Source organism: Enterococcus sp. AZ077 (assembly GCF_051714965.1).
In the GTDB taxonomy this organism is placed as follows: domain Bacteria; phylum Bacillota; class Bacilli; order Lactobacillales; family Enterococcaceae; genus Enterococcus_B; species Enterococcus_B hirae.
This window is the reverse complement of record NZ_JBIOSX010000001.1, coordinates 1,203,187-1,260,857: the sequence shown is the minus strand read 5'-3', so window position 1 is coordinate 1,260,857 and position 57,671 is coordinate 1,203,187. Positions and strand designations below refer to the sequence as shown.

At 36.1% G+C, this 57,671-nt stretch carries 51 protein-coding genes (2 of these 51 only partly in view); 11 read left to right on the top strand and 40 right to left on the bottom strand.

Annotation, left to right across the window (positions count from 1 at the left end; genetic code table 11):
• A protein-coding gene (locus IGL28_RS05845) for a hypothetical protein (RefSeq protein WP_010719317.1) crosses the window boundary here: on the top strand, nt 1-168 show its 3' portion. Its footprint begins 90 nt before the window's first position; the window shows 168 of its 258 coding nt (coding positions 91-258); the start codon falls outside the window, past its left edge; the stop codon is at nt 166-168.
• Between the two features lie 80 nt (nt 169-248).
• Here IGL28_RS05845 and IGL28_RS05840 read toward each other — a convergent pair whose 3' ends face one another.
• The 3 genes from IGL28_RS05840 to IGL28_RS05830 all read right to left on the bottom strand — a co-directional run bounded on the left by IGL28_RS05840 (nt 249) and on the right by IGL28_RS05830 (nt 1,297).
• Nucleotides 249-440, bottom strand: coding sequence for a hypothetical protein (locus IGL28_RS05840; RefSeq protein WP_010719318.1), 192 nt, complete (start codon nt 438-440; stop codon nt 249-251).
• Nucleotides 441-547: 107 nt separating this feature from the next.
• Nucleotides 548-850 (bottom strand): hypothetical protein, encoded by a 303-nt coding sequence (locus tag IGL28_RS05835; RefSeq protein WP_081128997.1) that lies wholly within the window; start codon nt 848-850, stop codon nt 548-550.
• 12 nt (nt 851-862) lie between these two features.
• Nucleotides 863-1,297, bottom strand: coding sequence for a universal stress protein (locus tag IGL28_RS05830; protein WP_010719320.1), 435 nt, complete (start codon nt 1,295-1,297; stop codon nt 863-865).
• A 343-nt stretch (nt 1,298-1,640) separates the two neighbouring features.
• Here IGL28_RS05830 and IGL28_RS05825 point away from each other — a divergent pair, with 343 nt between their 5' ends.
• A complete protein-coding gene (locus tag IGL28_RS05825; protein ID WP_128427638.1) occupies nt 1,641-2,258 on the top strand; it encodes a LysM peptidoglycan-binding domain-containing protein in 618 nt (205 codons plus the stop codon).
• Nucleotides 2,259-2,324: 66 nt separating this feature from the next.
• Here the strand turns inward: IGL28_RS05825 and IGL28_RS05820 are convergent, their stop codons facing one another.
• From IGL28_RS05820 to IGL28_RS05795, 6 genes are all read right to left on the bottom strand, one after another.
• Nucleotides 2,325-2,861, bottom strand: coding sequence for a ClbS/DfsB family four-helix bundle protein (locus tag IGL28_RS05820; protein WP_081129071.1), 537 nt, complete (start codon nt 2,859-2,861; stop codon nt 2,325-2,327).
• 83 nt (nt 2,862-2,944) lie between these two features.
• The gene (locus IGL28_RS05815; RefSeq protein WP_081129072.1) at nt 2,945-3,706 is read right to left on the bottom strand and encodes a class I SAM-dependent methyltransferase; all 762 of its coding nucleotides are present in this window, start codon (nt 3,704-3,706) and stop codon (nt 2,945-2,947) included.
• 407 nt (nt 3,707-4,113) lie between these two features.
• Entirely contained in the window at nt 4,114-4,404 is a 291-nt protein-coding gene (locus tag IGL28_RS05810) for a hypothetical protein (protein ID WP_081129074.1), read from the bottom strand.
• Complete coding sequence (locus tag IGL28_RS05805) at nt 4,397-4,675, bottom strand: DUF2089 family protein (protein ID WP_081129075.1); 279 nt, start codon at nt 4,673-4,675, stop codon at nt 4,397-4,399. Before IGL28_RS05805 ends, IGL28_RS05810 begins: the two co-directional genes overlap by 8 nt.
• A gap of 272 nt (nt 4,676-4,947) precedes the next feature.
• Nucleotides 4,948-5,292: a metal-sulfur cluster assembly factor gene (locus IGL28_RS05800; protein WP_010719329.1), complete on the bottom strand. Its 345-nt coding sequence runs from the start codon at nt 5,290-5,292 to the stop codon at nt 4,948-4,950.
• A gap of 131 nt (nt 5,293-5,423) precedes the next feature.
• Entirely contained in the window at nt 5,424-6,365 is a 942-nt protein-coding gene (locus IGL28_RS05795; RefSeq protein WP_010737469.1) for a YitT family protein, read from the bottom strand.
• 158 nt (nt 6,366-6,523) lie between these two features.
• Between IGL28_RS05795 and IGL28_RS05790 the strand changes: the two genes are divergently transcribed.
• Complete coding sequence (locus IGL28_RS05790; protein WP_010719331.1) at nt 6,524-7,015, top strand: YajQ family cyclic di-GMP-binding protein; 492 nt, start codon at nt 6,524-6,526, stop codon at nt 7,013-7,015.
• A gap of 146 nt (nt 7,016-7,161) precedes the next feature.
• Here the strand turns inward: IGL28_RS05790 and IGL28_RS05785 are convergent, their stop codons facing one another.
• Nucleotides 7,162-9,513: an ATP-dependent DNA helicase gene (locus IGL28_RS05785; RefSeq protein WP_081129077.1), complete on the bottom strand. Its 2,352-nt coding sequence runs from the start codon at nt 9,511-9,513 to the stop codon at nt 7,162-7,164.
• A gap of 638 nt (nt 9,514-10,151) precedes the next feature.
• On the opposite strand from IGL28_RS05785, the gene IGL28_RS05780 reads away from it, so the two are divergent.
• The 8 genes from IGL28_RS05780 to rpsT all read left to right on the top strand — a co-directional run bounded on the left by IGL28_RS05780 (nt 10,152) and on the right by rpsT (nt 16,600).
• Entirely contained in the window at nt 10,152-10,778 is a 627-nt protein-coding gene (locus tag IGL28_RS05780) for an MBL fold metallo-hydrolase (protein WP_081129078.1), read from the top strand.
• A 27-nt stretch (nt 10,779-10,805) separates the two neighbouring features.
• The gene (locus tag IGL28_RS05775) at nt 10,806-11,510 is read left to right on the top strand and encodes a histidine phosphatase family protein (RefSeq protein WP_053766367.1); all 705 of its coding nucleotides are present in this window, start codon (nt 10,806-10,808) and stop codon (nt 11,508-11,510) included.
• Between the two features lie 165 nt (nt 11,511-11,675).
• Entirely contained in the window at nt 11,676-12,509 is an 834-nt protein-coding gene (locus tag IGL28_RS05770) for an undecaprenyl-diphosphate phosphatase (RefSeq protein WP_010737464.1), read from the top strand.
• 180 nt (nt 12,510-12,689) lie between these two features.
• The gene (locus tag IGL28_RS05765; RefSeq protein ID WP_081129080.1) at nt 12,690-14,609 is read left to right on the top strand and encodes a heavy metal translocating P-type ATPase; all 1,920 of its coding nucleotides are present in this window, start codon (nt 12,690-12,692) and stop codon (nt 14,607-14,609) included.
• Between the two features lie 82 nt (nt 14,610-14,691).
• Nucleotides 14,692-15,147: a DUF441 domain-containing protein gene (locus IGL28_RS05760; RefSeq protein WP_081129081.1), complete on the top strand. Its 456-nt coding sequence runs from the start codon at nt 14,692-14,694 to the stop codon at nt 15,145-15,147.
• Nucleotides 15,148-15,224: 77 nt separating this feature from the next.
• Nucleotides 15,225-15,356 carry a hypothetical protein gene (locus IGL28_RS05755; RefSeq protein ID WP_010719339.1) on the top strand — a complete coding sequence of 44 codons (132 nt, stop codon included), beginning with the start codon at nt 15,225-15,227 and terminating at the stop codon, nt 15,354-15,356.
• 318 nt (nt 15,357-15,674) lie between these two features.
• Nucleotides 15,675-15,944 carry a hypothetical protein gene (locus IGL28_RS05750; RefSeq protein WP_005878685.1) on the top strand — a complete coding sequence of 90 codons (270 nt, stop codon included), beginning with the start codon at nt 15,675-15,677 and terminating at the stop codon, nt 15,942-15,944.
• A 401-nt stretch (nt 15,945-16,345) separates the two neighbouring features.
• Nucleotides 16,346-16,600, top strand: coding sequence for a 30S ribosomal protein S20 (gene rpsT, locus IGL28_RS05745; RefSeq protein ID WP_010719340.1), 255 nt, complete (start codon nt 16,346-16,348; stop codon nt 16,598-16,600).
• Nucleotides 16,601-16,812: 212 nt separating this feature from the next.
• On the opposite strand, the gene holA is transcribed toward rpsT, so the two are convergent.
• The 30 genes from holA to IGL28_RS05595 form a co-directional block, all read right to left on the bottom strand.
• Nucleotides 16,813-17,856: a DNA polymerase III subunit delta gene (holA, locus tag IGL28_RS05740; protein WP_034700673.1), complete on the bottom strand. Its 1,044-nt coding sequence runs from the start codon at nt 17,854-17,856 to the stop codon at nt 16,813-16,815.
• A gap of 36 nt (nt 17,857-17,892) precedes the next feature.
• Nucleotides 17,893-20,163 carry a DNA internalization-related competence protein ComEC/Rec2 gene (locus IGL28_RS05735; RefSeq protein WP_438843915.1) on the bottom strand — a complete coding sequence of 757 codons (2,271 nt, stop codon included), beginning with the start codon at nt 20,161-20,163 and terminating at the stop codon, nt 17,893-17,895.
• Entirely contained in the window at nt 20,156-20,638 is a 483-nt protein-coding gene (locus tag IGL28_RS05730; protein ID WP_010719343.1) for a ComE operon protein 2, read from the bottom strand. The genes IGL28_RS05735 and IGL28_RS05730 overlap by 8 nt, the downstream gene beginning before the upstream one ends.
• Nucleotides 20,639-20,656: 18 nt before the next feature.
• Nucleotides 20,657-21,352 carry a helix-hairpin-helix domain-containing protein gene (locus IGL28_RS05725; RefSeq protein ID WP_081129084.1) on the bottom strand — a complete coding sequence of 232 codons (696 nt, stop codon included), beginning with the start codon at nt 21,350-21,352 and terminating at the stop codon, nt 20,657-20,659.
• A gap of 565 nt (nt 21,353-21,917) precedes the next feature.
• A complete protein-coding gene (locus tag IGL28_RS05720) occupies nt 21,918-22,130 on the bottom strand; it encodes a hypothetical protein (protein ID WP_232622365.1) in 213 nt (70 codons plus the stop codon).
• Nucleotides 22,131-22,800: 670 nt separating this feature from the next.
• Nucleotides 22,801-23,844: a SepM family pheromone-processing serine protease gene (locus IGL28_RS05715; RefSeq protein ID WP_025480486.1), complete on the bottom strand. Its 1,044-nt coding sequence runs from the start codon at nt 23,842-23,844 to the stop codon at nt 22,801-22,803.
• Nucleotides 23,834-24,325 carry a pantetheine-phosphate adenylyltransferase gene (gene coaD / locus IGL28_RS05710; RefSeq protein WP_010719347.1) on the bottom strand — a complete coding sequence of 164 codons (492 nt, stop codon included), beginning with the start codon at nt 24,323-24,325 and terminating at the stop codon, nt 23,834-23,836. Before coaD ends, IGL28_RS05715 begins: the two co-directional genes overlap by 11 nt.
• A complete protein-coding gene (rsmD, locus tag IGL28_RS05705) occupies nt 24,322-24,903 on the bottom strand; it encodes a 16S rRNA (guanine(966)-N(2))-methyltransferase RsmD (protein WP_223603477.1) in 582 nt (193 codons plus the stop codon). The genes coaD and rsmD overlap by 4 nt, the downstream gene beginning before the upstream one ends.
• 122 nt (nt 24,904-25,025) lie before the next feature.
• A complete protein-coding gene (locus IGL28_RS05700) occupies nt 25,026-25,367 on the bottom strand; it encodes a YlbG family protein (RefSeq protein WP_081129086.1) in 342 nt (113 codons plus the stop codon).
• Entirely contained in the window at nt 25,360-25,788 is a 429-nt protein-coding gene (locus tag IGL28_RS05695) for a YlbF family regulator (protein WP_081129087.1), read from the bottom strand. Before IGL28_RS05695 ends, IGL28_RS05700 begins: the two co-directional genes overlap by 8 nt.
• Complete coding sequence (locus IGL28_RS05690) at nt 25,775-26,902, bottom strand: CAP-associated domain-containing protein (protein WP_081129089.1); 1,128 nt, start codon at nt 26,900-26,902, stop codon at nt 25,775-25,777. Before IGL28_RS05690 ends, IGL28_RS05695 begins: the two co-directional genes overlap by 14 nt.
• A gap of 13 nt (nt 26,903-26,915) precedes the next feature.
• The gene (locus IGL28_RS05685; RefSeq protein WP_438843914.1) at nt 26,916-30,344 is read right to left on the bottom strand and encodes a pyruvate carboxylase; all 3,429 of its coding nucleotides are present in this window, start codon (nt 30,342-30,344) and stop codon (nt 26,916-26,918) included.
• Between the two features lie 20 nt (nt 30,345-30,364).
• Nucleotides 30,365-31,531 (bottom strand): FtsW/RodA/SpoVE family cell cycle protein, encoded by a 1,167-nt coding sequence (locus IGL28_RS05680; protein ID WP_010719353.1) that lies wholly within the window; start codon nt 31,529-31,531, stop codon nt 30,365-30,367.
• 2 nt (nt 31,532-31,533) lie between these two features.
• Nucleotides 31,534-31,836, bottom strand: coding sequence for a DUF1507 family protein (locus IGL28_RS05675; RefSeq protein WP_010719354.1), 303 nt, complete (start codon nt 31,834-31,836; stop codon nt 31,534-31,536).
• Between the two features lie 162 nt (nt 31,837-31,998).
• The gene (recQ, locus tag IGL28_RS05670) at nt 31,999-33,750 is read right to left on the bottom strand and encodes a DNA helicase RecQ (protein WP_081129092.1); all 1,752 of its coding nucleotides are present in this window, start codon (nt 33,748-33,750) and stop codon (nt 31,999-32,001) included.
• Between the two features lie 1,074 nt (nt 33,751-34,824).
• A complete protein-coding gene (gene typA / locus IGL28_RS05665; protein WP_010737451.1) occupies nt 34,825-36,654 on the bottom strand; it encodes a translational GTPase TypA in 1,830 nt (609 codons plus the stop codon).
• A 152-nt stretch (nt 36,655-36,806) separates the two neighbouring features.
• Entirely contained in the window at nt 36,807-37,595 is a 789-nt protein-coding gene (locus IGL28_RS05660) for an inositol monophosphatase family protein (protein WP_232088568.1), read from the bottom strand.
• Nucleotides 37,596-37,599: 4 nt separating this feature from the next.
• On the bottom strand, nt 37,600-37,875 hold the full coding sequence (locus IGL28_RS05655) for a UPF0223 family protein (protein WP_063627020.1): 276 nt from the start codon (nt 37,873-37,875) through the stop codon (nt 37,600-37,602).
• Between the two features lie 289 nt (nt 37,876-38,164).
• On the bottom strand, nt 38,165-39,064 hold the full coding sequence (locus IGL28_RS05650) for a hypothetical protein (protein ID WP_010719360.1): 900 nt from the start codon (nt 39,062-39,064) through the stop codon (nt 38,165-38,167).
• Nucleotides 39,065-39,098: 34 nt separating this feature from the next.
• Nucleotides 39,099-39,680 carry a hypothetical protein gene (locus IGL28_RS05645; RefSeq protein ID WP_081129095.1) on the bottom strand — a complete coding sequence of 194 codons (582 nt, stop codon included), beginning with the start codon at nt 39,678-39,680 and terminating at the stop codon, nt 39,099-39,101.
• Between the two features lie 659 nt (nt 39,681-40,339).
• Entirely contained in the window at nt 40,340-40,867 is a 528-nt protein-coding gene (locus IGL28_RS05640; protein ID WP_081129097.1) for a hypothetical protein, read from the bottom strand.
• Nucleotides 40,868-41,343: 476 nt separating this feature from the next.
• Nucleotides 41,344-42,642 carry a hypothetical protein gene (locus IGL28_RS05635; RefSeq protein WP_081129105.1) on the bottom strand — a complete coding sequence of 433 codons (1,299 nt, stop codon included), beginning with the start codon at nt 42,640-42,642 and terminating at the stop codon, nt 41,344-41,346.
• A 386-nt stretch (nt 42,643-43,028) separates the two neighbouring features.
• Nucleotides 43,029-43,559 (bottom strand): hypothetical protein, encoded by a 531-nt coding sequence (locus IGL28_RS05630; RefSeq protein ID WP_128427800.1) that lies wholly within the window; start codon nt 43,557-43,559, stop codon nt 43,029-43,031.
• Nucleotides 43,560-44,038: 479 nt separating this feature from the next.
• Nucleotides 44,039-45,892, bottom strand: coding sequence for a helix-turn-helix domain-containing protein (locus IGL28_RS05625; protein ID WP_081204279.1), 1,854 nt, complete (start codon nt 45,890-45,892; stop codon nt 44,039-44,041).
• A 192-nt stretch (nt 45,893-46,084) separates the two neighbouring features.
• Nucleotides 46,085-50,575, bottom strand: a complete 4,491-nt coding sequence (locus IGL28_RS05620) for a transposase (RefSeq protein WP_438843913.1) — start codon at nt 50,573-50,575, stop codon at nt 46,085-46,087.
• 338 nt (nt 50,576-50,913) lie between these two features.
• The gene (gene lpdA / locus IGL28_RS05615) at nt 50,914-52,320 is read right to left on the bottom strand and encodes a dihydrolipoyl dehydrogenase (RefSeq protein WP_010719369.1); all 1,407 of its coding nucleotides are present in this window, start codon (nt 52,318-52,320) and stop codon (nt 50,914-50,916) included.
• Between the two features lie 7 nt (nt 52,321-52,327).
• The gene (locus IGL28_RS05610) at nt 52,328-53,965 is read right to left on the bottom strand and encodes a dihydrolipoyllysine-residue acetyltransferase (RefSeq protein WP_010719370.1); all 1,638 of its coding nucleotides are present in this window, start codon (nt 53,963-53,965) and stop codon (nt 52,328-52,330) included.
• Nucleotides 53,966-53,991: 26 nt separating this feature from the next.
• On the bottom strand, nt 53,992-54,969 hold the full coding sequence (locus IGL28_RS05605) for an alpha-ketoacid dehydrogenase subunit beta (RefSeq protein WP_010737448.1): 978 nt from the start codon (nt 54,967-54,969) through the stop codon (nt 53,992-53,994).
• Nucleotides 54,970-54,971: 2 nt separating this feature from the next.
• Entirely contained in the window at nt 54,972-56,081 is a 1,110-nt protein-coding gene (pdhA, locus tag IGL28_RS05600; RefSeq protein WP_010719372.1) for a pyruvate dehydrogenase (acetyl-transferring) E1 component subunit alpha, read from the bottom strand.
• Nucleotides 56,082-56,539: 458 nt separating this feature from the next.
• A protein-coding gene (locus IGL28_RS05595; RefSeq protein ID WP_081204281.1) for a PLP-dependent aminotransferase family protein crosses the window boundary here: on the bottom strand, nt 56,540-57,671 show its 3' portion. The gene runs 296 nt beyond the window's last position; 1,132 of the gene's 1,428 nt are visible here — the last part of the coding sequence; its start codon lies off the right edge, out of view; its stop codon occupies nt 56,540-56,542.

The following is a 57,671-nucleotide window of genomic DNA, read 5'->3' as shown; positions in this document are numbered from 1 at the left end:
CTATCTGTTTTACTTGTTTCTCTTCCAAGCATCTATTTTACTTATCAAATCTTTTCTTTCCGCCATTGGGAAATCCCTTCTGTCTTAATTAGACATGTCATTAGTTTAGTTATTTCAGTCATTATACTGATACTTTGGATATTTTATTTATTAAATAAACAAGATTAGTGTGTGTATAGATTGTGAACAAACGAACAAAAAATGAGTGTGAAAAAAGTGAGCCACCACTTTTTCACACTCATTTTTGATCATTCATTTACACCAAAGAAAGATTTGAACCGTTCAAGGATTGATGCTTGTTTTAAATCAATAAACTGTTGGGCAACAGAAAATTTGTCCTCTAGCAATTCTTTATTTGATTCAATCAAAATTTTTGCTTCTTCGTACTTCTTTTCTTTACATAGTTGTTTGACTTCATTCAATACATCACCAGCACTCATCTTTTCACCTACTTCAGTTATTAGGAACCTATTGATATAAAAGGTTGTCTCAATGTTGAATGTTTACGATTCTTTCACACAATGAACTTTCTTCCGCAGCACAAAAGCTATTCTTTTTGATCACTTGACGTGATAAATCGGATCGACTCTTGGTACTCCCGATAGTCTCTACTATAAAGATCTGTTAATCGATCTGGCAAAACGAACCAAGCTGGATGGTACCCATTTACAGTGACAGGAAATCCTTTCTCTTGCAGACTATCACCATCCCAGCGTAAGGCAATCGCTGTTTTGCCTGACCATTTCACTAAAGCAACAGAATAACCTTTTTTCGTCTGCGTACCATCTTCTAAAATTTTGAGGATTTCAATTTTTTCTCTAGGAGCTGTAACCTCTTGTGGACGTACCATTCTTTCCCCTCCTTATTTGACCACTAACACACTGCAGGGCGCATGAGTAACAACGTAAGAAGCTGTAGAGCCGACTAAAGCTTGTTGGATTGCTCCTTTACCAGTAGCTCCCATGACAATCAAATCGATCGCTTCTTGTTGTGGAAACACCGTCCCAATCAAGTTACGTGGATCACCCGTTTCAACAATAGCATGGATGTCATTGATCCCATATTCTTTCGCATCATGGATCTTTTTTAACATTTCGACTTCTATCTTCTGTTTTTCTTCTGCGTAGATTTTTGAAAATGCGTAGGCGCTATGTGTCAACTCTACTTTATTGATGATCGAAACGATAAATAATTCGGCTTCATTATCTTTCGCTAAATCTAGCGCTTCCAAAAAAGCTTGTTCTGATTGCTTAGACCCATCGACAGCTACCATTATTTTTTGATATCTCTTACTCATGTTATCGCCTCCTTGTTTCTATTATTGTAACATCTCATGCTAAATTTAAAAAAAATTACGCTGTTTTCAATTATTTCGTATTTATTTTCAAAAAATGTAGCTTTTTTTTACTTGTTTCTAGTGTTTATTTTTCTCATCAATTGTCCTTGTTAGTGGTTTATTTTAAACGTTTATGACGGTTTTCTCATTGTTTTTCACATTTTATGATAATCTGTTTGTTACAAAAAACGTATCTTTGTTACAAAGTGTCATAGAGCTTTTACCTATGAAATATTTTCCCATGGTAAAGTATTCCTCGTTGGACACAACAAAACTATTTTTAAATTTATGAAGGAGATCTTACATGAAATCACTTAAAACATTACTATTAGGAACAACTTTGACTGCCGGCGCACTATTCTTTATGGGAACATCTGCACATGCGGACGAAGCTTATACCGTTCAATCAGGTGATACGCTATCAACGATTTCTCAAAAATACGTTGGTGATAACTCCTTGATCCAAACTATTGCAGAAAAAAATTCAATCTCAAACATCAACTTGATTTATTCAGGTCAACAATTAACAATCCCAACAGGCGAACAAGCAGCAACAACACAAACAGCTTACCAAGCGCCTGCTCAAACAAAAACAGTGGCTGAACAACCAGTGAAGCAAGAACCAGTTCAACAAGCAGCACCTGCTCAACCAGTTGCTCAAGCAACGCAAATAGCGGCACAAGCAACACCAGCGACAACAAACACAAGCTCAGCGAAAGAATGGATCGCTCAAAAAGAATCTAGCGGTTCTTATACAGCAACAAACGGTCGTTACATCGGACGTTACCAATTAGATTCTTCTTACTTAAATGGTGACTATTCAGCAGCAAACCAAGAACGAGTTGCTGAACAATACGTATCTTCTCGTTATGGCTCATGGGAAGCAGCTAAATCTTTCTGGGAAGCAAACGGTTGGTACTAATATAAAATAGCTTGTTTAAAAAGCGAAGGTCCCTCTTTAGGATCTTCGCTTTTTTATTGATTCTATTCATTTATTTTTTTGAGATTGTTTTAACTTCTTGATCGCCCATTCGTAGTGACTGGAAGTTGCAGAAATGAAATAACTACCTAATGTGGTATTCCCCACCCATACAAATTGCTTTTTCTGGAATAACTCTTCATCACTCAAGGCGTCTAATTTTTTCATTACTTGCTCATGGCTTTTTTTCAAATAGTTTTCAGCTTCCACTAAAGAAGTTGTTTGATGCTTTTCTACAAACTCTTCATTCATCTTCCCGTAGGTTCGCCAATTATACGGTTCAGGCAAGAAATTTCTTTCTTCTCCGTTAAAGTTGCTTTCAAGCCATCGTAACAATAGTTGATGCCATTCGTACAAATGGATCAATACATCTTTTAAGTCTTTGTCTCGTCGCCAATGTGCTTCCTTTTTTTTCGCCAAAAACTCTTCACTAAATTGAAAGGATTGCTTGCGATCTTCCTCACTCATACCGTTAATTAATCTCCATAAATCATCGAATTGGCTGTTTGCTTTTTCAAGCAATTCATCTTTTGATTTTGGTCGCATATAACGCACCCCCTCTTTTTTGCTAAATCACTTGCTCACCATAAGGAATTTCAAAATGATTTGTAGTAACTTTTATGTGTTCATTATTTTGTATTACAAGCAACAAAAGCAAAACGATGTTGCAAATTATAAATCGTACCATGTCGTTTCAACTCTTCATAAAGTCCCAATAACTCTTTGAAATTTTTCTCAACTGTAAATCCAGGGTACTCCCATTCAATCGTCCGTACATAAAAGATCAAACTATCCATATCAAAGAATTGTTGATTCAAATAGGCTTCGTCACAAAACAAAAGATCAAAATGGTGCTGTTCTAGTTCTGCTTTCACTAAGGAAAGATGAAAATCAAAACATTCTTTCCTTACTTCTGGCATCAAACGAGAAGCCAAATTCAACCCGTTGAAATCTCCTACTTGTTGAGAAATAAATAACCCATCTGGTTTCAAGACACGCTTCACTTCAGCTACTGCAAAAGATTCATGAGAATTGATCACTAGATCAAATGAATCATCTGGAAAATCCAATACGTCCTCTTCCCCCACAAATTTTACTGTTACACCTTGAGGGTCAAGTGTTTGTAATAATAGCTGGTAATTAGGCGGATACCCTTCCGTTACTGCTGTCTGTTCATAAGGATGGTTAAATGTTTGTAACAATTCACCTCCACCTGTTCCCATATCTAATAGAGACATAGTTGGAGTTAAATAATTTAAAACAAGCTCTCGGTAATCCCACGGAGGCTCTTCACACGACCATTTCCCATCTAAATAGGAAAAATCCCAGCCAGTAAAATTTTTCTGTTGTTCCTCACTTTTAAGCAACTCTTTTTTTAATTGGTCCATCATCTTTTATCGCTCCAGTCATTATGATTTTATAATCGTTGACGGCGATATAGTCGATTGGATAAAGCATACTCGATATAGGTCTATCCATTCCACTATATCGAGTAGCTACCTCGTTGTTTTCTCATGTTCATTCTCCTTTTGATTGACTTAAAAACAGTATATCATGAAAACCAGGAACGGAAAACGCTTACTAAAAAACTGTTTTGTGCGTTTGCTTAGATTGTTAGATAATTTGGAAGCTATAATTTTTTTGAGTTTCAACGACCTCTTTCGCAATTATTTTCCTATACTGAACAACCTTTTAGTACATCAGCTATCCGAATATTTTACATAGAAAAAAACTCTTCTATCAGCATTTACTAAAAGCTGTTAAAAGAGTTTAAGTTAGTGTATCAGCCAATAACTCATTATTGATTCAAGATATCCTTTGCTTTCATTTTTTCCATTTCTTTTATTGTCTTTTTTTTCTTTGATTCTTTTCCACCTTCATAAATACAGATCAATGTAATCAAACCAACAATAGGCATTAATATATTTCTAAATGTTAGATTTAAATGACCTGTCACAACGATAAAAACAACTAAACCACTGAAAATCACTGGTAAGATCGCTCCCATATATTTATTCCCTATATAACCACTTAGGGTTTGAAACCCAATCACACCTGCAATAAATAAAAGTTGTATTATATTATTCATTTATACTCTCCCTATGTTTTTTTATAATTTCTTTTGCTACGTCTAAACTTATTTTTTCGTTAATCACGAGTTGCATCATTGATACTTCAAAAGAATCTTCTTGCTTTATATCAAAAAGTTTTATTTTTTCAATTAATCTATCTAACCTTAATCTTACTGTTGGGTAACTAACTTCATACTCTTTTGCTAACTGCTTTAAGGAACCTGATGCCAACAAAAATTTCTTAATAAATACTTGTTCCTCAGGTTCTAAATTAAAAAACCATTCCATTCATTAACCTCCCAACAAAATATAAATATAATTAAACAAAGCTTAACATTGTTAAAAATAAAACACAACTTAATTTATAAAAAATTTGTGATACGATTTGAGTAGAAAAAGAGAGAGGGATAAAAGTCGTTATAATTTATTCTTCTTTTGACAATTTTACTTCATCAAGCATCAATTTTTACAAAACAAAAACTCCTTTATCAACTTTTTCTAAAAGTTGATAAAGGAGTTTAAAAGTTGTTTACTCGTTGAATATGAAATCCGTGTCAAAATTATCTGATACCAAGTGCAATTCGTGCATAACGACTCATCTTATCCGTCGTCCAGGCTGGATACCAAACTAGTTTGACTTCTGCCTTAGTTACTTCTGGTACTTCTTTTAAGGCGTCGTGGATGGATTCAGTTAGGATATCAGCTAATGGGCAACCCATGGTTGTTAAGGTCATTTTAATGACTGTTTCTCCGTTTTCTGGATCAAACTCGATTTCATAGATCAAGCCTAGGTTGACGATATCGATCCCTAGTTCAGGGTCGATGACCATTTCTAAGGCAGCTAAGATTCGTTCCTTGATTTCATTAACTTCTTCTGCAGACCATTTTTGGTTTGCTTCGCTCATCTTGCAGCACTCCTTCATGCAATTTTCATTTATCATACTCTTTTTTTGCTCATTTGTAAATGAGAATCGAGAGGTTCTATTCTCATTTAGCAGGTTAAAAACAGAAAATTCTTCTGACTTATTTAAATCAATTATTGTTTTTTAGTTTTTGAAGGAGTTTTCTTTATTTCGGGAAAGACACCCGTAGAACGGTAAAGATTTTGTTCGCTTTCATTAGCAAAACGGCCAAATACCGAATGTGTTGGTAAAATATTGATAAAAGCATCTTCGTCGATTTCATGGACGATTTGATCTAAATCATACATTTCATAACGAGTGATCACCATCATGATCGTTTTACCTTCTTTTTTAGAATAGCCACCGATTGATGGTAAGAGGGTCATTCCTCGAACCATATTTTGAGCGATCGCTGCGGTCACTTCATCTGGTTTAACCGTCACAATCATGGCGGTCACTTTTTGATGACTCGTATGAATCGCATCAATCACTTGAGTCATAGCATAGATAGAGATAATCGTATAGAGCGCACTCTCCCAGTTAAAAAGAAATCCCGCAATCACCACGATCAAACCATTTAACATCAGCATATAATTTCCAACGGTTTTCCCCGTAGTTTGTGAAAGGACTAAAGAAATAATATCCATTCCTCCAGTTGTAAACCCCATTTTAAGTGAGATCCCTACACCAACACCTAACAAAACACCGCCGACTAAGGCATTCATTAAAATATTGTCCGTCACTTGCCCAGTGGGAAGTAAAGTAGTTGCTACCGATACGGCTACTACATTGACAAAACTTAAAATCGTTGCTCGTCTGCCTACTTTCAAGAACCCTAGAATAAAGACAGGGATATTCAAAATAAAGATAAAGGCACCTGTGTCCACTTTTACGTGGAGCCAGTCAGATAATAACGAGGCAATGATTTGGGCAATCCCATTCATCCCTGCGGAAAAGACGTTTGCTGGAATCAAAAAATAATTTAAGGCAACCGCTGCGGTCAATCCGGTGACTAAGATAACCACAATCTTTTTTAATATTTCATTTCTTTGATACACTGTCATAATCTTACTCACAAGCACCTCTTCCTTTCAAAGTTATTCCAATTGTAAGAATAACAGGTTATGAATTAAATTAAAATACTTGAATCATAAATGAGAATAATTTTAGTAAAGCTTCAACACAATCATTTGACTATGATACAATAAAATAAAAACAAATCAGGAGGATCACTATGGCAAAAGATGCAAGTTTTGACATTGTTTCAGAGGTCACAATCGAGGAAGTCAGAAATGCGATCCAGCAAACAATAAAAGAATTAACCAACCGTTTTGATTTTAAAGATTCGACTATTGATATCAAATTTGATAACAATAAATTAACCATTCTCAGTGACGATGATTTCAAGATCGAACAAATCAAAGATGTCTTGTTCAGTAAATTAAACAAACGAAATGTTCCAATCAAAAATATCCATTTCTCTGAATCAGAGCATGCCCTTGGAGGAAAAGCACGCCAATCCGCTGAACTTATCAATGGCATTGATCGGGAAAATGCCAAGAAAATCACAACTGAGATCAAAAATTCAAAGATTAAAGTAAAAACCCAGATTCAAGAAGATCAAATTCGTGTAACTGGAAAAAACCGTGATGACCTTCAAGCGGTGATTGCTTTATTGCGAAAATTAGATCTGCCAATCGAACTTCAGTTTACTAACTATCGTTAACAGATAGCTTTACTTGTCAGACAATGAAACAATTGATCCAATACGCGCTTGAACAGATAAGACACCTGAATCTACCAGTCGTTTGTGGTTGATTCAGGTGTTTTTAATTTTAAACTACTAGCGCTAGAGTTTTTTCGCATCTCCAATTATTTACTTTTGTGCCAAAAATCGGTGATTTCTTTTGTGAGTTCAGATAGGTTTCTGACAGTGGTCGCTGACTGCCAATGTCTTGGAAACAATTGGCGATAATCCAACCGAGTAAAACGCTGATCTGCTAACAAAACGATTCCCTGATCACTGGCATCTCTAATGACACGCCCCGCTGCTTGTAAGACTTTATTCATACCAGGTAATTGGTACGCATAAGCAAATCCCAGCTGATCTTTTTCGTCATAATATTCTTTGATCAACTCCTGCTCATGGTTCATTTGTGGTAACCCAACGCCAACAATCATACTGCCAATTAATCGGGTTCCTTTTAAATCGATCCCTTCTGAAAAGATTCCGCCTAACACACAAAAAGCTAGTAAGGTTTCGTCTGGATCAATTTGAAATTGCTTCAAAAATGTTTCTCTCTCAGTTTCACTCATCATGGTATCTTGAATCAGCACCTTAACATCTGGATGTTTTTCTTGAAAGGCTGTCACTGCCTGATCCAAATATTGGTAAGAGGGGAAAAATATCAAGTAATTTCCGATCTTTTCTTTTGTAAAATGTTGGATCGTTTCAATCAATCGAGGCATGTTCTCTTCTCGTTTACGATAGGTTGTTTCTAAATAATTTGTGATCAGCACTTTTTGGTTTTCTTCTGGAAAAGGACTTGGCAAGCGATAAGCTAAGCTCTCTTTTCCTCCTAGCGTTTCTTGGTAATAAGACAATGGCGAAAAACTAGCGGAAAATAAGATACTACTTCTCCCCTTAGCTAACGATTGTTCTAAAAAATCACTAGGATCGATGCAAAATGCTTTGATGATGAAATCTTGATAAGTTTTCTCTACAGTTGTTTCATAATGATCATCGTAAAATTCACTGATTTTCAAAAAGTGAAGTAAGTCAAAATAAAAGGGGAGTAACGTCTCTTGAATGGCATGTTCAGGATACTCTGCCAACCACTCTTGGATGTGCTCACTCAATTGATAACCAGCATTAACCAATGTGTCCGCGGGTGCTTTTTGATGGTGGTAGGTCCACCCATCTTCATTTGAAATTTCCTGGATCTGATCGAACGCTTTGAGTAATTTATTAAAACGTCGTCTTAGCTTTTTAAATTCTTTTGGAATGAGTGCATAGACGTTTCTAGCGCTTCGATATGAAAGTTTTGCGGAGTACATCTCTCGGGAACGACTGACCAAATTATGGGCTTCATCAATCAGAAAAAGATGATCCTCATTTTTTTCGCCTTCAAAAAAACGTCGTAAATAAACAGTCGGATCAAACAAATAATTATAATCCCCAATAATCACATCACACCATAAACTCACATCTAGCGACAACTCAAAAGGACATAACGTATGTTTCTTCGCATAGGTTTCAATAACTTCTCTGGTGATTTGATTTTCATGATTCAATAAATCCCATAATCCTTCATTGATCCGGTTGTAATAACCGTTGGCATATGGACATTGATCTGGATTACATGTTGTTTCGTCTAAAAAACAAATCTTATCTTTGGCTGTCAAAGTCACACTTTTGGTCTCAGCACCCACATCTTTTAACGCCTCCAAAGCATCTTCAGCGACTTGTCTCGTGATTGTTTTAGCCGTTAAATAAAAAATGCGTTCTCCCTCTTCTTCCCCTATCGCTTTCAAAGCGGGGAACAGTGTAGAAACTGTTTTTCCAGTTCCTGTCGGTGCTTCGACGAATAATTTTTGTTTTGTACGAATCGTTTTATAGGCAGCGACTGCTAACTCTCTTTGACCTTTACGGTAGTTGTCATAGGGGAATTTCAAAGCCATCAAAGAAGCATTTCGAACGGTACGCCAATTCTCTTGAAAAATCAGCCATTCTTTATAGTCATCTGTAAGTTTTTTAAAAAACTCATTTAATTGTTCGATGGTTTGATGCTCAACTTTTCGGGTAATGATTCCTTCAGTAGTTTGATAATAAGTTAGTTGCAAATTGATTTCTTTTAAATCATGTTCATGACAATAAATATAAGCATAGGTTCTTGCTTGATGGAAAAATAATTCAATTTGTTCTTTTTCTAAGTCTTCATACCTCGGTTCCGAAGTTTTTATTTCATCAATATAATAGATGCCTTCTTTTTGGAACACGCCATCTGCTCGCCCTTCTATGATTAGCTGGTATTCCTCGAAGTGGACAGTCGTCTTTAAAAAGACTTCTTTTTCATAGTCTTCTCCAGCATCTTTTTGAAGCTTCCGATGGATCTTGGCACCTTCCAGTGCGGTATGGTTACTTTTTTTACGATTGTCGATACTGCCACGCCTTAAGATAAATTCAACAAGGTTACGTACCGATATTTTTGATTGCTTCACCACTCCCACTCCTTTGACTATAAGCTTACCTGAAAAAGAAAAGAATCGCAAAATACTAAAATCAAGCTTATCAATTTGCCGATTTATACGCCTCAACAGATGAAAGTATTACAGCTATTTAGTCACTTCTTCCTTTCACAAGTAGGATCACAAAGCTATAGATTTGTTTACATTATTCAGATATCTCTCTCCCTTTACATTCATCATCGTTCACTTGAAAGTAAAGTAAAACATCCGAAAATAGCTTTTTGCATTTTCGGATGCTTCCCTTTGTTTTTCAGAGTTGGACATCACTGTCGCAAGCTCGAATAGGATATAGAATTAGGATTTTTGGATGAGCTCACTCTAACACCAACTTATTAAAAAGAAGTGAGAATTTTCTGTCCTCTTGTTTAAAATCTCTCAATACTTTTATTTTACATCTTGTCATTGAAATAAGTGGTTCATTTAGGAAGCAAGAAAACTCGGCTACAAAAAAACATGACTCAGCTCTACTATAATAAATTAATTCAATTAATTCATTTATTATTCATACAATTCGATTTAGATTCACCGTGGACCATTCCTCAAGTAGGGTCTTTTGTTTCATCTTATCAATTGAGTTATACTAGAATTAAGTAAGCGATCAGGAGGAACTCTTTATGCATATTGAACAAATCAAAACTGGGATGATCGAAGAAAATTGTTATTTGGTTTATAACGATGAAGCGCTACTGATTATTGATCCTGGTGAAGATGCAGCAAAAATCAAAACGCAAATCGAAAAAACGCAACAACAACCCGTAGCGATTTTACTAACACATACCCACTATGACCATATCGGAGCCGTCGAAAAACTTCGTCAGTTTTATCAGATCCCTGTATATGTTAGTCCATTAGAACAAAGTTGGTTAGGCGATCCGATATTAAATCTTTCTGGTTTGGGAAGACATGATGACATTGCGAATATCATTGTTTCACCTGCTGAATATGAATTTGAAATGAAACCCTATCGTCTAGGGAATATGACATTTCGGGTCGTCCCTACACCTGGTCATTCGATTGGAAGTGTCAGCTTTATCTTTGATGATTTCGTCGTATCAGGTGATGCACTATTTAAAGGCAGTATCGGTCGAACCGATCTATATACTGGGAATCTGGAGCAGCTGCTACACAGTATTCAAACCCAGTTGTTTGTGTTGCCAGATGAATTTGCCGTTTATCCTGGGCATGGAGATGCTACGACCATTGAACATGAAAAAAGAACCAACCCTTTCTTTAATGCTTAACTAACAAATCGATTGGAGGCTGTAAATATGACTAAAACCACTCTTTACATCGTCAGACACGGAAAAACGATGTTCAATACGATTGAACGTGTCCAAGGTTGGTGTGACACACCACTCACCAAACAAGGCCAAGAAGGAATCCACTATCTTGGAAAAGGATTGAAAGACGTTGATTTTTCTTTTGCTTATTCTAGCGATAGTGGTCGTGCTATTGAAACGGCACGTATCATCCTCAGTGAACATGCCAAAGGAAAAGATATCCCTTACTTTATCGATCAAAGGATTCGTGAATGGTGTTTTGGCTCCTTAGAAGGTGGCTATGACATGGAAATGTGGGGAGTTATCCCCCGAGTATTAAACTTCAAAACTTATGATGAGATGTTCACGACGGACGTAACTTTTGAACAAATTGCTAATGCTATTTATAACCTGGATACCGCTGGCTGGGCTGAGACCTACGATACTTTAAAAAATCGTGTATGGTCAGGATTTGAAGACATTGCGCACCATTGCGAAAAAAATGGTGGTGGCAACGTCCTAGTTGTTTCTCATGGGTTGACAATTGGCTTTTTACTCAGCCTAATTGACGTACATCAACCTGTTCGAGCAGGCTTATTAAATGGCAGCGTGACAAAAGTGACATATGAAAAAGGCAATTTTTCAATTGAAGGAATCAACGATACTAGTTACATTGAGCAGGGAAAAAAACACTCGCGGGATTCTTTCTTATAATCGTTCTGTTATCAAACACTGGTTTGCGAGTACTCACTTGAGTACTCGCTTTCTTATGCCCTCTTTCTATTTCTCAAGTTTTTCTTAACATCAAGAAAGCATTTGGTTTTCATTAGAAAGAACGGTATACTTAATACTGTATTTTATTTGGGAAGGAAGGTCCGTATGTTTTTTGCAAATATCATCAAAGCAGCTATCTTAGGAATTATCGAAGGGATTACCGAGTGGTTGCCGATCAGTAGTACTGGTCACTTGATCCTAGCAGATCAGTTCATCAAGCTAGACGCTAGCACACAGTTTATGTCGATGTTCAACGTCGTTATTCAATTAGGTGCTATTTTAGCAGTCGTCGTTTTATATTTTCATAAATTAAATCCCTTTTCTCCAAGCAAAACCACTATTGAGAAAAAAGATACTTGGACATTATGGTTCAAAGTCGTAGTCGCTTGTATTCCAGCAATTATTATTGGATTACCTTTAGATGATTGGTTAGAAGAACATTTTCATAAATTTCTACCAGTTGCGATCGTCTTAATCGTTTATGGGATTGCATTCATTGTTGTGGAAAAAAGAAACAAGACAAAAACACCACGTTGGACAACCTTAAACGATTTTACTTATCAAGCGGCGTTACTGGTTGGATTATTCCAAGTATTAGCGTTAGTTCCTGGAACTTCTCGTTCAGGAGCTACGATCCTCGGAGCCATTTTGATTGGTGCTTCTCGATTTGTAGCAACAGAATTTTCATTTTTCCTTGGTATCCCAGTGATGTTTGGTGCCAGTGGTTTAAAAATCGTGAAGTATCTAGCTGAAGGAAACTCCTTTAAAATGGAAGAAACGATTATTTTACTCGTTGGAACCCTCGTATCATTTATTGTCTCCGTTTTAGCCATCAAATTCTTGTTAAGTTATTTGAAGAAAAACGACTTTACAATTTTTGGTTGGTATCGGATCATTTTAGGGATCATTTTGATTGGTTACTGGTTTATCGCAATGTAACTGAATAAAACGAAGTCAAAGCACCGTATGATTACGGTGCTTTTTTATATTTATTCTAATTATCCCCTTTCCAAAAAAGCGTTATTCTAAATGATAACTATTATCGTTCTCATTTAGCGATTTTTATTATCAATTAGAATTTTGGTGTGGTATATTGATTTTGTAAAGGAGGAAACAAATATGACTCGTTTAATACAGACATTTATCCCGACAATCGGTTGTTTATTACTTATAATCTTAGGTTTGGCTACTCAATCTTTTGTGCCTTTTCTAAGTATCATCTTTTATTTAGGCGCCATCTCATTCGGCGGTTTCAAGCAGACTCGTGAAGGGTTGACCGAACTTTGGCAGGAAAACACATTGAATGTTGACTTATTGATGGCCTTGGCAGCAATTGGCGCTTGTTTGATCGGTAATTTTTTAGAAGGTGCGATGCTTACGTTTATTTTCTGTTTAAGTGGCGCTCTCGAAGAATATACGACCAGTAAAAGTCAGCAAGAAATTACCGCTTTAATGAATCTACAGCCACGAAAAGCACAACGTTTAACTGCAAACGAAGAATTAGAAGAAATAGCTGTAACTGATCTTAAGATCAATGATCGGGTATTTGTTCCAAAAGGTGGAACGATCCCAATTGACGGCTATTTAGAAAGTCAACAAGCAACGGTTGATGAAGCAACATTGAGTGGTGAATCTGTACCAGTTGAAAAAGTCCCTCATGATGAGTTATTTGCAGGAACGATCAATCGAGGAAATCCTTTAATCTTACAGGTGACTAAAAAAAGTGATGAGACCGTTTTTGCTAAAATCATCCAGCTGGTTGAAAAAGCACAAAGCACCCCTACAAAGACCGCTTCTTTTATCTCTCGTATTGAAAATACCTACGTTAAAGGTGTGTTAGTCGTTGTTCCATTAATGATTCTTGTTTCATATTTCATTTTTGGCTGGAGTTTTCAAGAAAGTTTTTATCGGGGAATGGTTTTACTGGTTGTCGCCTCTCCTTGTGCGTTGGTTGCCTCTGCGACACCTGCAACACTAGCAGCCCTTTCTAACGCTGCCCGCAACGGTGTGCTTATCAAAGGTGGACTCCATTTAGAACAATTAGCTGATTTAAAAGCAATTGCCTTTGATAAAACCGGAACTTTAACGAAAGGTAAACCGATAGTAACTGATAGCTATTTTGTAAAAGATCAGAATCTGGCGCAACAAATCTTAGTTTCAATGGAACAAAAAACAACGCACCCCTTAGCTCAAGCAATCGTAACACATTTTGACATTGCTATACCAAAAGACATCCAAAAATTACCAATCGAAGAAATCACGGGGTTTGGTTTACGAACAGTTTACCAAGAAGCTCAGTGGATTGTAGGTAAATGGGAACCAGAAAAAACGTCGATAGCTGAAAAAGAACTTCTTGATAAAATTCATTTACTCGAACAACAGGGAAAGACAGTGATTGTTTTAACCAAAGACAATCAATTGATAGCACTCATCGGCTTATTAGATGTGCCGAAAGAAAATGCCCAACAAGTCATTGACTATTTCAATAACCAGCAAATTGATACTAGCATGATCACTGGAGATAACCAAGGGACTGCTGCAGCTATTGCAGAGAAAATTGGTGTTCAACACTTACTGGCTAACTGCACACCATCGGATAAAACACACTATGCACAACAGCAAAAAGAAAAGTACGCTGTCACAGCAATGGTTGGTGATGGTGTCAATGATGCCCCAGCTCTTGCAACTGCTTCACTAGGAGTAGCCATGGGACAAGGAACGGATGTCGCTATGGAAATCGCTGATATCGTCTTGGTAAAAAATGACTTGCAAAAATTAAGTTATGCCCACCGTCTTTCACTAAGAATGAAGAAAATCATTAAGCAAAATATTATTTTTTCTCTTACAGTGATTTGTTTACTGATCCTTTCTAACTTTCTGCAATTTTTAAATTTACCTCTTGGCGTGATTGGTCATGAAGGAAGCACGATCTTGGTTATCTTAAATGGGTTACGTTTATTGAAACCCTTACCTGAAGATACTTCCAAAAAATCACGTTGCACTGGCTGTCCCTTACAGCCGAATCACCACTCTATCTAGTTTTTCCACTCTGATGAACCTCACTTTTGTAACCGTTGAAAAAATGATATGATTGATGGCAGGAAAGTGAGGTTCTTTTTTTATGGAAAGTTGGATTTTTCTTGGATTGATCATGGTTGTTGCCCTGCTTGCTAAAAATCAAAGCTTGATCATCGCTACAGGTTTTATATTACTAGTCAAATTGATACCGACATCGAAAGTGTTTCTTACTTGGCTTCAAGGCAAAGGAATTAATCTAGGAGTCACCATCATCACAGCTGCTATTTTAGTTCCAATCGCTACTGGCGAGATTGGCTTAAAAGATTTACTAGATGCCTTTAAATCACCCATCGGTTGGATTGCTGTGTTTTGTGGTGGTCTAGTAGCCGTCCTTTCTTCCAAAGGAGTCGGTTTGATTGCTTCAGACCCGCAGATTACTGTTGCATTGGTTTTTGGAACAATTCTCGGAGTCGTTTTCTTAAAAGGGATCGCTGCTGGTCCAGTCATTGCTTCTGGTATTACCTATTGTCTCTTGCAATTATTTTCTTTAAGTAAATGAAAAAATCGAACACAGTTAAAGTGTTTTGAGTCCTCTGAATCGAATCGTTCGTGATATACTTATTCCGAGGTGATCACATGTTAGAAAAATTAAAATACTTTATCGGCACGGTTGGTTGGTTTTTATTAGCGATCGTATTGATTTTAGGACTAGCTTATCTTTTATTTCCAGATCTGATCCAAAATGTGTTCAATACCTACTTTAATTGATCGTGAAAAAAGTAAACCCGATAGATGAAGTGAAAAAACTTTATCTATCGGGTTTATTGTTTTTCCATTTATCTTTACTTATGGAATCTACTTGATAAAAGTTGCGTGAGTTTCATCAAGTATGTTTTTAATGTTCCTACCTCTTCCTCTTACCCCTACACCACTTACCCCCTTTTATGTTTCCTAAAATATTATTAAATAATCCTCATTTCTTTTTGGCTCCTCCTTTCATTTTTTGTTATACTAGAACACAAGATAGCATCACTTATATTTTTAATCATTCGCTATTATGCTTTATATATAGAAAGGAAAACGCTCATGGAAACCTTTGAAGGTCTTTTAATTGATACGTATGTCTTACAAGAACAACCTATGATGTTGACTGGCTTAAATCTTCAACTGGAAGATCGTGTCATTAACGGTCTGTTGAAAGATCGTTACTTGGCAAAATATATTCTTCGGCTCCCTTTAAATAAATATGTATTAGAAGTCAGTGGAAAATGGAACCGCCGCAATCAATTAGTCATCAAAAAAATGATGATCAAAAATATTGATGAATACATTAAAATTATTGGGACTCCGGAATAAATTTAGCTACACCAACGGTTAACGGTTATAAAATAACTAAAGAATGGTATCGTTATGATTGCTTAGTCTACAAGGAACGTATCCCTTTTCAAAAAAAGCTTTGCAAACGGTTCGCTTTGTTATATAATGTTCGAGTACCAAACAGTCCCATTCAAATTTTGTTTAAAAAGATAAATTTATCTGCTTTGGTTGAACGCTATTGTCTCCCACAATAGCGTTTTTTATTTGTCCATTTTCCTTCTCTTTCAATGCTAGTAGAGCCTAGAATTAAGTTTCTTTTAGTGTTAAGGAAAAAAACTTGTCATGTTCATATTGCAAAGATTACTTCATTTAGGTATAATAATGAATGTTGAATTATGCGGTAACACGCGTAAGAACTTAATTTATCGGAGGTGAAACTAATGCCAAACATTGAATCTGCAATCAAACGTGTTCGTACAAGCGAAAATGCGAACGTTAAAAATTCATCTCAAACAAGCGCTATGCGTACTGCAATCAAAAAATTTGAAGATGCTGTAGCTTCAGGTGCTGAAAACGTAGATGCGTTATATAAAGAAGCTGTTAAAGCTATTGATATGGCTGAAACAAAAGGTCTAATTCATAAAAACAAAGCTAACCGCGACAAATCTCGTTTAAGCAAAAAAATCGCTAAATAAGGAAATCGGCTACGGCCGGTTTTTTTATTTTGTCTCAAACAGTCTATTCGATCACCCTTCTGTTGGGTTTCTTTCCATTCTTTTTATTAGTAAACCAGCTGCGGCTGACTCAGCACTTCCTACTCTAAAACAATTGATGTCTAAAAAACGCTCAAAACATCATCGTTTCAAGCGTTCTTTTTGGATTTATTTCGATTGTTTTTCTCTTCTTTTTAACTCTTCAAAAGCTGACCTGTTCGTAAGACAAATAATTGAAAGCTTAATTCTTTTTCGATTTTACCACTTTTGATTTGGTAATCCATTTCAACCAGATCGTCAAATAAACGCCTTAGGATCTTTTCATCAAATTTACGTACCTCTTGCATCGCCAATTTTACACGGTAAGGATGTATCTTTAAAGTCTCAGCAATATTAGCCTGCTGATAACCGATTTTCATCAAAAACTTGGTCTGTAAAAACAAACGTATTTGTGAAAGTAAGATGGCATTGATCTTAATGGTTTCTTCTCCTTGGGTAATTAAGTCTTCAAACAACCGTAGCGCTTGTTCTGTTTTCCCGGAAAGAATATATTGTGTCATATCAAAAAGATTATGTTCCAAGGTTTTAGGGACTAACTGTTCCACTTCTTTAACAGTGATCAGTTCTTGTTGTTGCCCATACAATAGTAATTTATTCAGTTCCCTCATCATTTTTGATAGATCGAGATCCGTTAACCGTAAAAATAGATCAATCGCTTTACGGTCCATTTGAAACGGTGCATTTTCCAGTGTATTCAATAAATACTGACGTACTTCTTTTTCATTCAATTGCTGAACATTGATGGTCACAGCAGCTTTTTTTAATTGTTTCGTTACTTTTTTTCGCTCATCTAATTTCTCATAGGGAGCAAAAAACACTAAAACTGTTGATTCTAAAGGTTCTTTTAAATAATCAATCAGTAGATCCGTATTTTGTTCAATCCCATTATTCACTTTTTCAGCTGTTAAAAAGTAGGGATTTTCTACAAATACTAGGCGTTGATCACCAAAAAATGGCAAAGTCTCTGCCTCAGCAACCACCTCATCAATACTAGCATTCCCCATATCAAAACTTAAGAAATTCAAGTCATCTTGACTATCGATTTGAATTTTTTTCTGAATTTCTGCTCTTACCTGATCCTGTAAATATTTTTCAGTACCTAGAATCAAATAACAAGGCGCAAGCTTTTCTTTACGGATTTTTTGTAAATCTGCTTGAATACTCATTTCGTTCACCACTTTCAAATTTATCCTACCATGAGTAGCTGGGAATTGCTAGTCTATCATTGTGTGGATCTTCCCCTCTGGATACCAAAAGGGATGCCATTTAAAAGTAATTGCGCCTTGACGGTCGGTACGCAAAGGAGTGACTTTATTCTGCTTTAACGTCGCTAGTACGTCTTCATGAGGATGACCAAATAAATTATTCACGCCACAGGATAAAACACCATAGGTTGCTTCTAATTGCGAAATGAACTGTGGATGACTAGATGTGCGGCTGCCATGATGTCCTAATTTGATCACATCCGCTTTTAAATCTGGATAAGCGTTTCCGATCTTTTCTTCTGCAAGCTGATCTAAATCACCTAAAAAGAGAAAACGACAGGATTGATGAGTCACTGACAAGCCAATTGAATCTTCATTCTCCCCCTTCCCCTGGGTAATCGGAGACAACACAAAAAAATCAAAATAACCTTTGATCCAATCACCCTGCCTGACTTCACAAATAGTGGTTCCTGCTTTTTCCAATTTCTGCAACTGCGCATAAAGCCAAGCACTCCTGCCAGATCCCCACCCAATATAAATCGTATCGATCTTGAAATGTTTTGCTAATGTTGTGATCTCTCCCACATGATCGATATCGTCATGCGTCAATATCAGTTTATTGATGCGCCGAATACCATTTCCTTTTAAAAATGGCACAAGATTAAACTCTGCAGGTGGTCTAACCCTTCGCTCTTGCCATGCTTCTTTTTGAAAACCCAATTTCCCACCAGTATCAATCATAACAATTTCTTTTAAAAACGGCGCTTTGAAAAGAATACTGTCTCCTTGCCCCACATCGTTGAAAGTGATACTACTTCCGAATTGAAGAAAACGACCAAAAATGAGAATAATGGGCACAAGGAGTGCAGCGGTCACGCATTGACAAGGTTTATGTTGTTTTTTCTCTATAAGCCATAAAAGAAAGCCTAAACTAAATATTAACAACCAGCCATTCGGTCGCCCAATCACTAGATTGGCAAATCTCAACGAATCTAGTAAGCTCTCGAAATGGACTAAAAAAGAATTAAGCAGCTCGCTAACACTTGGAGGTAATACCCTGCCAAAAACAAATAAAAACGTCAAACAAGGAAGAAATACTTTCTTAAAAACAGGAGCAAAAAGAAGAGTCAACATACTCCCTAATAGTGGCCACTCATAAAAATGCCAAGCTGTCAGTGGCATGATGCCGATACTAAATAACACGATAGTAGTGAACTTTTGAAACTTAGTGGTTGGGTGAGACAACAAAAGAAAGAAGAAGCTCATTCCTAAACTTAGCTGGCCCTCTACTTGGAAAAGACAAAGCGGCTCGATCAGCAAAAGTATCCATAAAATAATCGAATAATGATCGAAAGAAGAAAATTTGACATTGAGGAGTTTTAGCCCTAATTTCAATAAGAATGACAGCCCCGCTCTTTTCACTGACACAGAGCCCCCAGATAAGCTAAAATACCCCAAAGTCCCCCCAACTAGTGGGAGATAACTAGCAGTTAATGTCATCCCTCCTCTGCGAAACAGATAATAGAGCCAACCTAAGTAAGTTTGGATGTGCATGCCTGACAAACTGAATAAATGAAGTAAGCCAGTTTCTTTATATGTGTCTTCTGATGCTAAAAACTGACTATCTTTATAGCCAAAGATCAAAGCATTCATATAGACACTCACCTTGTGACTAAAGTGTTCTTGAATAAACGTAATAGACCTTCCTCGTGTTCTGCTCAGCATATTCTGCCAAGCATTACGATTCAAATGTTCTTTGATCTGGCGTATCTGAAATCGTCCTTTGATCCGATGTATTTGGTCATACTTTTTTTGATCAAACCCATAAGGATTCCTTTGTTTGGAAGTTTCTTGGTAATCCCCGACTACAATTAATTCAATCGCTTCATGTCTAAGAACAAGAAAAGAATTTCTTTCTTGTTCAGATTTGGCATAATAGCTGCAAGAAATCTTTTGCTTGTCCGTTGTGTGCCCAATAAAAGTCACTAAATCTCCATTCATTTTCACTGTGTCTGAGGCGACCATGATACGTTCAAACGTCCTTTGATCATCGATTGGTTTTGTTTCTTTAAGCCAGCAAGAAAATAAAACCAGCGTACTACAAATGAGACTTAAACCAATAATTTGTTTATTTTCTTTCCGTAAAAAAAACAAAAAAAATCCAGCGAAAATCAAACGATAATGCCATCTGTCTGTATAATAAAACAAACAAATAAAAATCGAAGAAATCGCTGGAAAAATGAATCGATTCTGTGTTTGATCACAAAATCTACTAAACATGTTCTCCTGATAATTCTTTTTGGAGTTTAGAAAAGTGAGTAGAATCCAATGATACTTGATGAACAGTTGCACCTAATTGTTCGATCAATGATTGTGCATACGGATCATTTCGATAATCATGTAAATAGTTGATTTTTTTGATTCCTGCTTGTAATAAGGCTTTTGTACAAGCTAAACAAGGGAAATGAGTCACGTAAATCTCTGCGCCCTCCGTAGGTATGCCTAGTTTTGCACATTGTAATAAAGCATTCATTTCCGCATGGATCGTTCGCAAGCAATGACCATCGACGATATAACAGCCTTCATCAATGCAATGAACATCCCCACTAACAGCGCCATTGTAGCCTCCAGCAATGATCCGTTTTTCTCTTACTAAAGTTGCGCCGACTTCTAATCGTGTACAAGTACTTCTCAATGATAATAATACTGCTTGAGCCATAAAATATTGGTCCCAAGGAATCCGTTCATTGCTCATATTAGCCACCTCTATCGTTTATTCTATAGTAATTGTAACGAAGTTTTTGATTTTTTCAACTGTCTTCTGACCAATTCCGTCTATTTCTTGAAGCTCGTCAATACTTTTGAACGATCCATTATCTTGTCTATACTGAATAATTTCTCGGGCTTTTTTTTCACCGATCCCCGGTATTTGTTGCAATTGCGAAAGATCAGCGGTATTAAGATGCACTCGATCTGGATTTGTGTCCGCTGAATCTACCGTCGCTAGACTAGCATTTGAGCTTTCTGGAATTTCTTCGCCTACTTCAGGAACGTACAGCATTTGTTGATCCGTTATTTTTGCTGCAAAGTTGATCTGTTTCTCGTCAGCTGATTCCGTCAGCCCACCTGCTTTTTGAATGACATCAAAGACCCGATCTTCTGCCACAAAAGCGTACATTCCAGGTCGTTTTACCGCTCCTTTCACATCGACATAAATCACTGACCTAGTCGATGTACTCACCGTTTCATCAATTGGCTTCGTTTCAGAACTGTTCTTTTCCGGAGCCTCAATCGATTGGTTTGTCAAAAATAGTTGATCCTTTTTACTTAATTGACTGAAAAAATGAACCATCATTCCACCAAGGATGATGACCCCTATGATGCCAAAGATCCCTCCGATCACAAATTTTGGTGAAGAAAAGTTGCTAGTGTAGAAACGCTTTCGTTTGTTTTTCCATTCTTCGCTCATTGTGACAATTTTCCGATTGGTTTCCTTTCATTAAATTATGAAGAAGTTTTTCTCTTCATGATTAAATACGTCAAATCATTTTTCTACATGAAAATAAACCTACTTTTGGGACAATTATTTTATGAAGAATGAATCTTTCATACCTTTAAACATTTCAGGAATAGGCGTTAACATAGGGTCTATATTTCTCTTTTCATTACCTAGCAAAAACCATCAAAATCACTTTTACTGACTTTGATGTTTATCTATTTTTCTATTCGTTTTTTAAAAATAGTTTCAAGTTCACACTCTTAGCGAAGCTCTTCCTTGATTTTTTTGAGCATGTACCCGACTTACCTAAGCAATCCTAAATACGATATCTTTGCCACTGTCTCTCTAGAGGCTATGTACAATTATTCTCACTATACTAAAACGCAACGCCTCGATTATATCAACTTTCCCAGTGTTCAAATCTCCTAAATAAGTCAAAGACTCGCTTCTCCTCATGAACAATCGTGAGCTAGTTTACATAGATTTTATAAGATATTTTTTTACGGACAAAATATTCCATTGTCTAAACTAGTCGTTATACCATATCCAGATAGGTAACTAGTACGATTACGAGACATGTAACGATCATGTAAATAATGTTTTCTAAGCGTCTTGTATGATTTTTTAGAATAATCCCAGGATCAGTAGAATTGAAACTAGTCCGATACTCGATTGGCACAAAATTACCGATACATATTCCGAATAACAAAAGTAAAAAAGGCCAATTTGTAATAACTCCTCTATTCATAAACGCACCTATGATTGAGCTAACATAAATCACTAATTGAATCATTATAATTACAATCGCTTTTTTTCTCATCATTAATCCCCTCCAAGTAAATTTAGAAAAACAAACAGGACTTGATCACAAAATAAAAGTGGTAGTTGGTTTTAAATAGATTTCAAGAATAAAATTCTCCAGCTCTTTCCTCTATTTTCAGAATACCCAATGAATCGGATAAATGTAAAAATCAAAAGCTGTGTGCCAACGTAGTTTTTACTAGGGAATCAGTAAAAAAACACTGACTTAGAACGATCTGATCATCTTACTGTATTCATTTTTCTGTCCTTCGATTATATCATACATCTTCACTTTATTTCCTATTTTTTCATTTCACCGAAAATTTTTCCATTATAAGTTTAAACTCTTTATCAACTGACGCAGTAAAAAATAACTTTACCTTTACTGATCAAACGAATAAAAAAGCTTACCTCATACACATAGATCCCTTCATGGCTAGTTTCTATTCATTTTAGTTTCTCTATAAAAAAGAGACAGACAAGCTTTCCGTTAAGGCTGAGTCATTGAAAACATCAATCTTAAAGGAAATTTTGTCTGTCTATTTATTCGTTCAAAAACCGTTTCATGAACAACGATAAAAAAATGTTGTTGAAACAAAACGATTTATAATGAATCTTTAGTTCATCTTTTCTAAATAATCAAGGGCATCTTGGACGGTTTTCACTGGTACAATTTTCATTGAAGAGTTCAATTCTTTCGCAGCAGCTTTGGCTTCTTCGTAATTGGTTTTGATTTCTGGATGTTTCTTCTTGATTTCATCTGAGATTGGATCATCCGGTGCAAAGAATATTTCAACGCCAGCTTTGTCTGCACTAGCCACTTTTTTATCAATACCACCAATTCGCCCAACTTCACCGTCGCTATTGATCGTTCCAGTACCAGCAATTTCTTTCCCTTGACGAAGATTTTTACCGGTCAATTGTTCATAGATTTCCAGGGTAAACATCAAACCAGCAGACGGCCCTCCGATTGATCCTGAATTAATCATTACATCTGTATCCGACTTGATACTCGTATGATCGGTTAAAGTAATCCCAATCCCTGCTTTATTATCCGTTGGCAGTTCGATCAATTTACCTGAAGTTTCGTTTTCTTTGCCATCTCGGAGATAGGTGATCGTGACCGTATCGCCGACTTTTTTACTTTTGACATACTTCATAAATGCTTCTGCACTTTTAAAGGTTTGTCCATCAACTTTTGTGACTGTATCACCAACTGCTAATTTTCCATAGAAATTGGAATTCTTCTCGACACTCATGACATAGACACCTTTAAATTCCATCTGGTAAGAGCGCCCTGCCAATTTTAGCGCTTGCTCAATCGCTGCATTTTGGGAAGACTCCATATAATATTGTTGGATTTGATTGTATTCTTCGCTAGTCGCCCCGCCAGTCAACTCCTCAGCGCTAATCAAATCTTCAAACGGTGCTAGCTTGGCTTTGACTGCTGTAAAACCAGTTGCTCGACGGATGCCCACTGAAGTTAATGAAAAGGAACCTGAATCTTTGTCCTTTTTCCCATTGACGGTAATCAGCTCTTTCAAATTGATGGTTGCTCCTGGTGCTTCCACATAAAAAGGAAGTGGAATTACCACGAACCCAATAATAAATATCCCTAAAAAAATGACAAGAATTGTCTTTAACCATCTTTTAAAGTCCATCATTTTCACGCTTTCCAGCTAACGCTTCGTTGATTACTGGTGGAAGATAGTCACTGACATCTCCCCCAAAGTGTAAGACTTCTTTTAATAAACTAGAACTAACGTGACTATATTCTTGTTTAGCCAATAAAAAGACCGTCTCGATTTCTTGATTTAAATGATGGTTCATTTGAGCAATATCCCGTTCATATTCAAAATCCTTTACACTACGGATACCACGAATGATGGTTTGAACAGCTAATTCATTCGCAATCTCGACTGTTAATTGATTTTCCTGGTGGTACACTTTAACATTCGGAAGATGACGAACAGCTTGAGTAATCAATGTAACTTTTTCATCAACGGTAAATAGATGTTTTTTTGACGTATTCACAAATACCCCAATGATGACCTCATCAAACATTTTTGCTGCTCGTTCGACCATATCTAAATGCCCATTCGTGAACGGATCAAAGCTGCCTGGAAACAAGGCTTTTTTCATAGGTCTTCCTCTTTTCTGTAGATAGTCACAGTTGAAATACCATACGTTTGTTTTCTGATTTGCGTAAAATCAGCAATCTTTTCTGGTAATTCCACTGTTTTATCAGTTTCACATACAATAACTGCCGAATCATTAAAAAGGTCCAGCTCCGTCATTTTGATTATTTGGTCAAGAATTTTTTGTTTGGCATATGGTGGGTCAAGAAATAAATAATCAAATTTTTGCTGATCATTTGCCAGCTTTTCGATGGCTTTGTCCGCATCAAGTTTTAACGTGGTGAATTTTTCTGGCTCTTTCGTTACTTTAATGTTTTCTTGAATTATTTTTAGCGCTTGGTAATTTTTGTCTACACAAAAGGCATGCCCACAGCCACGAGAAACTGCTTCGATAGCTAACCCGCCACTACCAGAAAATAGGTCTAAGACTGTTTCTCCGTCGAAGTAAGGACCGATCATATTGAAGATTGATTCTTTCACTTTATCTGTGGTGGGACGTGTATTAGCCCCTGCTAAACTCTTTAAGCGTCGTCCACCATATGTTCCTGATATGACTCGCATTGACTCACTCCTTTTAAAAATCGTGCTGTTAATAGTATACCAAAAAAAAAGATAAAAAAACTTGGATCGCCATTAATTTCATGCTTTCTCAAGTTATTTTTATCTTTTTTATTTAAGAGATGAATGATTTACACAAAACAGGTTTAAAAGACATGGTCTGCTAAACGAATCTTAGTGTTGATCTCCTCAATCTCAAAACCTTCTTCTTTGACTGGTTGCTTCGTACCAATCTTATCAGCAAAGTTCATTTCGACGTCTGGACGATAAGAGCGTTCAACTTTGCGAACAAAATGAAGTTTGTTGATTCGTTCTGCAGTTTGCTCAAATGTGTCTTCATTCAAATACAATACGACATATTTCATTTTACGTGAAACGTAATGAAGCAATCCAACTTTCTTCAAATTTTTTAATTGTTTCAAACTGTATACCCAGACAATCAACCCACGTCGTTTCGTTAGTTGAAATTCATTTTTTTCATCATTCATGACAGTTACCTCCACATCCACTACGCCTCTTTTGTTCAAAAAAAGGATTTCCCGCATCAATTTTAATCGTCAACGATACCGTTTCTGCTAACTGTTGGCTAATTTTATCCAATAGATCTTGCAATTGTGTTTCCATAAAACGAAAATCCGCTACTTTTTCATGCAAATCAAGTTGGCGTTTGGCTAACCGAACAGCTCTTTGCTTCTCTCGAAATTCTGGTGCATATTTTTGATAAGGAACAACTTTTTCAAACTGTTCTTTTTTTATTGAGAAATCATTAATCAATAAATTGACATCCGCTGATTGTTCCATCACTTTTTTAGCTATTAAATATTTTTTCATCGTCTCGCTTTTTTTGATACAATTGGATAAGCTCTGACATTGATCTTCTAAGGCAAATAATTCCTCATTGATTATCACTGCTATCGGTACTCTCCTTAACTTCTTCTTGCATTAAGACTAACATATTTTCTTTTGAAAAAGCAATTCCTAATAGATCGGAAGTGTTAACTAAAAAGCGGTCGTGATAGTACGGATCACTATACAAAAATAAAAATGTAAACGTTGGATCAATCACTGGATGGGTAAAGACACCGGTCGATTGGGGAAGCTTTCTTTTTGCGACTAACGAATCAATTTCATCAGTAGTCAATGAAAACTTAGCAGTTGCGTTTGTACTACCCGCTATTTGTTGCCATTCTGCTAATCGTTCTTTCGTCAAAATATCTTCTGGTCTATTAAGATAATCACTTAAAAGCAATTTCGTTTGAGTAGAAAAACCGGTCGTCTGCTTATAAAGTGGTAAGCGATCCAATTGCCTTAACTGATTCAACAATCGAACACTATGACCTTCTTTTGCTTGATTGATTTCAGCCCAATCTACTTGATCATCTATTTTATATTGCGGTAAGTCTGAACCAAATACTTGATAGGGATGAAGTTTCAACAAACTAGCTTTATCCAAATAAACGATCGAAAACAGTCCATTACTACTTTGGTCGAAGAATAAAATAGCAAACGTATCATTATCAAACGCAATCAACGGTCGATAATTCATATCTTCTTCCATCAATTCGATCCCGACATCTGTTCCATTGTATTGAAAATTAAAATTCGTATAGATCGTGGTGATCTCTGTTAGATCTTGCATTGTCATCCCTAAGTAAAAAGGAGCAATCGTTGAGTTGTCCGTATTTAATACTTTAATCGTGGAAACTTTATCTTTTGTGATATTCGCTTCAAAGGATAAGTGATTGATTTGATCATGGTAATATCTTGTTTCAAAACCAAACCCACTCGTCAAGCGTTCATAGGGATCACCAAAACGTTGCTCTAATTCATCAACTGATTGACCAACATACGTGGAAAAGCCAGATGTTTCCAACTTCTGGTATTTCCACGTAGTCATTTGATTTTGAGTGATTTGCTCTGAGCTTTTTTTTACTTCAAGTTTAGGAGGAAACAACACCGGCTGCATGTAAAATGCAATGATCACTGATAACAATATCGCACCAAATAACCCTAGCCGTTTCATCTTTTTCCCACCTTTATTTTTCAGTTACTTCAATCAATAAGTCACCAGAAGCGATCGCATCGCCATCTGTTACATAGACATGCGCAATTTCACCATCAAAACGAGCTTCAATTGCTGTTTCCATTTTCATTGCTTCCGTGATCATCAATGTATCGCCTTTTTTAACATGATCCCCTTTTTTGACTAATACATCTAATACAGAACCAGACATCGTTGCACCGATATGTTCACGATTTGTTGGTTCAGCTTTCACACGTGTTTGTACAGTACTGATGATCGAATGGTCGTTCACTGTAATTTCACGACGTTGGCCATTCAAGTTAAAGAATAAGACACGATTTCCTTCAATATCTGGTTCGCCGATTTCATCCAAGCGAATAATCAAAATCTTGCCTTTTTCAATCTGAACATTCACCGTTTCTCCTAAGCGAATCCCTTGGAAGAATGTTGGTGTATCAAGTAATGTCACATCACCAAATTGATTATAGGCCGCTTGATAATCTAAAAAGACTTGCGGATACATCAAGTAGCTCAGCACTTCTTCTTGTTTAGGTTCATAGCCGATTTTTTCAGCTAATTCTGCTTTGACTTGTTGGAAATCAACTGGTTTAGCTAAAGCTCCAGGACGTTCAGTAATCGCTTCTCGTCCTTTAAGGATGATCTTTTGTAATTTTTCCGGGAATCCTCTAACCGGTTGTCCTAGCTCTCCTTGGAAGAAAGTAATCACAGACTCTGGGAAACTCAATGTTTCACCTTTTTCATAGATATCTTCCTCCGTTAAATCATTTTGAACCATGAACAAGGCCATGTCTCCTACAACTTTTGATGAAGGGGTAACTTTCACGATATCACCAAACATCAGGTTCACTGTATGGTACATCTGTTTGATGTCATCCCATTTATTTCCTAAACCAACTGCTTTGGCTTGTTGTTGGAGATTAGAGTATTGTCCACCAGGCATTTCATGCATATATACTTCTGTTTCTGGTGCATTCAAACCGTTCTCAAATGGTTTGTAATACATACGGACATCTTCCCAGTAATGATTCAATTGTTGTGCATTTTGAATATTGATCTCTGGCAACCGTGGACCGTTGACCAAAGCATAATACAAACTGCTCATACTTGGTTGACTTGTATTCCCACTCATCGCACTCATCGCCACATCAACGATATCTACCCCAGCCTTCGAAGCTGCAGAATAGGTAATGATTCCATTTCCACTCGTATCATGTGTATGAAGGTGGATTGGCAGATCAGTAGTCTCTTTTAATTCACTGATCAAGCGATAAGCAGCTTGTGGTTTCAGCAAGCCAGCCATATCTTTGATCGCAATGATATGCGCCCCAAGTTGTTCTAGTTCTTTCGCCATGTCCTTGTAATATTGGACATTATATTTTGCACGACTAGGATCATTGATATCTCCGGTATAGCAGATCGCAGCTTCTGCAATCTTACCTGTGTCTCGAACCGCTTGGATACTTTTTTCCATTTGCGGTACCCAGTTCAAACTGTCAAAGATTCGAAACACATCAATTCCTTGAGTCGCTGCTTCTTTCACAAATTCTACTAAGACGTTATCTGGATAATTGGAATAACCGACTGCATTTGAACCTCTGAACAACATTTGTAACAGCGTATTTGGCATCAATGCTCGGATCTTTCTTAATCTTTGCCAAGGATCTTCATTCAAGAAGCGATAAGCGACGTCAAAGGTTGCTCCTCCCCACATCTCACTTGAGAATAGTTCAGGTAATCCTTCACCGGTCAATTGAGCAATCTCTTTAAAGTCTTTCGTACGAACACGAGTTGCTAATAAACTTTGATGAGCATCTCTAAATGTCGTATCAGTCAATAACAAGTTTTCTTGCGATTTGATCCATTGGACTAACGCATCCGAACCATCAGAATCTAAAACATTTTTTGCTGTCAGATAATCTGGGCGTTTAATCAAATCTTTCGGTACCCGAGGAGATTCATAAAATGGTTTTTCACCATTTTTGATTCCCGGGAAGCCATTCACGGTAATTTCACCGATGTATTTCATTGTTTTATTTCCACGGTCGCGTAAACGAGGGAACTCAAACAATTCTTTTGTATTATCGATAAATGTCGTTTTAGCGTTTCCCGATTGAAATTCAGGATGGGAAATCACATTCAACATAAATGGGATATTGGTTTTGACTCCACGAATCCGAAATTCTTTTAAGCAACGTTCCATTTTTTGGATTGCCGTATCAAAATCTGCCGCATGCGTACAAACTTTGACTAAAAGTGAATCAAAGTATGGGGTAACCACATATCCTGCATAAGCATTACCGACATCTAAACGCACTCCGAAACCACCAGGTGAACGGTAAGTATCGATTTTCCCTGTATCAGGAAGAAAATGATTCAACGGGTCTTCTGTAGTGATCCGACATTGAATCGCAGAACCATTTAGTTTGATATCTGCTTGTTGCGGCAGACCAATTTCACTGTGTAAATCTTTCCCTTGGGCAATCAATAATTGAGTAGTCACGATGTCCACATCGGTAATCATCTCTGTAATCGTATGTTCCACTTGGACTCGAGGGTTGACTTCGATAAAATAAAAGTCATTTCCTTCAACTAAAAATTCAACCGTCCCAGCATTGACATAACCAACGTGTTTCATTAATTGAACGGCTGCTTGACAGATGCGTTCGCGTTGTTCAGTCGACATGGAGACACAAGGTGCTACCTCTACTACCTTTTGGTGACGTCTTTGTACAGAGCAGTCTCTTTCAAATAAATGGATCACATTTCCATGTTTATCGCCCAAAATTTGGACTTCGATGTGTTTAGGATTTGCAATATATTTTTCAACATACACTTCATCGCTGCCAAAAGCCGCTTTTGCTTCACTTTTCGCACGATCATAGCCTTCTCGAGCGCTTTTTTCATCATGGGCGACACGCATTCCTCGTCCCCCACCACCTAGAGCGGCTTTAATCATGATCGGATAACCGTACGTTTCAGCAAAAGACAAAGCATCTTCGACCTTTTCAATCGGTCCATCAGTCCCAGGAATCGAAGCAATTCCAGCTGCGATAGCTGCTGCTTTTGCTTTGATCTTGTCACCAAAGATATCCAAATGATGTAAGTCTGGTCCTACAAAAGTGATGCCTTCTTCCTTGCATCGTTTTGCAAAACTTAGATTTTCAGATAACAACCCATAGCCTGGATGGATCGCATCCGCTCCACAGGCTTTCGCAATGGCAATAATCCCTTCAATATCTAAGTAAGCGTCAATCGGTTTTTTCCCTTCGCCAACTAGATATGCTTCATCTGCTTTAAACCGGTGCACGGAATACTCATCTTCTTTTGCGTAGATACCTACAGTTTTAATTCCTAATTCTGTACATGCTCGAAACACTCGTACAGCAATTTCTCCTCTGTTAGCAACTAAAACTTTTTCCATCAAACCACTCCTACATCTTTTTAGTATAAACCTAAACTTTTTCGTTTTTCATCTGCACTGATATTCAAGACGAAGCCAACACAAATGGATAACATCAATAAACTAGATCCTCCCTGACTCAAAAATGGGAAAGTGATCCCAGTTAACGGAATAACGCCTGTTATCCCTCCCAAATTGATAAATATTTGGATCATGAACATGGCACCAATCCCAATACATAATAGAGAATTAAATGGATCTTTTGAGCGAATCCCCACCAAAAAGATCCGAACAATCATGAAAAACAGTAAAGCAAGAATCAAGATCCCCATGATCACGCCTAACTCTTCTACCACAATGGCATAAATAAAGTCCGTCTGCGCTTCATTTAAAAAACCTTTTTTCTGGATACTATTTCCAAGACCTCGACCAAAAAGCCCTCCATTGAACATCGCATAATAACCATTAGCTAATTGATGACCTTTGTTCAACTCGTCAGAAAAAGGATTTTGATAAATGGCAAATCGGTTATAGATATATTGTAAACGTCCGGGAAATATTTTCCCGTGGGTGATATTGATCAACCAGATTGCTAAAGCACTCAAGCCAACCCCACCGACCCCAACGATCAACGTATAAACGTAGTTGATACCACTAGCCAAAAGTAAGACTAAGATAATTAAAAAAATGACAGTTGCATTACCAAAATCGGGTAAAATAGCAACTAGCGCTGTTAGTGCCAACACTAACAGTAACGGTCTTTTAACAGTAGAAACAAAATCTTTTTGAACGCTTCTTTGTCTTTTAGATAACGTTAATGCTAAGTACCAAATCACAATGATCTTTAAGTATTCAGCTGGCTGGAGAGAGAATCCAGCGATTTGAAGCCATCCTTTCGCTCCATTGATCTCTTTCCCGAAGAATAAAACGATCAATAGCAAGATCGTCAGTACAGCAATAGCTGCCATAATCAGTCGTTGATTTTTTAATACGGATGTTTTCATTTTATATAAAAGTCCAATAGCTACTAAGCTAACGCCCCAAAACAAACTTTGGTTAAAAAAAGAGGCGGAAGGACTGCTTCCATTTTCTAGCAATAAATAAGATGATGAACTATAGACCATGATTAAACCTAAAATACATAGAATCAAGTAAGGAATCAAAATACTATAGTTTAATAAATGCCTTTTTTTTACTTTCTTAGGCAAGTTTACTCCTCCTTGCCAATTTCTTTTTTATCGTAATTTTCTTGGTAAACCTCACTATATAATCGGTTCAGTTCACGCTCTAGCTCACTCAGCAACAATTGACCTTCCGTTTTATCGATGATGCCTACACGAACGGCAAATCCGACTTGTTGTGAGAAGCCATACATTTGCGTATCTACTACTTCTTCAAATGCCTTACATTGTGAGATACACAGGCTATTTTTTTGATTTTTGATCAAGCGTTTGATTCGTTCTGATTCATCTTTAAGCACTTGAACTGCAAATTCATTTGATAGAGAATCCATCTAAGCCTACCCCCATTCTAAGTTTATTTATTATAACATACTTAAAATTCTAACGGGGAAAAATCCCAGTTTTCGCTCAGGGATTTTCTTCTTTTTTTACTATTTGCTAGCCTATCATGAGCAAAAACAATAGATGTACTAATTTTACAAACGATACACTACTTAACTAGAAAGTATCAGTGCTAAAAAAGCGTCCCCGTATTTGTCTAACTTGCTTTGTCCTACCCCTTTTATCTGCAATAAAGAAAGTCGATCTTTTGGACGTTGTCGACTCATTTCTTTTAAAGTCGCATCTGAAAAAACCACATAAGGCGGCACGCCTGCTTCAGAAGCTAAGTCAGTTCGTAACTCTCTTAGCGTTTCAAATAAGGTGTCAGCTTCTTCATCAGAAAGTTGTTGGACTTTTTCAGCTTCTTTTTTAAATACTTTTTGTTTCCCTTTTAACACTTCGATTCCTAGTTCCGTTACTTTCAACGTGGGGTATTCACCGTTCATTGAATACAGATAACCACCAGAAATAAGATACTCGATCAACTGAAGAATATCTTTTTGTGCCCATTTTTTTAATAAGCCGTAAGTTGATAACGCTTGAAAACCTAGCATCTTGACTTTTTGTTCTTTCGAACCAGCTAATACCTTCATCAACAATTGTTTCCCATAATTTTCACCCATGCGTTTCAAGCAAGACAACACCATCTGTGTTTCAGTCGTTACATCGACTAGTTCACGTTCATCTAAACAGTTACCACATCTTCCACATGGGATACTTTTTTCGCCAAAATAAGTAAGAATATATTGTTGCAGACAGGATTCGATGTAGACGTATTCCGTCATTGCTTTTAATTTTTCGTATTCTTTTTGTTTTTGTGACTCTTCTCGTTGGGATTGTTGGATAAAAAATTTTTGGACCTGGATATCTTGGGGAGCAAACAACAAGACAGCCTCACTTAAGAGCCCATCACGACCTGCTCTTCCCGCCTCCTGATAGTAAGCTTCTAAAGAACCAGGAATCTGATAATGAATGACGAAGCGGATGTTACTCTTATTGATCCCCATGCCAAAAGCATTCGTTGCAACTAATAATTCTGTACGGTCATATAAAAAGTCTTCTTGGATTTCTGTTCGTTGGCTTTCACTCATCCCACCATGATATCTGCCAACACTGAAATCAAATTTCTTTAACAAATGATAGATTCGATCAACTTCTTTGCGGGTAGCGGCATAAATGATCCCTGATTGCTTTTTATTTATACGTAGATACTCAATTAAGTACTGCTCTTTTTTTTGATCTTTTACTACTTGTAAACGTAGATTTTCTCGTGCAAAACCCGTTTGAATATGATTATCCATTGGTATCTTTAAAAGTCTTTTAATATCTTCTGCTACTTGCTTTGTTGCAGTAGCAGTCAATGCCACAATGATCGGTCGTTGATTAAACGTGTTTAATGTTTCTGCCATATGAAGATAGCTTGGACGAAAATCATGTCCCCATTGTGAGATACAATGCGCTTCATCAATCGCTATCAGTTGCACGTGCCAACGTTTCATTGATTGGATAAAATCTGGCATGATAAACCGTTCTGGCGCAACATATAATAATTGGATTTGTTGCTGTTCGAGTAATCGAAACCGAGAAGCAGTCTCATAACTATCCAATGAACTATTGATAAATGTCGCTGAAATGCCTAACTGATTGGCAGCATCTACTTGATCTTTCATCAGAGAGATCAAAGGAGAAATGACTACAGTCAAGCCATCAAGCATCAATGCTGGCAATTGATAACAAATGGACTTCCCACTTCCTGTAGGCATGATCCCTAGGACGTCTTCATGATCAAGGACCTTTTGGATAATTTCTTTTTGTCCAGGGCGAAATACTTCATAACCAAAGTATTGTTTTAATATATCATTCATTTTATCCCTACTTTTTAGTTGATTTAAGAGGTTGTGAAAAGGGCGCTTTGACCTGAGCGCTCACCAGGTAAAAACTGCGACGAGTAATCGCAGGAGCATTAAGGATGAAAATCTCGAAACAGCTCCCCATGTTTTGAGATTTTTTGACTTATCGCCGAAGGTCATCTCTTTGAACACCGTGAATAAGGTTGTGAAAGAAGCGATCAGCTCCGAGCGAATAAGAGAGGATTTTTTAAAATAGCTTCTCATATTTTAGAAAATCATCGCTTATTGCTGAGGAGTTGCTTCTTGAACACCGTGAATTAGAGGTTGTGAAAGCATCGGGAAGCTCCGATGACAATAAGAAAGAATTTTTTAAAACAGCTTCTCATGTTTTGAAAAATTCAGGCTTATTTCAAGGAGCTGATGCTTGAACACCGTGAATAAGAGGTTGTGAAAAGAGCGCTTTGACCTGAGCGCTCACCAAGTAAAAACTGCGCCGAGTAATCGCAGGAGCATTAAGGATGATAATCTCGAAACAGCTCCCCATGTTTTACGAAACTCAGCTTTATGTCAAAAAACTGCCGCTCGTCCACGGTTTAGTTGTTTTTTATTTATAAAAAGCCTAGAGCAACCTTTTATTATTGACCCTTCTATCGCCCCTCTATAACTATAATACGTCAATTATATTTTACTTCTCCAAGCAATCAAGTACAACATGCTTTTTGTGAAACTTTCGCTTTTTGTGAAACAAAAAACGAGGTAATCAAAGATTTTAAAAAGACTTTTAATAAACTTTTAGCGTACTTATTGAATTTTTCTTATAGTTTTTATTAACTTCTCCACAGATAAAAATTTTAGAAAAAGGAAAAACAATTCTCTCCTTTTAATTTCAAACAATTGAATACGTTCTAAAAAATTGAGAAGCAAAATTTGCCGACAGTATTTTTCTTTTCATCTACTTTAATGCTGATTTACCAGTCATCTGAACAAAAATAAACCGAAGATGCCCGAAAATAGTTACTCCTATTTTTGGACTTCTTCGGTTTATTTCTCAAAGCTAAACATCACTGTATCAACAAGGTGAACAAATGATTATTTTTTCTTTTTAGAAGCTTTTTCACGTGCATTTTTGTTTAAGATTTGTTTTCTTAAACGGATACTTTCCGGTGTTACTTCACAATATTCATCGTCATTCAAGAATTCTAACGATTCTTCTAACGTCAATTGTTTTGGTTTTTTGATAACAGATGTTTGGTCCTTGGTAGCAGAACGAACGTTAGTCATTTGTTTTGCCTTCGTGATGTTAACAGTCAAGTCATTGTCACGACTATTTTCACCAATGATCATACCTTCATAAACTTCTGTACCTGGTTCAACAAAAACAGTTCCACGTTCTTCGATACTCATGATTGAATAAGTTGTTGCTTTTCCAGTATCAATCGATACTAACGCACCTTGGTGTCGTCCACCGATTTGACCTGGTAACATTGGTAGGTATTGATCAAATGTGTGGTTCATGATGCCGTAGCCGCGAGTCATTGAAAGAAATTCAGTTGAATAACCGATCAAGCCACGAGCTGGTGTTAAAAATGTCAAACGGATTTGACCATTACCAGTATGGATCATGTCTTGCATTTCACCTTTACGTAAGCTTAATGATTCGATAACGCTACCCATATATTCTTCAGGTGTGTCGATTTGAACACGTTCAAAAGGTTCACATTTCACGCCATCAATTTCTTTTTCGATAACTTCAGGACGAGATACTTGTAGTTCATAACCTTCACGACGCATGTTTTCGATCAAGATTGACAAATGAAGTTCTCCACGACCAGAAACTGTCCAAGCATCTGGAGAATTTGTTGGTTCAACACGCAATGAAACATCCGTTTGCAACTCAGCCATCAAGCGTTCTTCAATTTTACGAGCAGTGACATATTTTCCTTCACGGCCAGCAAATGGTGAATTATTCACTAAGAAAGTCATTTGCAGTGTTGGTTCGTCAATGTGTAGAATTGGCAGAGCATCTTGGTGGTCCACAGGTGTCACTGTTTCCCCAACGAAAATATCTTCCATTCCTGATACGGCAATTAGATCTCCAGCTTTTGCTTCGTCAATTTCTAAACGTTTCAAGCCGAAGAAACCAAATAATTTAGTTACACGGAATTTTTTAACTGAACCGTCTAATTTTAGTAAGGCAACTTGGTCCCCTACTTTGATCGTTCCACGGAAGACACGACCAATCCCGATACGTCCAACATAGTCGTTATAATCAAGCAATGATACTTGGAATTGTAATGGTTCATCGCTATTGTCTACTGGCGCAGGGATTTTTTCAACAATTGTATCAAAGATCGGTGCCATTGTTGGTTCTTGATCAGCTGGATCATCAGACAAGCTAGATGTTCCGTTTAATGCTGAAGCATAGATAACTGGGAAATCTAATTGATCATCATCTGCACCTAGTTCAATAAATAATTCTAATACTTCATCAACAACAAACTCAGGTCGTGCAGAAGGTTTATCAATTTTATTCACAACTACGATCGGTGTAATATGTTGTTCTAGCGCTTTTTTCAAAACAAAACGAGTTTGTGGCATCGTTCCTTCATAAGCATCAACTACTAAGACAACGCCGTCAACCATTTTCATGATTCGTTCAACTTCGCCACCAAAGTCCGCATGCCCAGGTGTATCCATGATATTGACACGAATCCCTTTATAATCAACTGCGGTATTTTTTGCTAAAATCGTGATTCCACGTTCTTTTTCTAAAGCATTTGAATCCATCGCACGTTCTTGTAATTGTGTGTGTGCGTCTAATGTATCTGATTGTTTCAATAATTCATCAACCAATGTGGTTTTTCCGTGGTCAACGTGGGCGATGATCGCTACGTTACGGATATCATTTCTATAGTTCAATGTAACTAACTCCTTCTCGGTTCTTTATGACAGTGCAATTTTACTCGACTGTTTATTATAGCAAACTTTTTTCATGAAATATAGTAAAATGTTTTCATTTTTTCGAGAAAATTAATATTTCAGCCATATTTTTCTTAATTATGCGGTTTTTTTTACTTATTTAGCGAATCAGCCGCAACAATAAGTGCCCGAATTTCATCATAGGCTTGAGGTGTAGCCGCAATATAATATTCTCTTCCTCGAAATTTTAGCTTTTCTCCTGAGATACCGCTATATTTCATTCCAAATTCAGCGAGTAAAACATTCCCTGCGCCATAGTCCCACGGGCTCAAATTTGCAATATAACCAATATGTTTCCCTTTTAAAAGTGCAATCATTTCTAGTCCTGCACATCCATAAATACGAACACCCATACTTTGTTCACCAATTGTTCGGACATTCCACCGATTATGACTAAAAAGATAACCGTTCAAACCAATAAGTCCATCTTTTAAACGAAGGTCTTCTGGCTTAGTTAACGGATGGTCATTCATATAAACACCTAAATCTTTTCCACCCCAATACAGCGCTTCTTTCATCACGTCATAAATAAAACCAAGGTGTCCAACACCATCTTGATAAACGCCTAACATAATACAAAAATTCTCTTGTTCAAGTACGAAGTTCATGGTTCCATCAATTGGATCAATAACAAATACTTGCCCTTCAAAGCTTTCTAACTCACTGTAACCTTCTTCTTCTGCGAGAATCTTTGCTTCTGGATTATACGCCTGAATCTTTTCAATCAAAAAAGCTTGGACTTCACGATCCATATTGGTAACCAGATCTTTTCGATTGGTTTTTTGATCAACTTTAAGCGTCTTGATTTGTACCGCACGAATTTTCTCAGCTGCTTCTTTAAGCCAAATTTTGATCTGATGGATCAGTTCTTGTTTATTCATGTTCTCACCCATTCATTTTTAGGATTTTTTTCTGATTCTTTTTTGCTGCTTGAACTGTTCGATACAATGAATAACCTGATACTTTTTCAAATTCTTTTCCTAATTTTTTTTCTTCTCCAATAGATGGAATAACCGTTTTGAATTGTTTGTATGATTTTAAAAACCGAGCATTATCGATGCCCTTTTCATTCGCTAACTCTAAATCCTCCCACATCTTCATCACAATGACCATTTCCTCGGTGGTCCAGTCTAAATCAAGCGGGTATTGATAATCTTGCATACTTCATTCTCCTATTTCCTATAGTCAAAATCAGTGTATCATAAGAATAAGTACATAACCAAATAGTTTCGATTTTCTAGTTTACATAATTAATTTATAGTTGAATAACTATGTTTTCATCGCTAGCTAAGAAAAATAAGTAATAGTCTATAAAAATTCACACATTCATACAAAGAACCGTCACTAACAAAATAGAGAAAATAAATTCTGTCGGTGACGTAGGTTTATTTATTAAGATAAGAGGAAAAGATCTAACATTTTTACTTTTCCTAAGGGATTTCATATGAAACTAACGTCCTTCATGTTCAGGTATGTTTAACGAGCTCATAGACGCTTCATTAGCAAAACTATGATTTATCCGATATTGTTCATTTATTTTAGTGGCAGTGTATGTTTCATCTTTTGAAATTAATTTAAACATCCCCTTCTGTAGCTCAGCAAATTTAGAATTCCCTTCATTTTCTAAAAAAATCTTATAGAACCAATTTTGAGAGGATAAAGACGAATTTTTAATATAATGACAATGTGGCAATGCTTTGACAACAACTTCAATAAGTACTTCTGTATCGACCTTAGGCCTATATGATTCATTATCCTTTCTACTTAAATAATGAAGTAAGGTGCTTTTAACATCTCGTTTAGTAATGATATTTCCTCCATTAACAGCTAGTTCATTGTATTTTTGAATCGTTTTGTTTAGTTCAAAATTTATTATATTATCGCTAAGTATCTCTTCTGATGATATAGTACTTGGAATCTCTGCTGCATTAATATACATCGTAAATTCAGACGAAGAAACATATTTTTCTAAATTTTCAGAAAAACTCTCCAAACTTATTGGATTTTCTAAAATTGCTTTGGGTAAAATTTCACTGAACTGAGATTGTTCAGAAATTCCTATTTTATTCATAATAATGCTTATTTCCCTATTGGCCTCTTCACTGAGAGGAACAACTTTACCAAACTCTGAATGTTCACTCAAAATTTTTTCAACGATACAATGATAGCTTGATTTTTCTAATAGCTCTGGTAAATAATCGTTTAATTTTTCCCATGGAAATTTTAGCTTTTCTTCTAATATTTGTTTCATACTTTTGGTACTAATCTTATTTGAATGTGCAAAAGTTTGAAGATCTTTGTCTGGCCTAAGTAAAAAAGATTTTGTTAGTTTATTATCTTCTTTATTCATCTGTTGACTACCTCCTACAAAATATTAATAATTGCTATCTATTTAGTTCTACATTAAGTATAGACTGAGAGATGCTCCGAGTATCAATTACATTTATTTTCTTATTATGAGATAAACCTTTATGTATCGCGTTCAATCGCTTTACTTCTATTCTTTTTTTTTCTCTTTGTTCGAATGCTTCTTTTTCTCTGCGATTATTTTCGCCTATTAGACGACTAAAATCAGGGAATGTCGTTTCTACAATATCATTCCCATTTTTATAATAATTGGCAATAATTTCCATTCTAGATTCTTTTTGGCATTCTATAAACAACGCACTGATGACACTTTTTCTAAAACCTTCATTTGCACATAATAATTCACTGCGTTGGAACCCTTTTCCTTCTCTTTTTAGCGCATCTAATAAAGAAGGACCTTCGATTTTATATTTTTCATATATAATATTTTCAATTTCAGCATACCTCAATGGTTCTCTCTCAAATAAATCTGTTAAATGAACATAATAATTGTATGCACTTTTCTCAAATATACGTTGGATTGTTCGATAGTCATTATGTCGATTCACATTGCCAACATTTGGATTTACATGAATTTTTTGTATTTGAGTAAACTTCATCTTTTTACCCCATTTCTTTTTTTACATAACTCTCTAACGTCCCTCTCAATACTTTTTACTTTTATATCATTTTTTATTTGTGGTTTGTAGAGCATCGCTCATCTGATTGATTTGAATTTTCTGTGTTGTAACCGAGATCTTATCATTCAAACTAGATAAGTGCGTGTGCAAATTGTTTTGATGTTTTCTCTTTTTTCTCCAATTTTCATATTCTATCACCGTAGTCTAAAATTATTGCCAATTAAGCTAGATAAGTTCATTAACTTTTTTATAAAAAAAGCTTATCATGAAATCGATTGCAAGGAGGGCCCTTTTATTTTTTTTTTTTGAAAATTATGTTCATATTACAACACTGTATATGAAAATTTTTTAGTATAATGGAGTGTTGTAGGTTATTATGCGGAATTTTTTATAGCACTATTCAACAGCAAATGAAGTCGTGGATCATTTACTTTCCCCATGAATTTCAGCTTATTGTTACCACAAAGAGATACCAACTAACTATGATTGAGAAAACGCTACTTTTTCCTAGTTACTACAAGAAATGCTGAAAGAACATACTTTAATGTGAAGCAAAAAACATCAAAACTAGTTGAAGTTACTAATTTTGATGTTTATTAGAAATCTTATTAGATTTGATAAAGAACTAAGAGCTATAATTATCTCGATTTCTCTTCTGTTTTTACACGTTGTTCTTCTGTATGAGATGCTACGAAACCCTTCTGCAAACGTTCTCTTATTGCCATTAAATCATGTTTTTCTTCTTTATCACAAAGTGTTTGACTAATATATTGACCAGTAATTTCAGCATTTTTATGCCCATTTTGATGGTATTTCTCATTCAATTGAATGAACGCCTGTTGTCTACATTCCTTCATTAATCTTGCGATCATAAAATCTCGAATATTTTTCAATGGCGGATAAAATAATTCGCTGAAAGCAAGCCCTTTTCCTTCTCGCTTTAACAAAAGCAATAAAGAAATACCTTTAATTTCGTATTTAACCATAATGGTCTTTTCAATTTCAAAATACGCTAACGGATTTTTTTCAAAGAGATCTGATAGATGGTTGAAATAGTTCATTTGATTCTTTTTGATAATTTTCATAATATCGTTCCGTTGTGGAAGACGATTGATATCGTCTATATTAGGAGGTACCTGAGTGCCTTCTTCTCTTTGACTCATCATTTCCGACCTTTCTTTTTATTATATTTGACTTGATTCATTTTTATTGAATCTTTTTCTAACGAATAAATTCAAGTCATTATTATTGGCAATAAATCTCCATTCATTATTTTGGCTGCTGTATCTTTAGTATGTTCCGTTAATAAATAAGTTTACTGTTTTTGTAAGATTCTGTTCAACAGCACTTGCTCAGATCATTTTATTCAATTATCAGAAACACTACCACTTATGTACAAACGTCTATACATCCACTCTCAGGCATTTCACTTATTTTCCATAATCAATTCCTTTTTAATACATTTATTGTTTCTCTATTTTAACATCGAATGTTCTAACAAATAATTCACTTTTTCTTCTTTTTAGAAAAAAATGTTCGATCAAAATCAAATTCTTGGTCTTTTTCTGAATAATTTTTTGTTTGTTTTATTTTTTTCTAAGGTTTATTCGATTTTACTAATGATTATCCTGTTAGAATTTTATTACGTCCTTCCGCCAAAAATTAAATTTGGACTCGTATCTTGTTTATGTTCTATCCTTATATTACTTTCTGTAGCCGTAATTTTAGCATTTCCAACACTCGTTGAAAAAGTTTGAAGTCCTTGTGATTTCATTTCTATTTCTTTTAGTAATAGTTCATAATTTTTAGTCCAATTATGCAACGTTTTCGGAACCAAACGATAATATTCACATATTTGCTTTTTAGTCATTTCTTTATTCTTAAGTAAACGAACGCACGCTGCTTTAACTTCAGCTGGACAAGACAAATTCCCTGGCCCTAGCTCCCTATTTTTTAAATCTTCGAGAGTTGTTATTGTGTTTTTATTTCCAAGCGCCTGATCGTATCTATAATTCCATCTTCTTAAATTCCCATCAGAAATGTTCAATTTGTCACACAATTCTTTCTGCATTAATCGTTCACTTCTCCATAAAAGTACACAAGCTTCCTTAACCTTATTAGTACAATTCAGATTCTCCTCAGTTTTTTCCCTACTCCTCAACTCTTCGATAGTCGATATTATTTTATGAGTTAACTTCTCTTTTTTATCTATATGTTCTGATTCACTATTGGCTGACTGATCGGGGACAACCTCTTCATATTCAAGCAACTTTTGAAATGTATCAATTGATAATTCCAATATGTCACAAAATGTCTCTCTTGTGATAACTGATTGAATGGATTGATATAGTTGAACGTAATCCACTTTAGGATATGCTTTATTGACTTTTTTTGGTAGAGCAAGCTCAAGAGAGTGCGCCGTTTGAGAAATAGGCTGCTTATCAATTTGTTTGATTGCCTGAGCCACTGGGATGTTTTTGGAACTTTTCGTACGCTTATCTTGTATTTCCTTTTCTGTAAAGTCACTTATATTTCGATTATGAGGATCAGATTGTTCTTGATGTTCATTTGATTTCGCCTCATCAGATATTCGTATTCTTTTTGGTTCATATATATCACCTAACACTTTCACTGCTTGCTCTATCGTATAATTGCCATTTAACAGCGGATTATATAATTCGTCCCATCCTTGAAGATTAATTGATTCCTGCTCATCAAACATTTGTTTTCTTTTTGTGTGAACTGTATTGTCTGACACTTCCACTGTTTGAGCTATCGGAAGTTTATCCTTTAATATAGGGTTGAATAAATTGCCCGAGTCTTGGTGAAGCAAACGATGATCTTCATTTGCCTCGTTTAAATCATTCGAACCTTTTATTTCCTCATTCTCATCACCTACATGATAGCTCTCTTGAGGGATTACAATCGTTTCATTTTTCATAGGGTCACTCTCCTTTAAAGTAATTTAACATTAAATTAGTAAATAACTACTTCCGCTAAACAATCAAATAATTGATATCGAAATGTGTCGATCCAATTGCTTTTTTATTTTTCAGAAAAAAAGGTAAAAATAAGAAAAGACACCTCGAAACCATTTAGAATGAATTTGACTGACCAAGTCAAAAAAGGATTCAAGCTGTCTTATACTCAACTTATCAAAGATACCTTAAATACTCTAGACCTAACAATCTATAGCTAATAAAAAGAACAAAAAGGAATTTTTCTTCTTTCTGTCCTAATTATTCTAAGATTTCTCTTTACCAACATTAGTTGTAAAAAGCCTAATTTTGATATGTATTAACTAACCTTATCCGGCTGGACAAAGAGCTAAAAGCGATTATCTCGATTCTCCTCTATTTTTACACTTTGTTCTTCTTTAGGATATTTTGCGAACTCCTTCTTCAGATGTTCTCTTATCCCCACTAGATCACGTTTTTCTTCTTTATTGTCAGATGATATAAAGTATGGGTCTGTAATTTCAACAATTCTATGCCCATTTTGTTGGTATTTTTCATTCAATTGAATGAATGCCTGTTGTCTACATTCCTTCATTAATCCTTTTATCATAATCTCTCGAATATTTTTTAATGGTGGATAAAATAATTCGCTGGATGCCAGACCTTTTCCTTCCCTTTTTAACAAAACCAATAAAGAGATACCTTTAATATTCTGTTTATCCATCATTTTTTTTTCAATTTCAAAATAAATTAACGGCTTTTTTTCAAAGAGTTTTGATAGATGATTGAAATAGTTCATTTGATTCTTGTTGATGATTTTTCTAATATCGTCCCATTGAGAATGGCACCTGACATCTTTTGTATGAGGGTCAACATAAACCCCTTCTTCTCTTTTACTCATCATTCCCGACCTTTCTTTCTAACGTATCTGACTTGATTCATTTTATATATTTTTTTCAGCAAATAAATTTAAGTCAGTCACGTTGCTAATAGAGCTTCAATTATTATTTTTGCTGCTAAATCTTTGTTGTATTCAATATTTATAAAACAAGTTTACCGTTTTTGTGAGTTTCTGTTTAATAACAACTTAACTATAGCTTTTGTCCAGCCGCTAAAAATACTATCAGGGACTTATAAACGTTCATATAATGCAATCTAAGGAATTTGACTTCTTTTCCATAATCATTTCCTTTTTTATTCATTTATTATTTATCTATTTTAACATCGAATGTTCTAACAAATAGTTTACTTTTTCTTCTTTTGAGAAAAAAATGTTCGACCAAGATTAATCCATTGGACTTGGTCAACATAATTTGTCGGTTTATTTTCATTGTATCTAATGTTCATTCCAATTTTACTTGTGATTAACTGGCTAGAATTTTATTGAATCCTTTGATTACCCAAGACTAAATTTGGACTCTTATTTTGCTCATGGATTAACCTCGCATTATTTTCTGCTGCTGTAATTTTAGCATTCCCGACATTGGTTGAAAAAGTTTGGCGTTCTTGGGATGTTCTTTCTGAATTTTGGAGTAATCGGTCATAGTTCTTGATCCAGTTATAAACCGTTTTCGGATTCAAATGATAAATCTTACATAATTGCTTCACGGACATTTCTCGATTCTTATATAAAAGAACTAATTTTATTTTAACTTCATTCGTACAACACAGCTTTCCTGAATTTAGCTTCCTTTCTTTTAATTCTGTAAGAGTCGTTATTATATTCTTCTGCTGATTTCTATGTGCTTGATTGTATTTATCCATCCAAGCTCTTAAAACCCCATCAGTGATGTTCAATTTGTCACATAATTCAGTCTTAGTCTTTGAGCAACCTCTCCTTAAAAGTACACAGGTCTCCTTCACTTTATCAGTACAATCCAGATACCCATCAGTTTGTTTGCTACTTATTAATTCTTCGATAGTCGATATTGATTCACGAGTTAATTTCCCCTCTGTATACTCTTTGAGCCAATTTAGAAAGGGCATATAGGGTAAATTTTTCTTATAACAAAAATAAGTGATAGAATGGTAAGAATGTTTAGAATTAAGATATAATTTAACATTTTCCAATTTGTATTCTTTCGGGAAAACTATTCTTTTATCCCTTGGATATCTTATTTCACTATTGGTTGACTCATCTGGAACAGCTTCTTTAAGCAACCCTTGAAATATATCTTCTGACAATTCCATTATGTCACAAAATGTCTCTATTTTGATGGTCGACTGAATGGATTGATACAGTTGGATATATTCTAAATAATCATTCTTAGTGTCTGATTGATTGGCTTTTTGTGGAAGAACTAGGTCAAGAGAGTGCCTCGTTTGAGGATTAAGCTGCTTATCGGTTTGTTTGGTTGTTTGACTTTCTAAGTGCTGTATACTATGTAGACCCTCAGATAAATGAGCAGTAGCTCTTTTTGGATGTCTTTCTTTGTCAAGCACCGTTTCCTGATTCTGATTCACTGGGGTGCTTTCTGAATTTTTCGTACTCTTGTCTTGTATGTTCTTTTGTGTAAAGTCACTTGTGTCCCTATCATTATGTACGCTATGCGGATTCTGGAGATGTTTTTCTTCATCAATCGAAGATTCCGAATTTTGGCCCACTACAGAGTTCATTCGATTATTTTCCAGATCAAACATATTTCCAGTTTCTATTTCTTGTCCCTCTGTTTGTCCTTTCCTCTCCTCGGCTATCCTTTGCTCTTTTGTTTCATGATTAGAAAAAAGAGTATCGGCTAATTCTAATTCTTGACGAGTCAGAGGACCCAGTTCGAACACGTAGCGTACTAGGTCTTCTTCTGGACTGGGCTTATTGACCGATTCTCTTGTCGTTTGAGGTGGGAATTGTGAATCATTTATGGTGTCTCGCTCATTAAATAAATGGTTATTTGCGCCTTTTAGCCTTTTTGGATATCCCACGTTTTCGTCTGATCTAGGGTGCACTCGCTTATTTCCTGAATCAAACATATTGACATCTTTTATTCCTTGTTCCTCTATTTGCCCTATCCTTTGCTCCTTTGGTTCAAGATTAGAAAAAAGAGTATACGCCGCTTCTAATTCTTGAATAGTTGGAGGACCTTGGTTGATTATGTGACTTACTAGCTCCTCCTCCGGACTGGACTCATTAACCAGATGATTATCTTGTCCTAGCTCACCATATGACTGTTGCCCATTTCCATTGGAACCTATTACATTCTTTGTTATGTATCGTTGTTCCGTCCATTCATTTTCCATAGTAATTTCCTTTTCTAATTATTTATCTATTTTAATATCAAATTTTCTAGCAAATAGTTTATTCTTTCTCCTTTTTAGAAAAAAATGTTCGATCAAGATCCAACTATTGTTTTTTTTCAAAGTAATTGTTTAATTTATTTCAATTATATTTAACGTTCATTCCACTTTACCTATAATTAACTTATTAGAATTTTATTGGATCTTTTGATTACCCAAGAATAAATTTGGACTCTTATTTTGCTCATTGGCTAACCTCGCATTATTGTCTGCTGCTGTAATTTTAGCATTCCCGACATTGGTTGAAAAAGTTTGGCGTTCTTTTGAATCTTTTTCTGCACCATTAAGTAGTGGTTTATATTTATTGTACCAATTATAAAATGTTTTAACGTTCAAATGATACTTTTGACATATTCGTCCCTTGGTATTTTTTGTATCATTTAATAAAAGAATACATTCTTTTTTGACTTTCTCCGTACAACTCAAATACCTGAACTTTAAATCCCTATTTTCTAATTCTGAGATAGTTGTTATTATTTTCTTCTGCTCATTTCCATGTGCCCGGTTGTACCTATCTTCCCAAGTTCTTACAACCATATCATTGATGTTCAATTTGTTACTTAATTCAGTCTTAGTCATTGAGCAACCTCTCCATAAAAGTACACAGGCTTCCTTAACCTTAGCGGTACAATCCAGATTTCTCCCATTTCGTTCCCTACTGATCAATTCTTCGATAGTAGAGATTGATTTACGAGTTAAATTCCCCTTTTTATGTTCCTTTATCCAAGAACTAAAGGAACTATAGTCTAAATTGTTCTTATCACAAAACTGCCGTTTAGATTCGTAAGAATGTTGAGAATTGAGATATAAATTGATCTTTTCTAATTTATATTCTCTCGGTATAATTTCCCTTTTATTCTCTATATATCCTAATTCACTATTAGTTGACTCAGCTGGAACAGCTTCTTTAAGCAACTCTTGAAATGTATCTTGTGACAATTCCATTATGTCACAAAATGTCTCTATTTTGATGGTCGTTTGAATGGATTGGTATAGTTGAATATATTTTAAATAATCATTTTTAGTGTATGATTGATTGACTTTTTGTGGAAGAACAGGGTCAAGAGAGTGCCTCGCTGAAGGATTAAGCTGCTTATCCGTTTGTTTGGTTGTTTGATCCCCTAGGTTACTTTCTAAGTTTTGTATACTATGTTGCATCCTTTGATTGCCTTGACTCTTACCTTGTTCATGAGCTAACCTCGCATTATTGTCTGCTGTTGTAAATTTAGCATTCCCGACATTAGTTGAAAAAGTTTGGCGTGCTTGGGATGTTCTTTCTGAATTTTGGAGTAATCGGTCATATTCTTCGATCCAAGCATTAACCATATTCGGAGTCAAATGATAAATCTTACATAATTGCTTTATGGACATTTCTTGATTCTTATATAAAAGAACACATTCTCTTTTAACTTCCTCCGTACAACACAGCTTTCCTAGCTTTAACTTCCTTTCTTTTAATTCTGTGAGAGTTGTTATTAACTCCTGCTTCTTACCACGTGCCTGGTCGTATCTATTATTCCAAGTTCTTAAAGTCGCATCAGAAATGTTCAATTTTTTACACAATACCTTGTGTGCTATTCGCTTACTTCTCCATAAAAGTACACAGGCTTTCTTAACCTTAGCAGTACAATACAGATTTCTCCCATCTTGTTCCCTACTGATCAATTCTTCAATAGTCGATATTGATTGACGAGGTAATTCCCCCTTTTTATGTTCCCTTATCCAAGATCTAAAGGAATCATAGTCTAAATTGTTCTTATCACAAAACTGCCGTTTAGATTCGTAAGAATGTTGAGAATTGAGATATAAATTGATCTTTTCTAATTTATATTCTCTCGGTATAATTTCCCTTTTATTCTCTATATATCCTAATTCACTATTAGTTGACTCAGCTGGAACAGCTTCTTTAAGCAACTCTTGAAATGTATCTTGTGACAATTCCATTATGTCACAAAATGTCTCTATTTTGATGGTCGACTGAATAGATTGATATAGTTGAATATATTCTAAATAATTATTCTTAGTGACATTTTGTGGAAGAACAGGATCAAGAATATACCCCGTTTGAGGAATAGTCTGCTTATCGGTTTGTTTTGTTGTTTGATGCCCTAGGTTACTTTCTAAGTTTTGTATACTATGTAGATTCTCAGATAAATGAGCAGCAGCTCTTTTTGGATGTCTTTCTTCATCAAGCGCCGTTTCCTGATTCTGATTCACTGGGGTGTTTTCTGAATTTTTTATACTCTTATCCTGTTTCTTTTGTATAAACTCACCTGTGCCCCTATCATTATGTATGTTATGCGGATTCTGGGGATGTTTTTCTTCATCAATCAGATATTCCTGATTCTTATCCTCTATAAAGTTTACTTGATTATTTTCCGAACCAGGCTGATTAACTGCTTTTCCTGCCATTGTTTGTTCCATTATAGGATATTCTACCTGTTGACTATTTGACGATTCATCGAATAATTTGTTCGATTCTTGACGTTCACTTAATTCCATTACATACTTCATTGGTTTTTTTCCTGAGTTTAATGTCTCATCAAATCTCATTAATATTTCCGTTATTTCTTCTGTCATGAGATTATCATTTGATGAATCATCGAATAAATCATTATTAGATTGTTTTGGAAGTTCATTCGATCCGTTCACATAATCCACTAGATTTTTTGCTGGGTCTAACGTCTCATCAATTTCCATTAACGCTTCCACTATTTCGTCTGTCGTGAGACTATCATTTGATAAATCTTCGAATAAATCATTATTAGATTGTTTTGCAAGTTCATTCGATCCGTTCACATAGTCCACTAGATTTTTTGCTGAGTCTAACGTCTCATCAACTTCCACTAACGCTTCCACTATTTCGTCTGTCATGAGATTATCATTTGATGAATCTTCGAATAAATCATTATTAGATTGTTTTGGGAGTTCATTCGATCCGTTCACATAGTCCACTAGATTTTTTCCTGAGTCTAACGTCTCATCAATTTCCATTAACGCTTCCACTATTTCGTCTGTCGTGAGACTATCATTTGATGAATCATCGAATAAATCGTTATTAGATTGTTTTGGGAGTTCATTCGATCCGTTCACATAGTCCACTAGATTTTTTCCTGAGTCTAACGTCTCGTCAATTTCCATTAACGCTTCCACTATTTCGTCTGTCGTGAGACTATCATTTGATAAATCTTCGAATAAATCATTATTAGATTGTTTTGGAAGTTCATTCGATCCGTTCACATAGTCCACTAGATTTTTTGCTGAGTCTAACGTCTCGTCAATTTCCATTAACGCTTCCACTATTTCGTCTGTCGTGAGACTATCATTTGATAAATCTTCGAATAAATCATTATTAGATTGTTTTGGAAGTTCATTCGATCCGTTCACATAGTCCACTAGATTTTTTGCTGAGTCTAACGTCTCATCAATTTCCATTAATGCTTCCACTATTTCGTCTGTCGTGAAATTATGATTTGACAATTCACCGAATAAATTTGCTGAATTTTGAAAAAACGAACGTTCTTCATTGGACTCATTTGAATAGTCAAAATCAGATAAACTATCGAACAAGCTATTTCCAAATTCACCTTCTGTCTCTGATAAAATTGGATGTTCCTCTTGATTTTCTCTTAGATGACTTCCAGTTACTTGCACTTGTTTGCTATTGAAGATATGATTCTCACTACTTGCTGCTTCCTCCAATTTATTTGGTAAAGGAAGTGATAAAGAAAAGTTTTTATTTTGTTGAGGACCGATGCCTTGAAGTTTATCCTGTTGGTTCTCATCAATTAAATGCTCATTCTCTGTTGTATGTATTTGTTTGCTTATTTGTGATAGTTTGGGTGAATATTCTTCTACTTCATGAAGTACATGAGATTTCTTTGGCTTCTTAGGTTTCACACTCGATGTTTTCAAACTATTTTTATCAATTGGGAACGCCGATAGTGAAAACTTTTCTGGGTCCTTATTTTCTTGCATCTTTCTTTTTCTGCTTGAACTGTCATTGAGATTGTATTTTTTTGACTGGCTGTCATGATCAACACTTTTTTGTTTTCTTAATGAAGCGACTTTGTCCTCTAAAGGCCTTGGCTGAGCAGGATGTACCTGTTCCAGCTCATCTTTTAGAGGAACTTCTGAAATCAGCTCTTGTTGCTTCACTAACTCTTCCCTTTGCTCAAAACTATTTCTATCTAACTGTAAAATTTCATTTTCTGACGATGTTTTATACTGCATCTCTTCCTTCTGTTCTCTTACTTTCTTTATTTTCATCAAAATGGTTCTCGCTGATCCGTTAAATTTATTAACAAGTTTACTTATCCACAAGTCTTCTGCTAAATATGCTTCGATATTTTGATTATTGCTCTCTTCCTTTTCTTTAGTTGTCTCATTCGTTAAGCTTTGCTGTTGCAGATTTTGCTCTTTTAGACTATGTGTTACATTTCCAATGGTTCTCTTTGATACTCCAAATCGCTCAGCAAGTCCTGCTATCGATGTATTTTCTGTTTTGTATGCTTCTATAATCCTTTCATTTCTCTTTTTAATTGAATTGTTAGGACCGCCAATTTCATTATTCTTTTCATTCTCATGACAGTCTCCTTGAAGTGTTTTAATCGTTTCTTTTCTCACAAAGTCAATCTCCTTTAAAGTGATTAAAAATTAATTAGTAAACAACTAGTTCCGCTAGTTAAATCATTGATATAGAAATATGCTGACCTGATTGCTTTTACCACATTTATTCTAACACCCTCTTTCAAAAAGCTTGACTTTCTTTTTTCTTTTTTCAGAAAAAGAGGTTTTGAAAAGACCACAAAAAAAACATCAAAGCTAGCAGTTTTTGCTAACTTTGATGTTTCATCGATCATGTATCAATTCAATTTGTCAAAAAGATGTTTTTAACCTGGCAACTATCGTCAGCATCCATACTTTTTTTGAAACAGTTCGGATAAAATATCCCAATTGCTAAATTAAATATGGATTGGTAAACCTAAAGCGAGTTCAGCAGCATCCATCGTAATTTCACCTAGCGATGGATGTGGATGGATCGTTAACGCAATATCTTCGGCATTCATTCCTGATTCAATGGCTAAAGCAAGCTCAGAAACCATATCACTAGCACCTACACCACCGATTTGCGCTCCAATGATGACATTGTCTTCATTGGTCGTCACTAAACGGATAAAACCTTCTGTTTTTGCAAGCGATAACGCCCGTCCATTTCCTGAAAACGGAAATTTATATGCAGTAGCTTCAATACCAGCTTCTTTTGCTTCTTTGATCGTCATACCAACAGAAGCTAATTCTGGATCTGTAAAGGCAACCGCAGGCATTGCTTTATAGTCAACTGCTACTTTCTTACCTGAGATAGCTTCTGCAGCAATTTTTGCTTCATAACTTGCTTTATGCGCTAAAGCAGCACCTGGTACGATATCCCCAATTGCAAAAATGTTTGGCACATTCGTACGCCCTTGTTGATCCACTGGAATCAATCCACGTTCACCGACTTCGACACCCGCTTGTTCTAATCCCATATCGTCAGTATTTGGACGACGGCCAACTGTTACCATAACATAATCTGCTGTCACTGTTTCTTCTTTACCGTCTACAGTATATTTGACTGTCACACTGTCCCCATTATCAACAGCTTCTTTCGCCATTGCATTGGTTACGATTGTCACACCTTTTTTCTTGAAGTCGTCTTCCACTAATTTCACCATATCTTTTTCATAGGTAGGTAAAATTTGAGGGGAACCTTCAAGAATCGTTACCTCAGCACCTAAGTTAGCATAGGCTCCACCTAATTCTGCTCCAATAACTCCGCCACCAATAATGACGAATTTTTTTGGTACTTCTTTTAGAGCTAAGCCGCCTGTTGAGTCAAGTACACGTCCGCCAAACTTGAATCCTGGGATTTCGATCGGACGGGAGCCAGTGGCAATGATTGCGTTATTGAAAGAATACGTTTGAGCAGAATCGGGATGGATCACACGCAATGTATGATCATCGACGAAGAATGCTTCGCCTTCGATTGTCTCTACCTTGTGTTTTTTCAATAAGAAGCCAACACCAGAAGTCAGTGTTTTCACTACTTTATTTTCTTTCCAGTCTTGTGTTTTTGCAAAATCAAGTGTGACATTTTCACTCGTGACACCGAATAAAGTTGAATCAAGAGATTCTTGATAATGATGTCCTGCAGCAATCAGCGCTTTTGAAGGAATACAACCAACGTTTAAACAAACACCACCGATGTATTCTCTTTCAATGATTGCCACTTTTTGTCCCATTTCAGCAGCACGGATGGCAGCAACATAGCCACCAGGTCCCGCACCGATTACAACTGTGTCTAATTCTACAGCAAAATCTCCAACTACCATTTGTTTATCATCCTTCCATCATCAATAACTCAGGATCAGCTAAAAGTCGTTTGATATTGTTCATTGCTTGTTGAGCTGTCGCTCCGTCTACGATACGGTGATCAAAGCTTAAGGAAAGTTTCATCACTCGTCCAACAACAATTTCACCTTCACCATTAACGATCGGTTGTTGTGCAATTGTTCCCACACCTAAAATTGCTACTTCAGGGTAGTTGATTACTGGTGTAAACCAACCGCCACCTACAGAACCAATGTTACTGATCGTAATAGTGCCATTTCGCATATCTTCAGCTGCTAATTTACCTTCATGAGCTAGTTTTGCTTTTTCATTGATTTCATCCGCAATCGCAAACATGCCTTTACGGTCTGCATCTTTTACATTTGGTACATACAAGCCATGATCTGTATCAGTTGCAATTCCGATGTTATAGTAATTTTTATAAACGATTTCTTGGTTCGCATCATCAATTGACGCATTCAAAATAGGGAATTTCTTCACAGTAGCAGTTAATGCTTTTACCACGTATGGCAAGAAAGTCAATTTTGTCCCATTCGCAGCTGCCACTTCTTTAAATCTCTTACGATTATCCCAAAGTTTAGAAACCTCTACTTCGTCATGTAAAGTAACATGTGGCGCTGTTTGCTTGCTATTAACCATTGCTTTAGCAATCGCTTTACGTGTCGGTGTCATTGCTACACGTTCTTCTAATTCGCCTAAATTAGATTTGAACGCTTTTGCTGGTGTTGCTGGCTTGCTTTCAGCTTTCGCTTCAACCGCTTTTTCTGTCGCAGGTGCAGCTGGTTCAGCTGATGCTGTTTGACTCGCATGCCCTCCTGATAGATAGCTTTCAATATCTTCTTTTGTCACACGTCCACCTTTACCAGTTGCAGTGACTTGTGTGATATCCACATCTTTTTCACGAGCAAATTGTCGAACTGATGGCATAGCCAAAACACGTTTGTTAGGATCAGCTGCCTCAGCTACTGATGCTGAACCAGAAGTTTCTACTTTAGCATCAGTTGATTCAGCTGTTTTTTCTGATGTAGTAGAAGGCGCACTATTATGTCCTGGTGCATCGATTTCTACTAATACATCACCAACAGTTGCAACTGTTCCTTCTGATACCAAGATGTTTTTAACCGTTCCAGTCACTGGCGACGGGATTTCTTCTACCGATTTATCGTTTTGTACTTCTAACAATGTGTCATCTTCATTGATGGTATCGCCTGGTTTCACAAACCATTTAACGATTTCACCTTCTGCGATTCCTTCACCAATATCGGGTAATTTAAATTCAAAGACCCCACCATCGGCACTAGCTTCAGTTGGTTCAGCAGCTGGATGTTCAGGTGTTTGCTCTTTCGCTGCTACTCCAGCATCGCCACTTGTTTCATTGTCTTCATGTCCTGGTGCATCGATTTCTACCAGTACATCGCCAACATTCGCGACTGTTCCTTCAGGTACGATGACGTTTTTCACTGTCCCAGTAACTGGGGATGGAATTTCTTCTACTGATTTATCATTTTGAACTTCTAATAACGTATCATCCTCATTGATGGTATCGCCTGGCTTGACAAACCATTTGACGATTTCGCCTTCTGCGATTCCTTCACCAATGTCAGGTAATTTAAATTGGTATGCCATGATTTACTTACGTCCCTTCTTATTTCTTAGAATTCTGCAATTTCTTTGACTTTTGCTTCAATATCAGCCGCATTTGGTAACCAGATGTTTTCAGCTTGTCCAAATGGAAAAACAGTATCTGGTGCTGCTACACGTCCAATTGGTGCTTCTAATGAAAGGATCGCACGTTCTGAGATTTCAGCAATCACTTGGGCACTTACACCTGCTTGTCGTTGCGCTTCTTGAACGACTACCACACGACCAGTTTTCTCAACTGATTGAATGATTGTGTCAATATCTAGCGGTGCGACTGTTCTTAGGTCAACGACTTCTACTGAAATATCCTCTTTCGCAAGATTGTCAGCTGCTTTGATCGCTTCACGAACCATTGCGCCATAGGTAATGATTGAAACGTCTGTTCCTTCACGAGTAATTGCCGCTTTGTCCAATGGTACTTCATAAGCTTCATCTGGAACTTCTTCACGGAATGAACGATAAAGTTTCATATGTTCCAAAAATACAACTGGGTCATTGCTGCGGATAGAAGAGATCAATAATCCTTTTGCATCATAAGGATTTGATGGAATGACTACGCGAATTCCTGGAGATTGAGCAATCAATCCTTCTAAGTTATCTGAATGAAGTTCTGGTGTGTGAACCCCACCACCAAATGGTGAACGAATCGTAATCGGTAGATTTCTAGTCCCACCCATTCGATATCTTGTACGTGCCATTTGTGCGACTACTTCATCCATGGCTTCAAAAATAAATCCAAAGAACTGAATTTCAGGTACTGGACGAAAACCTTCTAAAGCTAACCCAAAACTCATACCAGCAATCCCTGATTCAGCTAATGGGGTATCGAAAACGCGTTCTTCGCCAAATTTTTCTTGCAATCCTTCCGTTGCACGGAAAACTCCACCGTTTTTCCCAACATCTTCACCAAAAACGATTACGTTCTCATCATTTTCAAGTTCAAGTGCTAGGGCATCTGTGATTGCTTGAATCATTGTTTTTTGTGCCATGATTATTTCGACTCCTTCGCTTCATAGATTGCAATTTGCTCTTTAATTGATTGTGGTGCCACTTCAAACATATTTTTTAAGAAATCAGAAACTTTTTGTTTTGGAATCTTATCTGCTTCAGCAATCGCTGCTTTGATTTCCTCTTTTGTTTGTTCAATTACTTGTTCTTCTTTTTCTTCTGACCATAGACCTTTTTCTGTTAGGTAGTTACGGAAACGGATCAATGGATCTTTTTTCTGCCATTCGTCATCTGTTTCTTTTGAACGGTAACGAGTTGGGTCATCTCCTGATAAAGTATGCGGACCATAACGGTAAGTCAATGTCTCAATCAAGACTGGACCATTTCCGTTGATTGCCCAATCACGTGCCATTTTAGAGACTGTATAAACTGCTAATGGATCCATACCATCTACTTGGATCCCTGGAATCCCGGCTGCCACAGCTTTTTGCGCTAATGTTTTAGCAGCTGTTTGTTTTTCACGAGGTGTTGAGATCGCAAAGCCATTGTTTTGGATATAAAATACAGCATTTGCATGATAAGCTCCAGCAAAGTTGATTGCTTCATAGAAATCACCTTGAGAAGAGCCGCCGTCACCTGTATAAGTGAAGACCACATTTTTTTTGTTTCGTTTTTTCAATCCTAAAGCCACACCAGCTGCTTGGATGTACTGCGCACCAATAATGATTTGTGGTGGTAGAGCTTTCAATTCTTCTGGATAAAAATTCCCTGCCGCATGTCCTCGTGACCATAAGAAAGCTTGTGCTAAAGGCAATCCGTGTTTTACTAATTGGGGAACATCACGGTAACCAGGAAGTAAGACGTCTTCTTTTTCAAAAGCAAATGCACTTGCAAGTTGGCTAGCTTCTTGCCCAGCTGTCGGTGCAAAGAATCCTAAACGTCCTTGACGGTTTAAAGCTGTTGAGCGTTGGTCTAATACACGAGACCAAACCATGCTAGTCATTAATTCTACTAATTGTTCATCTGATAAATCAGGAACAAGATCAGGGTTTACTACTTTACCATTTTGGTCAAGCGCTTGGTATACTGGAAAATCTGAATTGACTTCATCTAATAACGCATTAAAGTCTAGTGGTAATTTCTTTTTTGCCATTTGTACACATTCCTCTCTCATCATATAAGAAAATCTCATCTTTCTGCGATTGAAACAGATATATAAACTGTATCAATATCCAACCGTCTTCTTTTATAAATTATCATGGATCATTAAGAAATACAAGCTAAAAGCAAAAAAATTCACGTTTTTAAAAATTTGTAATAATCCGCTTAACCACGCAAATAGTGAACAAAATCACAATCAAGAAAGCGGTTTACATATTTTGTACAAAATTAGTCCTGATTTTCTATCTACTCCTCTCTACTGTTATCATTGAATCCGCACATTGTTATACCTTATTCCAACAAACAGAAAAAATTTTTTATTAATTAGTGATTTTCTTTACAATCATCCCTCTTTTAATTTTCTACTATATGTGTATTTTTTTCAATTAAAAAGCAACAGCAAGGAATCTCCTTAACTGTTGCACATGAACCTGTTCTTTTGATCATGAATTAAACGGATAAACGTTTTGCTAATTTTGCCATTTCCGCTTGAAAAAATGGTAGCCTTTCTTCAGTTAAACGACTAAAATTGATACGCAACCCGTTGGTCTCTTCTCCAAACAAAAAACTTGGTGCAATGCCTAACCCTGAGCGGATCAATTCTTCCGCAATATCTCTTGTCAATTGCTGTCCTTTCCACGTAATCCACGCATAGTACCCACCATAAATGGGCCAGACTTCAAAAAAGTTTTGCGTTTTTTCCCATTCAACCAGTGTCAAACTTCTTTTGTATAATTCTTCCCTCACAATGGCGATCTTTGTGCTATAACTTTCTTCAAATACAGTCATCGCCACATTTTGGGGAAAGATGCTCATCGAAAATTCCATCATTTCCTGCGCTTTCGCTAAGCGGTCGATAAAGGAACGCAGCCCAACGATCCAACCTATCTTGGTCGTTTGTCCTAATACCCTAGATAATGATCCGACATATAAGACGTTTTCCGGATCAATCGAATGAATCGCAGTTGGTTTATGCTTTTCACTATCATGAAAGGATAAGTCACTAAAAACGTCGTCTTCAATGATCGGTAATTGATAGTTGCGACAAAGGGTCACTAATGCTTCGCGACGTTTTTGGGACATCACTTTCCCTGTTGGATTTTGAAAGTTTGGATTGACTAAGACAGCTTTCAATTTATTTTTCTTGATCAACACTTCTAGCTTATCCAGCTCAATACCTTCGCTATCCATGGGTACACCAAATAGACGAATCCCTGTCGCTTTAAATAAGGACAAACGATAAAAAAACGAAGGCGCTTCTACCGCAATAGCATCACCACTAGATAAAATCGTCTGTAAAATTAGAAAAATAGCCTGTTGACCCCCACTCGTAACTAATAATTGCGTTTTAGTAAAATCAAAATAAAATTTTTCGATCAAGTAATTTTTTATTTTTGCTACTAATGGAAGATAACCTAGACAGGTGATTTGTTGCTCTTTTTCAATAATCTCATTCATTGAGTATGCTGGAAATTGAACGTTTGGTAATAAGTCTGTAGGCATCTCGCTCGAAAATAAATCGAGAAAATAAGGGTTCAGTTTTCCTACTTCGATCATTTTTTCATAACTATCATCGATTTGT

Coding starts and splice junctions, on each gene's coding strand:
- IGL28_RS05840 (WP_010719318.1), bottom strand. CDS start 440: ATGAGTGCTGGTGATGTATTGAATGAAGTCAAACAACTATGTAAAGAA.
- IGL28_RS05835 (WP_081128997.1), bottom strand. CDS start 850: ATGGTACGTCCACAAGAGGTTACAGCTCCTAGAGAAAAAATTGAAATC.
- IGL28_RS05830 (WP_010719320.1), bottom strand. CDS start 1,297: ATGAGTAAGAGATATCAAAAAATAATGGTAGCTGTCGATGGGTCTAAG.
- IGL28_RS05825 (WP_128427638.1), top strand. CDS start 1,641: ATGAAATCACTTAAAACATTACTATTAGGAACAACTTTGACTGCCGGC.
- IGL28_RS05820 (WP_081129071.1), bottom strand. CDS start 2,861: ATGCGACCAAAATCAAAAGATGAATTGCTTGAAAAAGCAAACAGCCAA.
- IGL28_RS05815 (WP_081129072.1), bottom strand. CDS start 3,706: ATGATGGACCAATTAAAAAAAGAGTTGCTTAAAAGTGAGGAACAACAG.
- IGL28_RS05810 (WP_081129074.1), bottom strand. CDS start 4,404: ATGAATAATATAATACAACTTTTATTTATTGCAGGTGTGATTGGGTTT.
- IGL28_RS05805 (WP_081129075.1), bottom strand. CDS start 4,675: ATGGAATGGTTTTTTAATTTAGAACCTGAGGAACAAGTATTTATTAAG.
- IGL28_RS05800 (WP_010719329.1), bottom strand. CDS start 5,292: ATGAGCGAAGCAAACCAAAAATGGTCTGCAGAAGAAGTTAATGAAATC.
- IGL28_RS05790 (WP_010719331.1), top strand. CDS start 6,524: ATGGCAAAAGATGCAAGTTTTGACATTGTTTCAGAGGTCACAATCGAG.
- IGL28_RS05780 (WP_081129078.1), top strand. CDS start 10,152: ATGCATATTGAACAAATCAAAACTGGGATGATCGAAGAAAATTGTTAT.
- IGL28_RS05775 (WP_053766367.1), top strand. CDS start 10,806: ATGACTAAAACCACTCTTTACATCGTCAGACACGGAAAAACGATGTTC.
- IGL28_RS05770 (WP_010737464.1), top strand. CDS start 11,676: ATGTTTTTTGCAAATATCATCAAAGCAGCTATCTTAGGAATTATCGAA.
- IGL28_RS05765 (WP_081129080.1), top strand. CDS start 12,690: ATGACTCGTTTAATACAGACATTTATCCCGACAATCGGTTGTTTATTA.
- IGL28_RS05760 (WP_081129081.1), top strand. CDS start 14,692: ATGGAAAGTTGGATTTTTCTTGGATTGATCATGGTTGTTGCCCTGCTT.
- IGL28_RS05755 (WP_010719339.1), top strand. CDS start 15,225: ATGTTAGAAAAATTAAAATACTTTATCGGCACGGTTGGTTGGTTTTTA.
- IGL28_RS05750 (WP_005878685.1), top strand. CDS start 15,675: ATGGAAACCTTTGAAGGTCTTTTAATTGATACGTATGTCTTACAAGAA.
- rpsT (WP_010719340.1), top strand. CDS start 16,346: ATGCCAAACATTGAATCTGCAATCAAACGTGTTCGTACAAGCGAAAAT.
- IGL28_RS05735 (WP_438843915.1), bottom strand. CDS start 20,163: ATGTTTAGTAGATTTTGTGATCAAACACAGAATCGATTCATTTTTCCA.
- IGL28_RS05730 (WP_010719343.1), bottom strand. CDS start 20,638: ATGAGCAATGAACGGATTCCTTGGGACCAATATTTTATGGCTCAAGCA.
- IGL28_RS05725 (WP_081129084.1), bottom strand. CDS start 21,352: ATGAGCGAAGAATGGAAAAACAAACGAAAGCGTTTCTACACTAGCAAC.
- IGL28_RS05720 (WP_232622365.1), bottom strand. CDS start 22,130: ATGAATAGAGGAGTTATTACAAATTGGCCTTTTTTACTTTTGTTATTC.
- IGL28_RS05715 (WP_025480486.1), bottom strand. CDS start 23,844: ATGGACTTTAAAAGATGGTTAAAGACAATTCTTGTCATTTTTTTAGGG.
- coaD (WP_010719347.1), bottom strand. CDS start 24,325: ATGAAAAAAGCCTTGTTTCCAGGCAGCTTTGATCCGTTCACGAATGGG.
- IGL28_RS05700 (WP_081129086.1), bottom strand. CDS start 25,367: ATGAATGATGAAAAAAATGAATTTCAACTAACGAAACGACGTGGGTTG.
- IGL28_RS05690 (WP_081129089.1), bottom strand. CDS start 26,902: ATGAAACGGCTAGGGTTATTTGGTGCGATATTGTTATCAGTGATCATT.
- IGL28_RS05685 (WP_438843914.1), bottom strand. CDS start 30,344: ATGGAAAAAGTTTTAGTTGCTAACAGAGGAGAAATTGCTGTACGAGTG.
- IGL28_RS05675 (WP_010719354.1), bottom strand. CDS start 31,836: ATGGATTCTCTATCAAATGAATTTGCAGTTCAAGTGCTTAAAGATGAA.
- recQ (WP_081129092.1), bottom strand. CDS start 33,750: ATGAATGATATATTAAAACAATACTTTGGTTATGAAGTATTTCGCCCT.
- IGL28_RS05660 (WP_232088568.1), bottom strand. CDS start 37,595: ATGAATAAACAAGAACTGATCCATCAGATCAAAATTTGGCTTAAAGAA.
- IGL28_RS05655 (WP_063627020.1), bottom strand. CDS start 37,875: ATGCAAGATTATCAATACCCGCTTGATTTAGACTGGACCACCGAGGAA.
- IGL28_RS05650 (WP_010719360.1), bottom strand. CDS start 39,064: ATGAATAAAGAAGATAATAAACTAACAAAATCTTTTTTACTTAGGCCA.
- IGL28_RS05645 (WP_081129095.1), bottom strand. CDS start 39,680: ATGAAGTTTACTCAAATACAAAAAATTCATGTAAATCCAAATGTTGGC.
- IGL28_RS05640 (WP_081129097.1), bottom strand. CDS start 40,867: ATGATGAGTCAAAGAGAAGAAGGCACTCAGGTACCTCCTAATATAGAC.
- IGL28_RS05635 (WP_081129105.1), bottom strand. CDS start 42,642: ATGAAAAATGAAACGATTGTAATCCCTCAAGAGAGCTATCATGTAGGT.
- IGL28_RS05630 (WP_128427800.1), bottom strand. CDS start 43,559: ATGAGTAAAAGAGAAGAAGGGGTTTATGTTGACCCTCATACAAAAGAT.
- IGL28_RS05625 (WP_081204279.1), bottom strand. CDS start 45,892: ATGGAAAATGAATGGACGGAACAACGATACATAACAAAGAATGTAATA.
- lpdA (WP_010719369.1), bottom strand. CDS start 52,320: ATGGTAGTTGGAGATTTTGCTGTAGAATTAGACACAGTTGTAATCGGT.
- IGL28_RS05610 (WP_010719370.1), bottom strand. CDS start 53,965: ATGGCATACCAATTTAAATTACCTGACATTGGTGAAGGAATCGCAGAA.
- IGL28_RS05605 (WP_010737448.1), bottom strand. CDS start 54,969: ATGGCACAAAAAACAATGATTCAAGCAATCACAGATGCCCTAGCACTT.
- pdhA (WP_010719372.1), bottom strand. CDS start 56,081: ATGGCAAAAAAGAAATTACCACTAGACTTTAATGCGTTATTAGATGAA.